Below are 57,671 nucleotides of genomic sequence, written 5' to 3'. Positions count from 1 at the left end.
GCGCAGCAAGCACGCGCGGAAGGTCGCGTACTGCCCGCCGCGTACTACGACCGCGCGGCGGAGTTCTTCATGCCCGTCGACGACCCGCGCCGCGCCCCAGCTCGCCGCCGGTTCGTCGATGCGATGCGCGACCTCTACCAGCTGTATCCGGTCGACGTGTCCTACGGTGCGTCCGCATTGCCGACATACGAGGTGCGGCCCGAGGGCCTTTCGCACGGTGTCATCGTCGTCTGCGGTGGATTCGACGAGTACACCGAGGAAATCTTCCCGCTGCTGCTGACCGGAGCCCGCGCCGGATACCGCGTCATCGCCTTCGACGGTCCCGGTCAAGGCGGCGCTCTCGAAGACCACGGGTTGCCCCTTACCGCAGCCTGGGAAGACCCGGTCGCGGCCGTCCTCGACCACTACGGACTCGACGACGTCACCCTGATCGGCATTTCCCTCGGAGGCGGACTCGCCATCCGCGCGGCCGCCTTCGAACCCCGCGTCCGCCGCGTCGTCGCACTCGATGTACTCGATGACTTCCTCGAATGCCTTGGCGGACAAGCCTTTCCCGGTGCCACCCCGGCACTGCGCATCGCCCTCGCCGCGCGGGCGCGCTCCCTGGTCAACCTGACCGCACGTCTGGCCGCCGCCCGCAAACCGATCGCCGCCTGGGGCCTGCGCCAAGGCATGCACGTCACGGGCACTCCGGACGCCTACACCTTCTTCCGCGCCGCCGGCGCCCTGTCCACCCGCACCGTTTCCGCCCGCGTAACCGCCGACGTCCTGCTACTTGCCGGAGCCGACGACCACTACGTGCCCGCCCACCAACTCCACCGCCAGGCCGCCGCGCTGACCCACGCCCACTCCATCACAACCCGCCTGTTCACCGCCGCCGAACAAGCCCAAAACCACTGCCAAATCGGCAATATCGGCAGCTGCCTGCACACCATCCTCACCTGGCTACACGATCATCGGGCCGCGGACCTCAACCCAACTCCGATTCATTGAGCATTCAGCGCGCACCCACATGCCCGCGAATCACAGGCCTGGCAAGAAGCCGCGCACCGCTGGCGTCGAGGCTGCTTATCGGGATCGAAATCGCCGCTGGCACCGAAGCCGCGCACCGCCGTCGAAACCTGCCGCGCATGTTCGTGCGCACGCTGGTACGGGATCGTGGAGTTATGTCGGCAACACCGGCAAGCGAAAGTCGCTGCCGCACAACGTGTTACTCGCGATCCCGCCGTCGCAGCAGCTCGTTCACGCTGACCGTCCGTCCGTCCGCGCTGTGGTGCCGACCTTCGTCGGGCTTGCCGATGCGGCGACGGTTGGACCTCAGCTCGGCCATCCAGTTCTCGATGCTGCTGCGGTTCTCGTCCGGCGCATCATCATTCGAAGTGCCGGGCCGCTCCGATACCGCGTGGTGGGTCGGATGGTCCGCAGCCGGAATCGGCGTCGGCTGAAACGGCGGCGGCGGAGGCGGCGGCGTGGGCGCAGGCGGAATCGGACGAGTCGGCTCGGCGGCTCCCGAAATCGTCGGAACCGGCCGCGGCCGAACGGGCTCGGGAGCGGGCGGCGCGGACTGGCCGAGCGGCGCGGCCGGCGGCCCTGACGCCGGTGGTCCGCCATGTCCGGCTGGCGGCCCCGACGCAGGCGGTGCGACAGGTCCGAACGACGCAGGCGGGCCAGGCGGTGGCGTATGCAACGGCGAATTCGCCCGCGGCCGAGTCGGATCATGCGGCGTGACGGGCCGCGGCGGCTCGGGCGGGAGCTTCGCGAAATGCTGCGTCGGCGCCTCCGCCTCGATCTCCTCGACCGTGCGCGGCCGACGCGGTGAGCGCGACCGAGTATTGGCGTTATCGGTGAGCGCGGGCATCTGCATCGTCACCGGATCGGTAATCGGCGTGGTCTTCACCAGATCGACGACCTCGCCCCCGCCGGGACGCTCGTCGTCCAGAATCGGTTCACCGAGCCCGATCTTCTGCTGCACCTTCTTCATCCACGCCGGCGCCCACCAGCAGTCATCGCCCAGCAGCTTCATGGTGGCCGGGACGAGCAGCATCCGCAGAATCGTCGCGTCGATGAACAGCGCCGCGATCATGCCGTAGGCCAGATATTGCATCATGACCAGGTCGGAGAACGCGAACGCGCCGGTCACCACGAGCAGGATGAGTGCGGCGGCGGTGATGATCCGCCCGGTCTGCGCGGTGCCGATGCGCACCGCCTCGGTCGTCGAAGCCCCCTGCGTGCGCGCTTCGACCATGCGCGACAACAGGAATACTTCGTAGTCCGTCGAAAGACCGTAGATAACCGCGATGATCAGCACCAATACCGGCGACATGATCGGCTGCGGCGTGAAGTTCAACAGGCTCGCGCCGTGTCCGTCGATGAAGATCCACGTCAAAATGCCGAGCGTGGAACCCAATCCGAGTGCGCTCATCAATGCGGCCTTGATGGGCAGCACCAGTGAGCCGAAGGTGAGGAACATCAGCAGCGTGGTCACGAACAGCACCAGCGCGATCATCAACGGCATGCGGTGCAGCAGCGCGTCGATACTGTCCTTCTGGATCGCGGGCTGTCCGCCGACATACATCTGCACGTCGTCCGGCACGTCGAGGGAGTTCAGATATTCGATGGTCGGATCCGGATTCTCCGAATCCGCGAGGGTCGCGCTGGTGCGATAGACATTGGGGTCGGAGGACGAACGCGACGGAACGTCGAAGGTGCCGTTCAAGCCGGGCGCCTGCTTGGCCGCGGTCCACACCTTGCCGACGTCACTGCTGTTATCGGAGACGAAAACCAGCTGGATCGGATCGGACTTGCGTAGCGGGAAGATCGAATCGAACTTCGCCTGCGCGAGCCGGGTCGCGTTATCCGGCGGCAGATACCGCTCGTTGATGCCACCGAAGGCCAGATTCTTGACCGGAATGATCAGCAGCAGCAGCAGGATGCAGATCGGGATCGCGATCTTGAGCGGATGCTGCATCACCCAGCGGGTCGACTTGCCCCAGAAGCCGTTCTCGACTTCCTCGGCGGTCTTGGTCTTGCGGAATCGCTTGAGCCCGAGCATGTCCACCCGCGACCCGAGAATGCTGAGCATCGCGGGCAGGATGGTGATGGCGGTCAGCGCGGCCAGCGAGACGGTCGCGATGGAGCCGTAGGCGATCGATTTGAGGAAGCCCTGCGGGAACAGCAGCATGCCGCCGAGGCTGGCGATGATCATGGTCGCGGAGAACACCACGGTGCGGCCCGCGGTCATCACCGAACGGCGCACGGCCGCGCGGGTGTTGTAGCCCTCGGCGAGTTCTTCACGGAAACGACTCACGATGAACAGGCCGTAGTCGATGGCCAGACCGAGACCGATCATCGAAACGACCGGCGAGACAAACGAGTTGACCTCGGTGAACTCGGTCGCGAACCGCACGATGCCCCACGCACCGATCACCGTGAGACCACCGACGATCAGCGGCAGGGCCGCCGCGACCACACCGCCGAAGATGAAGAACAGCAGCACCGCGACCGCGGGGATGGCCAGGATCTCCATCCGCTTCTGGTCGGCGGCCATGGTGTCGTTCAGCGTGCCCGCCACCGCCTGCAGACCCGCGACCTGCACATCGACATCCGGAATGGCGAAGACATCCTTCACTTTCCGGAAGTTGCGCACCATATCGGTGTCGTTATTGCCCTGGATGGCGATCGAGGCGAAGGTGTACTTCTTATCCTTCGAACCGAATGTCAACGGTGAGGCCGGACCGGTTTCGGTCTGCCAGTAGGCGCCGTTGATCTTGGCGATCTCGTCCGGATGTTCGCGCGGCAGCTTGTTCAGGCTGTCGACGATCTTCTGCCGGAACTCTGGATCATCGATCGTCTTACCGTCCGGCGCGGTGTAGAGCACGATCACATCGCTGTTGTGATCACGTCCGAACGCCTCGTCGGACAACTTGGCCGCCTTGGCCGATTGCGAGGTGGGGTCATCCCACCCGCTGGAGCTGAGATGGTCTTCCAAGCCGAGGCCGTAACCGCCGAGTGCCAAGAGTGCGGCCGCGACAAATGCGATGACGGCGAAGCGCAGCCGATAGACCAGATCGCCCCAGCGTGTGAACACTAAGCGACTCCTTGGGCAGGGCGAGAGGTGAGCAGCGCCGACAGCGGCCGGAACGGCTGCAGCCAGGCACCCTCGTCGGGCAGCGAGTCGAGGCTGACCCTGGGCAGCGGTTCACGGAACACGCCCGGGATGTCCTCGAGATCTATGAACTCGAGGGTATCGGATGTTACGGCCCAACTCGCATGCTCACGGAAGCCGAGTATCTGAACGGGGATTCCGTTGGCGGCCAACCGTTCGAGTGGTTCGCGGAAGGCCTGGCCATCGGCCGAGGCGACCATGATGCCCGCCAACCCGGCGCCGCGACTGCGTAGCTCGATGTGCGCGAGCATATCCGCGTCGACATCGGAGTCCTCATCGATCTTGGGCTTGGCGAAGACCGCATAGCCGACATTGCGCAGCGCCTCCACCCACGGCCGCACCACATCGGCGGTGCCCGGCGCGATATTGGTGAAGACGGTCGCTTCCGGTTCGACCCGGGTCACGCTGCCCACGGATAGCTCGGCGGTGCGCGCGAGCAGCCAGCGGCCGAGCGCGTCGAAGCGCGGTCGATAGGCGGCGGTCGGGCGGCCACCGAGGATCGCGCCGAGTCCCATATCGAGATTCGGGGCGTCCCAGACCAATAGCACCCGACGCACATCGGGCGTAACCGCGCCGATCACCTCGGATCCGGTTCCGTGCACCTCCCCGGCAACATCCACGACCTCATGGGCCATCTCACCGACACTCATCATTCGATCTTCCCCCATATGAACTCGTTGATGGCGCTTCCGGCGCGATGTGCCTTGCCCTCGAATTTGGTGACGGGCCTTTCGAAACCGATCGGCGCGCTGTCGCGGTGTTCGGCGCTGACCCCGCCCGTTGTCTCGTTCAGCCCGATGAGCTGCGGTTCTGCCGCGCCTACCTCGGCGATGAATTCCGCGTAGTCGGCGTGGTCGGTCGCGACGTGCAACACACCGCCCGGCCGTAGGCGATTGGCGATCAATGCGAATGTCGCGGGCTGCAACAGCCGCCGCTTGTGGTGTCGCGCCTTCGGCCACGGGTCCGGAAAGAAGACGCGGACGCCCGTGAGCGACTGCTCAGCAATCATGTTTTCCAACACATCCACGGCGTCGCCGCGCAGCAGGCGAATGTTCTCGATCTGCTCGCGCTCGATGCGCTGCACCAGTTGCGCGAGACCGGGCTGATAGACCTCGATGCCGATGAGATTCAGATGCGGTTCCGCCTGTGCCATCGCGGCGGTGGCAGTGCCTGTCCCACAACCGATCTCGATGACGAGCGGGGCGTCGCGGCCGAACCAGGCGGCGGCGTCGAGTGGTTCGTCGGCCACATCGCGGCCGATCTTCGGCCAGGTGCGGTCCCAGGATTGCTGCTGGGTCGCGGTGAGTGCGCCCCGGCGCGAGCGGAAGCTCGTCACCCGGGGGTACAGACGAGAGCCCGAGCCTTTTCGGGATCCACCCTCGGCCGGAGCCGCAGCTGTGGACGGCGGTCCGGGAACTGACTCGGCAGTATGGTTCGCGGCGTCGTTCACGCGCTCCATTGTCCAGCATCGCAGGATGCGGGCAGCAAGCGGTCGTAGCGGATCGCTTGCGGAGCACCTCGGACGAACGGTTATGCGGCCTGTACGCGGGGGATTCGAGTCGCGGGCTCGGTCTCCTGACGCAGCGGCTTGCCGAGCGCCACCTTGACCGCGGTGCCGAGCATTTCCCACAGCCCGCGCACGCCGGTCGGCGAGGCGGCGACCGACCACACCGTGCTGTCGCCGACATCGTGCACCGGCTTTCCGGCGAGCCGATCGCCGAGCCAGTCCAGGCTGATCGGGGTGGCCAGCGGGAGCAGCGAGAAGTGCTCGCTGAGCCGGTCGCGCACATAGGTGACCTGCGCGCCGCCGCGGCGGTACCGCTCGACCTGGCCGTCGACACCGTCCATATGGATGATCTGGTCGTGCACCGGCTGCACCACCAGCAGCGGGCAGGTCGGGGTGGAGTGCCCCAGGCGCAGGTCGTCGAGCATCGCCCGCACATCGGGCGCGGCGAGCACCTCGGCGAGCGGACGGCTCAGATGGTGGCCGACATCTCGATTGACGAGTCCGAGCACCGCCGCGACCGGAGTCGACCGTTCGGCGCGTTCGATGAGCCGGTGGCCCTCGGCATCGCATTCGCTCTCGAATACCGCGGCCAGCGCCGGATAGAGCCTGCGCAGCACCGCGACCACCATGGCGGGCAGTCCGGCGTAGTGCCCGCCGTTGAGTCGGGTGAAGACCTGCCCGGGATCGCCGACCGGCGCGCCGAGCACCGCGCCCACGATATCGAGCTCCGGTGCGTAGGTCGGTGCCATCTCGACCAGCCACGAACTGGCCATGCCGCCACCGGAATAACCCCACACCGCGATCCGGGTATCGGCACGCAGGCCCAGCGGTGCGAAGCGCAGCGCGGCGCGGATTCCGTCGAGTCCGCGGTAGCCGGGCTCGCGTGGCGCGCCGAAATTCCCGTGCGGCCCCTCGTGATCGGCGATGCTCACCGCCCAACCCCGGCGCAGCGCGTTGGCCAGCAGCATCCATTCCAATTGGGTGACCGAACCGAGCGCGTGCGAACCGCGACGCAAGGCGTAAGACGGGGAACATCGCTCGGTTACCGCGTCCATGGCGGTCTGGAAGGCCAGCAGCGGGCGGTCCTCGTTCGGGTCGGCGCCGAGCGGCAGCAGCACCGTGGTGACCGCCGCTTCCGGCGTCCCGTGCATGTCACAGCTGCGGTAGAGCAGTTGCCAGGCCGAGACCTGCTGCGGTACAAGGCCGAACAGTGCGAGTTCGACGCGACGACTGCGCAGGATGGTTCCCGCCGGACGAGCGGCGAAGCCTTTGGGTGGTCGGAGGAACGGATCGCTACTGGGTAGCAGTGGCTTCCGATTGCCGGACGCGTCCGGCTCAGCACCGATGACATCGACGGTCACGGCAACCTCCTCATCGAGACCAGCGGAACCGATTCCGCCTGGTCGGCTTGCCGTGTTCGAAAAGCGAAGCTGCGCACCGACTATGGTGCCGACCATCCCGTCAGATTAAGTGACCGGGGCATCTGTGGGAACCCCGAGGTAGGGGGCTTGCCGCCGCACTAGACTGCGCGCATGAGCAGACCGACTGTGTTCATTACCGGTGCGGCGGCGGGTATCGGCCGGGCCACGGCGCTACTTTTCGCTGCACAGGGGTATCACGTCGGTGCATACGATATCGATGAGGTGGGGCTGACCAGGCTCGCCGCCGACATCCACGCCGCCGACGGCAGTGTGCGCACCGGGGTATTGGATGTGACGAACGACACTCATTGGGTCGAGCGTCTGGCGGAGTTCAACGGCGACGAGAACCGCCTCGACATCCTCGTCAACAATGCGGGCATCCTGCGCGCGGGCCCGTTCGAATCGATCGACCTGGCCACCCACCAGACGATCATCGACGTCAATCTCGGCGGGGTGATAGCGGGTACGCATGCCGCGTTCAACTACTTGCGCGATACGCCCGGTGCTCAGGTGGTGAATCTGTGCTCGGCGTCGGCGATTTACGGTCAGCCCGAACTCGCCAGCTATGGCGCGACCAAGTCCGCGGTCAAAAGCCTCACGGAGGCACTGGATCTCGAATGGGAGCACCACGATATCCGGGTGATCGCGGTGTGGCCGCTGTTCGTGGCCACCGCGATGGTGGACGGGGTGGAGACCGGCACGACCAAGTCGCTCGGCGTGCGGTTGACCGCCGAGGATGTCGCGCAGGGAATCTGGGACGTGACCCGCAAGCGCGGACGGCTGCCGCGCGTGCACTACGAAATCGGCGCGCAGGCAAAGGTATTGGCGGCGGCGGCGAAATACGCGCCGAACTGGGCCGTGCGGACCGCGAACAAATACTTCAGCGGCAGCTGATCCTTTCCAGCGACCGGTAAGGAGTCGCCAGCGGCCCGTCCGTGCGGTATGTCTGCAAGAATGGCGCACCGTAAAGGGGGTGTGCAGCTTTGCCGACAGCCACTGAATCCGACGGGCCCCGGATCCGTTCTGGCGGACCCACACGGGAACTGGACCAACTCGACCACCTGCTCGCGACGCTGCGCTCGGGTGCCGATCCGAGGATCGTCGGCCAGGTGGGGACAGCCATCGCGCGATGGCGTCGGCCGCCGCGCATTCAGGTGACCGGGCGGGCGCATACCGGACGGAGCACGGTGCTGCACGCGTTGGCGTTGATGTCGGCGGTGGAGACGGCGCCGATCGATGAGCCGGGTGTGGCCGATCCCGAACTCGACGCCGACATCATCGTCTACGTTCTCTCCGGCGCACCACAGCCCGCGGACCGGCGGATTCTGTCGGAATTGCCGCCGGAGCGCACGGTCGCGGTCTTGAACAAGGCCGATGCGATCGGGTCGCGGTGGGGTGACGCGGTCGCCGCCGCCGAGCAGTACAGCGGCAGCCTGGGCACCATCACGCTGCCGGTGGTCGCCTCGCTGGCCGTGCGCACCAGGGCCGGTGCGGTGAGCGAGGCCGATATGGCCACACTGCGCCGCTTGGCCGAGACCGCGGATCCGGCGCTCACGCTCTCGCCCGATCTGTTCGTCGCGGCATCGGCCGGACCCGATGTCGCCGAGCGCGAAGAACTGCTGCAGCGCTGGGATCTGTACGGCGTGACGTGCGCGCTCTCCGCGCTGCGCCGAGACCCCGAACTCGGTCCGCACGCACTGCTGCAGATCATGCACGCGGCCAGCGGTATCGATCCGTTGCACCGTTTACTGCACCGCCGCTACGAACAGGTCTCCGCACTGCGCGGTGGCGAACTTCTCGACGAACTGACCCGCCTCGCCGCCCGCGCCGTACCCGTCGACGGCGCGAACGCACGGGACGTATTGGAGGACTACCTCTTCGGCGACGACGCCCTTTGGCTCGGCCTCTGCGCGGGCCTCGCCTACCCGGAGGTCGCCCACCTGGCCGCCGGATATCGCGTGCCCGCACCCTCCGATGCCGACGACGCCCTGGCCCGTGCCGCCCGCTGGCGCGCGGTGGTCTCCAGCGACATGTCTCCCGCGGCTCGTCGCGCCGCCCTCCGCGTCCACAACGGTTACATCCGGCTATGGGAACGGATGAGCAGTGCCGGACTCTGAACAACCGGATCTCACCCGCACGGAGGTCGAGGCGGTCATCGCGCGGTGGAATCCGCAGGGGATGGCGCTGTTGCGGGCGGTGCAGGGAACGGGGGTGGCGTCGGCGGTGACATTGATCGGGCCCGATGACGCCAATACGAGTCTGTTGCGCACCGAGCTGGCTCGATTCGAGCCGCGGATCCCGCTGTCGGATCCGGTGCCCGATGCGAGCGCCGCGGTAGAGACCACGTCGCCGACGGGGAATGCGCCATCGGCGGTCGCGCTCATGCTGTTGGACGCGGGTAGTGCGCTCGGCGCGGACACCCTGCACGTGGTGCAGCGCCTACGCGCCGACGGCACCCGGATCCTGCTCGCGATGAACGGCATCCACGCCTACCAGGACTGGCGCGCGGTGCAGGCGCACAACCTCGAACTGCTCGCCGCGCACGGCATCGAGGATCTGGAGATCGTGCCGGTCTCGGCGCGGATCGCGGTGGCGGGCCGGTCGGCCGCGGATGCGGGCCTGATCGATCGCTCCGGCCTCGGCGCGCTGCATGCCGAACTCGCGGCGGCCACGGCGAGCGCGGAATCCGACGACCGGGTCGCCGCCGTCACCGCGCGCGTGCTGGCCGATACCCGCCGACGGGTCGCCGAACAGGTCGCGGTGCTGCGTTCCGGCGCGGAACCGATCCAGTGGCGCGAGGAACGCGCCGTACTGCTCGCCGGCCGTGACGGCGGTCGCGCCACCGCCATGTCCACCCTGCGCAGCCAACTACATCTGGCCAGGGTCGATCTGATGACCGATGTCGGGGCCAGGGTCCGTGCGCTGCACGCGGCCGCCCGTGGCGAACTCGACCGGCTGCGCCGCGCCGAATTCGGCGGCTATCCCGAACGTCTGCAGCAGGCGGTGAACGAGCTGACCAATGCCGTGGACGCAACCATCGACCAGCGGCTGTCCGAGCTCACCGACCGCGTCGGCGCGGCGCCGGACGATCGCGGCATGCCGACGCGCTGGCGCGATCCGGCCCCGCGTGTCGGCCCGGATCCGGAGCCGAGACACCGGGGTGTCGAAGATCACCTCATGATCGCGCTCGGCGCCTCGGCTGGCGTCGGCATCGGGCGCCTACTGGTCGCCCCGTTCTCGCTCGTGCAGGCCATGGATTTCGCGACCGTCCCGGTGACGCTGCTGCTCGGAGCGGGTGCGGCGGCCTGGGTGGTGCGGGCCCGCGGCCAAGTCGCCGACCGCGCGCACCTTCGTCAATGGGTCTCTGACGCGCTGGTGAATGTGAAGGCCCAGCTGGAGCAGCGGGTCGCCACCGCGCTGGTGGAATCGGAGACCGCGCTATCGGACCGCGTCATGCGCGCGAGCACCGAGCGAATCGTCGAAATCGACCGTCAGGTGGCCGAATTGGAGGCCAGACTGCGCCGTGCCGCGGCCGAGCAACCGGGGCAGCTCGCCGCCTGCGAACGCGATATAGCCATCCTGGACCGATATCGGACTTCTTTTGACTAGGTAACTTGGTGGGTACTCCTGGGGGAACCCGATTCCGTACTGGTCGTCACATCGCGTTAACCTCTTAAGCAGGAACCTGGGCGTCCGCTTCGTCCTTGTACGCGGTCCAGCCATGACGCGCTTTCGACTGGTCGTAGCGGGTGCCTTCCCGCCAACGGTGGCGCTCGGTGTGTTCGCGCTGGTCATGGGCCTTGCCGTAGCGACTGCTCGCAGGTCGCTCGAAATGGTCAGCCCAAGCGGACACATCGTGAACCGCCCATCTCAGGAGAGTTTTCATGACCTCAGCGACCATTCCTGGTCTTCGCGATTCCGACGGCAAGCAGCCGACCGAGCACAGCGAACTACTCGCCTGGGTACAGGAAGTCGCAGAACTCACTCAGCCAGAGCGAGTGGTCTGGGCGGACGGTTCCGACGAAGAGTGGGAGCGGCTGACCACCCAGCTCGTTGCGGCGGGCACCTTCAAGAAGCTCAACGAGCACAAGAAGCCGAACTCCTTCCTCGCCCTCTCCGACCCCTCCGATGTGGCGCGTGTCGAATCCCGCACCTACATCTGTTCGAAGACCGAGGCCGACGCCGGCCCGACCAACAACTGGGTCGACCCCGCCGAGATGCGCGCCACCATGACCGAGCTGTACCGCGGCTCGATGAAGGGCCGCACCATGTACGTGGTGCCGTTCTGCATGGGCCCGCTCGGTGCCGAGGACCCCAAGCTGGGCGTCGAGCTCACCGACTCCGAATACGTCGTGGTCTCGATGCGCGTGATGACCCGGATGGGCGCCGCCGCGCTGGAGAAGCTCGGCACCGACAAGCCGTTCGTGAAGGCACTGCACTCGGTCGGCGCGCCGCTGGCCGAGGGCGAGGCCGATGTGCCGTGGCCGTGCAACGACACCAAATACATCACCCATTTCCCGGAGGACCGCGAGATCTGGAGCTACGGCTCCGGGTACGGCGGCAACGCGCTGCTCGGCAAGAAGTGCTACTCCCTACGCATCGCCTCGGCCATGGCCCACGACGAGGGCTGGCTGGCCGAGCACATGCTGATCCTCAAGCTGATCTCCCCGGAGAACAAGGCGTACTACATCGCCGCGGCCTTCCCGAGCGCCTGCGGTAAGACCAACCTCGCGATGATCCAGCCGACGATTCCCGGCTGGCGCGCGGAGACGCTGGGCGATGACATCGCCTGGATGCGTTTCGGCAAGGACGGCCGCCTGTACGCGGTGAATCCGGAGTACGGATTCTTCGGCGTCGCGCCGGGCACGAACTACAGCTCCAACCCCAATGCCATGGCCACCATGGAGGCAGGCAACACCGTCTACACCAACGTGGCGCTGACCGACCACAACGATGTGTGGTGGGAGGGCCTGGAAGGCGAGCCCGATCATCTGATCGACTGGAAGGGTAACGACTGGTACCTGCGCGAGACCGAAACCCTTGCCGCGCACCCGAACTCGCGCTACTGCACGCCGATGTCGCAGTGCCCGATCCTGGCCCCCGAATGGGACGACCCGCAGGGTGTGCCGATTTCGGCCATTCTGTTCGGCGGCCGCCGCAAGACCACGGTCCCGCTGGTGACCGAATCCTTCGACTGGCAGCACGGCGTCTTCATGGGCGCGACCCTGTCGTCCGAGCAGACCGCCGCCGCCGAGGGCAAGGTCGGCACCGTGCGCCGCGACCCGATGGCCATGCTGCCGTTCATGGGCTACCACGTCGGTGACTACCTGAACCACTGGATCAATGTCGGCAAGAACGCCGATGCGAACAAGCTGCCGAAGATCTTCTACGTCAACTGGTTCCGTCGCGGTGCCGATGGCCGCTTCCTGTGGCCCGGATTCGGCGAGAACTCCCGCGTGCTGGAGTGGATCGTCGGCCGCATCGAGGGTTCGGCGCAGGCCGAGCAGACCGCGATCGGCAATGTGCCCACCGCCGCCCAGCTCGACCTCGACGGTCTGAAGGTCGACCCCGTCGATGTCGACGAGGCACTCGCCGTCGACGCCGACGAATGGCGCAAGGAGATCCCGCTCATCGAGGAGTGGTTCGAATTCGTCGGCGACAAGCTGCCTTCCGGTGTGCGCGACGAGTTCGAAGCGCTGAAGGAACGCCTGGGCTCTGTCTGATTGCGGCGCCTGCGGCGCCGCGGGTTCGCGGCCCCCTGGTGTCTCGCGTCTTGGGACCGCCCGCACCGTTTTCGCGATGGTGCGGGCGGTTTCGTTTGTGACGGAATGCTATTCGGAGAACGGCGCGCGGGCGATCAGGTGACGGAAGCCTGCCGTTCGGATGAGCCATTGCGCGCGTCCGTCCGGCACCGCGGCCGCCTCGTTCGTGAACGCTTCGGTCACATGCTGTTTGAAGTTGTGCCGGGGATGACGGCGCAGCAATTCGTCGACCCAGCTCGGATCGAGATCGGACATCCGCGCACCGAACACATCCACCGCGGCACCGGCGGAAACGAAACCGAGATCGTCGACGGTGTCGGCCACTCCGATGGTGAGATGCGCGGCGATCGCGGCGCCGACCGTCTCCGCCTGCTCCGGTGTCGCACCAGCGCCGAGCACGAACTCGACGGCGCGCTCCGCCCCGGTCACCGCGAAACACCTTCCGGGCGTGGGATGTTCGAGCCGCAAATCGTGCAGCAGGCAGGAGACGTAGGCCAGCTCGTCGTCGTATGTCGTGCCGTCGAACTCAGCGAGCGCGCGACCGAAGAAGTAGCTCCGATAGGAGTGCTCCAACACGTGCGTCGAAAGGCATTCCCGCGCTTCCTCTTCCGCGGCCTTGGCCAGCCTCGAATCGGGCAGTTGCAGTTCCGCGAAATCCACCCGCCCGCTCCGGCGCCTACCGAGCGCCAATGCGGCCTGCCCGGCAACGAGCCGGGGTACGCCTGCGACGAGCTTGGCGGTCAGCTGCCTACGCTGACCGCCGGAAAGCGCCCCACCCGTACGTCTCGCCCATTCCCAATCCAGCCCCACAGGCGCACCCACGTCGATCTCCTTCTCCTCGAACACCTCTCCCCTCCAGTGAACCGCCCGCTTCTCCCACCCACGAGTGGCATAAATGCCACTAACCCTCCGATTCCCGCCAATCGCGCGCCGCGGGTTCGGACTGGACAGGCGATCACGGGGAAACCATGGCGGCGTAACGCGAGAAGCCTCCGCCGCCAGGGCCACCTGATCTTGTTCGGACCTCAGCGGAAGTCGTGGGCGTGATCTCGAGCCCACTGGGCGAAGGTGTGGGCGGGGCGGCCGGTGATGTCTTCGATGACTGTCGAGATCTGGGGTGGTTCGGTGATTCCGGCCTTCCAACCGGCCAGGACGGCCTCGACGCCGATCTCCGGCATGGTCTTGCTCAACTCGGCACGGGCCTCGTCGTCGGAAATCACCTCGAAGACGATTTCGCGATCGATGGCCGCGCCGATCTGCTGCACTTGCTCGCGCAGCGTCAACGACTCGGGACCCCAAACGGTATAGGCCTGGCCGTGGTGACCAGGCTCGGTGAGCGCGGTTACCGCGAGTGCGGCCAGATCCTTCTCGTGGATGGGTGCGGTCCTGGCATCGGGATACGGCATCCGGACGACGCCCGCGTCACGGATCGAATGCTGCCACCACCACAGTGCGTTCGTGGCGAACATCCCGGGGCGGATGAAGGTCCATTCGAGATCGGACTTCTCGATGGCGGACTCGATGACGCTGTGCATCACCGCGATTGGATTGCTCGACGCATTGCTCTGCAGCACAGCGCCCGACGACAGGAACACCACGTGCCGTACCCCGGCAGCCTCGGCAGCCGCGACGAAACCGTCGATCCCCTCGGGCTTGGCGTAGAGGAATACGCGCTGCGCGCCTTCGAGTGCGGCGGGCAAGGTGTCGGGCTGCTCGAGGTCGGCCGCGACGACCTCCGTGCCCGGTGGGAAACCTGCGGCGCCGGGATCCCGGCTCGTCGAACGGACCTGTTCCGCTCTTGAAAGCAGACCCTCCACTACGTGCCGACCGACATTGCCTCTGGCTCCGAAAACGACTGTGACCATGTCGGCAGCGTAGGCCGCAGGGCTTACCCTTGGTAAGGACATACCTTCGGGTAAGCTCCAGAAATGGCAGTACGTTCGCAGGTCCAGCCCACTACCTGGCAGGGCATGAGTGACGCATTCAACACTGAGTGCCCGGCGCGTGAGGTGCTCGACCACATCACGAGTCGCTGGGGCATGCTGATCCTGACCGCGCTGACCGACGGGCCACTGCGGTTCTCCGAGTTGCACACCAAAATCGGTGGTATCAGCGAGAAAATGCTCTCGCAGACGTTGCGCACGCTCGGGCGCGACGGGTTGATCGCGCGCACTGTCGAGCCGAGCACACCACCGCGGGTCAGCTACGAACTCACCGAACTCGGTCATGGACTCACCGCGTCGCTGCACCAGTTCCTCGGTTGGATCCGTGAGCACACGGTCGAGGTGCTGGCTGCCCAGCGTCGCCACGACCACCAGCCGCGATAGTCCCGCCCAAATCTTTTGCGTCACATAGCGGTTGGCTCGGGACATCTTCAGCGTGCCGATCAAAATTGGGTAGGCGAGTGCCTGGCGTCGCGCCGCTGGTGGCAGGGATTCCGGTGATGCTCGGATTCGTGCCAAACTGGCAGCGTGAAGCAGGTTGTCGCACTGGCGCTGGACGGCGTCATGACCTACGACTTGGCGTGCGCGGTACAGGCATTCCGCCACGGCCCCGGCAAGACCGGGGAGGCGGTGGGTTTCGAAATGCGGACCTGCGGCGTGCGGCCGGGCCCGGTGTGGACTCCGAACGGTTTCGAACTCCGGGTCGACGAGGGACTCGAGGCGCTGACGAGCGCCGACATCGTGGTGGTTCCGGGCATCGGGTTGCCAACATTGCCGCCCGCCGACGAAGTGCTCGACGCGCTGCGGGTCGCATCGGCACGCGGTGCGACCATGGTCAGCATTTGCGTCGGCGCATTCATTCTGGCCCGGGCCGGACTACTGGACGGACGGCCCGCCACCACCCACTGGGCGTATTGCGATGAGTTCGCTGAACTGTTCCCGGCGGTCAAGCTCGACCCCGCCGCCCTTTATGTGGACGACGGCGATGTGCTCACCTCGGCGGGATTGTCCGCGGGAATGGACCTATGCCTGCATATCGTGCGTCGTGAACTGGGCGCGGGTGTGGCGGCCGATTTGGCCCGCTGGAATGTGACCCCACCGCACCGGGAGGGCGGTCAGGCGCAATACATTCCGGACGCATTGGGCGGCAATGACTTCCCCGGCGCCCTGGCCGCGACCATGGCCTGGGCGGCGGCGAATCCGACGGCGGTGTCGGATGTTTCGGCGCTTGCTGGACATGCGCTGATGAGTGAGCGCACGTTCATTCGTCGATTCAAAGCCGAGGTGGGCACTACGCCGCGGCGCTGGTTGGAGGCGCAGCGCACAGTGCGTGCCAGGGAGTTGCTGGAGACCACCGAACTGCCCGTCGAAGTCGTTGCGGCGCAGTTCGGATTCGGTAGCGTCACCGCGCTGCGGGTGCATCTGCGCGCGGCAACCGGGACGACGCCCGCCGGTTATCGCCGGTCGCTGCGCCGCTAGCGGATCTCGTCGGCGGCTGCGCGTACCGCGCGGTATTGATCGGCCGATGTTCTCGGATTGTCGGATCTGAAGCCCCCGGTGCGCTACCGTTGATTTGCCCGGACGCGTTTCGTGCTGAAGGAAAGCATCTCCGGCAGGGGCTCATGCTCTGCGTGTTCTCCGTCTCACGACTGACCGGCTCGATTGCCGAATATTCACTGTATGACTTGGATCGACTGAACTACTTCCCTTTTCGACTCGCGAAACCGCCTACCAGCGGCCAGCGAGGAGAGCGACGCTCGAGAGGTGGTTGGAGCATGACCGATCTGGAAATCGGCCGGTTGGCGCCGCAGCTCGCCGGTATCGAGCTGGCGACCGCGAGCACCCCGCTGCGGCGCGCTGCCGGACGTTTGCAGGATGCGCTGCCGCCGGGTTGGCAGGTCGAAATCGTCGACGCCGGTGCGCCGAGCATCCTCGACGCACCGGGCCGTCAGCCGGTGCTGCGGGTGGTTATGCCGGGGGATTGACTACCCCGTCCACCCCATCGGCATGAGCAGGGACTTCTGCTCGCAGAACGCGTCGAGACCTTCGGGGCCGTTCTCGCGGCCGAGGCCGGAGTTCTTGTATCCGCCGAACGGCGAGCTCGGGTCGAACGCGTACCAATTGATCGCGTAGGTGCCGGTGCGCACCCGCGCCGCGATTTCCGCGCCGTGCTCGACATCCGCGGTCCAGACCGAGCCTGCCAGGCCATATACGGAATCGTTCGCGATGGCCACCGCTTCGTCCTCGGTCTCGTACGGGATGACCGACAGCACCGGGCCGAAAATCTCCTCCTGCGCGATCGTCGACTTGTTGTCGACATCGGCGAAGATGGTCGGCTCGACGAACCAGCCGCGGTCAAGATCCGCAGGGCGACCGCCGCCGAGCACCAGTCGCGCGCCCTCTTCCTTCCCCTTGGCGATATAGCCCTCGACACGGTCGCGCTGACGTTCGGAGATCAGCGGGCCGAAGGTCGTCGCCGGATCGGTGGGATCGCCGGTCTTCAGGGTCTTCACATGCTCGACCAGCGCGTCCAGGATCTCGTCGTAGCGGCTGCGCGGCGCGAGAATGCGGGTCTGCGCGACGCAACCCTGGCCGCTGTTCATCAGACCGGAGAACGCGAGCACCGGAATATTGGCGATATCCATATCCGGCAACAGGATTGCCGCCGATTTGCCGCCGAGTTCGAGCGAGACGCTCTTGAGCTGTCCGGTCGCAATGGCGCCGATCTTGCGGCCGACTGCGGTGCTGCCGGTGAAGGTGATCTTGTCGACGCCCGGATGCGAGACCAGATACTCCGCGGCATCCGCCTCGGCGGGCAGGATCGACAGCACCCCTTCGGGCAGGCCCGCCTCGGTGAAGATTTCGCCGATCTTATTGGCGGTCAACGGAGTCAGCGGCGCGGGCTTGAGCACCATTGTGCATCCGGCGAGCAATGCGGGGGCGAGCTTGTTGGCGGCGAGGAACAGCGGGACATTCCATGCCGTGACGGCCGCGACCACACCGCGCGGTTCCCGCGAGACCCGCGCGGTGCCGAACAGGCCGGTGCGGGTTTCGTGCCAAGGGAAGGTATCGGCCAGCCCGGCGTAGGCGTCGAGCGCGGCCACCGCCGGAATCTGGTTGAGCGTCATGGCGATCATCTGTGGCGCGCCCATTTCCGCGGTGAGCGTGGCGAGCAGATCGGCCGAACGCTCCTCGATCAGGCGGGCGGCGCGCGTCAATACCTGGGCGCGCTCGGCGGGCGGCGTGGACGGCCACGGACCGTTGTCGAAGGCGTGTCGGGCGGCGGCGACGGCGGCGTCGACATCGGCGCGGCCGACCACCGGGACGCTGCCCACCGGCTCGACCGTCGCGGGCGAGATGACCTGGATGCGCTCGGTGGCGGCGGGCGCGGTCCAGCGGCCGCCGATGAACAGGCTGTCGTAATGCATGAGAACACGTTACAGTTTTGCGGCGGGATTGTCTGTAACCTGTTCCAGTTTTCCGCTTCGCCGACTTTCTGAGCAGCGCGAATTCCAACCTGTCGGTTCGCTTTTCAGAGAACGCACTATTGCGTTCTAATGCGGCACCGGTCATGCTGTAGCTACTGATCAGCTCGCTCGATTCATGAACCGATTACGCAATTGGGGAGTCAGAGCCATGGCGGTGCAAGTGATCGGTCGGTCGCTGATGACCAGTGACCAGACCGAGCATCAAGCTAAAAGCGTCGGCGCAGGTGGGTGGGTAGTTTCCTTCCTACCGGGCCGGACGCTGACCATCGAGCAGGCTACGGCCGCGATGCAGGCCGCCGAGGCGGTCGCCGTCGTCGGACTGCTGGCTGATCAGGTCGGCCTAACCACTCTCGAGACGGTTGGCTTGGCCATTCAGGAATCACCATGGGCGGCTACGCTCAACGCATGCGGGCGCAGGAGCTGGCGCCGGGGCTGGCTGGAGAAGTAGCGCTACGGCTTGGTGGCCACTACCACCAGATTGCTCACCAGTAACTCTCGCAATACGGGTACGCGAACCACCCACCAGGCCCAATGTGGGTGGTAGCGCGGGAAAACGATGCGCACATCCGCGGAAGTGGCTGCCGCCCAACGCAACCCGTCGGCGGCGCCGACCGCGAACAGCGATTTGCCGAAGCGGTTCTTCGGTTCCCGGCCGGTCTTGCGACGGTATCGGCGCGCGGCGTATTCGCCGCCGAGGTAGTGCCACGGTCCGGTTTCGTGGCCGCCGAAGGGGCCGTGCCACACCGTGTACGACAGCACGATCAGGCCACCCGGGCGGGTTACCCGCACCATTTCGTCGGCCATCACCCACGGCTGCGGCACATGCTCGGCGACATTCGAGGAGAAGCAGATGTCGACCGCGTTGTCACGGAACGGCAGCGCCATGCCGGACCCGCGGACCGCACCTGCCACCGACAGTCCGGCGGCATGCATCTCCGATGGGTCGGGTTCGACGGGGATATAGCGTGCACCGGTCCTGACGAATTCGTCCGCGAAGTAGCCGGGACCGCCGCCGACATCCAGGATCGTCGCGCCATCGAGGTGATGTCCGGTGACATCGGCGTAGAAATCGCCGATCATCGCCGCGCTGTCGGCGGCCAGACCGCCGTAGAACAAGGCGGGATCGGTCTGCTCGAACCGGAAACTGCCGAGCAGCCGCAGCGACCGGCGCAAGGTCGCCCGCCGCGCGAACCGGGACATGGCTCGTCCGCGCCGTGCGGCATGCGCCACCACGGCCTCGGCTGGCTCGGTTTCAGCTCTCGGCACGGCGCCGAGTCTCGCATAGTGCGGGCAATGCGCCGCAGTCCCGCCTGCCTGGGGTGGGAATTCCCGCGCGGTGCGGACGGGCCGGTCGGGCGCGCGGGTTAGGGTGTACGGCGATATCCGTGACCTGCTGACCGAGAGAAGCTCCACCGTGCGCGAAGTCCTCCTGCTGTGCTGGCGTGACACCGGGCACCCGCAGGGCGGCGGCAGCGAGCGGTACCTGGAACAGGTCGGCGCGCAGCTCGCCGCGCGTGGGGTCAAGGTCACCCTGCGCACCGCGCGCTATCCAGGCGCATTGAAGCGGGAACGCATCGACGGCATCGATATCAGCCGGGCGGGCGGGCGGTTCTCCGTCTATCCGCGGGCGCTGGCCGCGATCGCACTCGGACGGCTCGGCATCGGGCCGCTGCGTGGGCTGCGGCCCGATGCGGTGATCGATACACAGAACGGGATCCCGTTTTTCGCCGGTGCGGCAACCAAGGCGCCGTCGGTGGTGCTGGTGCATCACGGGCATCGGGAGCAGTGGCCGGTCGCCGGACGGTTCATCGGGCGGATCGGCTGGTGGATCGAATCGCGGCTCTCGCCTCGGGTGCACCGGCACAACCAATATCTGACCGTTTCGCTGCCCTCGGCCGAGGAGCTGGCCACGCTGGGGGTAGACGGTTCCCGAATCGCGGTGGTCCGCAACGGCGCTGAACCCGTTCCAGTGGACGCGCCGACCGGCTGCGCCGAGACACGCACCGAAGAGCCGCGCGTCGTGGTGCTCTCGCGGCTGGTGCCGCACAAGCAGATCGAAGACGCGTTGGAGGCGGTCGCTCGACTACGGAGTCGGATACCCGGCCTGCGGCTCGATGTGATCGGCGACGGCTGGTGGGCGGACAACCTGAAGGCCGACGCCCGCGCCCTCGGCATCGCCGATGCGGTCACCTTCCACGGCCACGTCGACGAGCGGCGCAAACACGAATTGCTCGCGCGCGCTTGGGTACATGTGCTGCCGTCGCGTAAAGAGGGCTGGGGCCTGGCCGTCATCGAGGCGGCGCAACACGGGGTGCCGACGATCGGTTACCGCAGTTCGCGTGGACTCACCGATTCCATTGTCGACGGCGTGACCGGCGTGCTCGTCGACGATGTGAGCCAGCTCGGCGAGTCCGTCGGTGAGCTCATCGATGACACCGAGGCGCGCACCGTCATGGGGGAGAAGGCCCGCGCTCGTGCCCGTGAATTCTCTTGGGAGCAAACCGGGAACGGGGTGTATGAGGTGCTTGCGGCAGCGGCTCGAGGTGAGCACACCTCTGGGCTCATCCCGCCCGGGCCCTGATCAGCTGTCTGCGGTCGGGGGACGAATTCGTCGGTGACGGTGCGGCGTTGCGATGGCTGCTAGCAGCAGGCCACCGACCAGGAGGGCGGCCCAGAGGATGTGGGCGGCGTATGCGATCGCACGGTGTGCGGGGTGTGCTGCTTTGTCTGTGGTGTCGGGTACGCGGTACAGGGCCAGTTGGGAGTCGGCGTAGACCGATTCCAGCTGGGCGAGTGTTGTTTTCGACTCGCCGACCGGTCCGGGGGTGGTGCGTTCGACGAGTACCCAGCCGACTCCGAGCCCACCCAGGCGTTGTGCCGAATCACCGTGCAGCAGTGCGGTTTCCACCTCCCGCGCTCTGGCTCCCTCACCGGCGACGGTGCGACCGTGCACCGGAAGCTCACCGGTCTGCAACACATCGCGCGGCAGCATCCGCGGCGCCGGATCCAACACCGCCACCTTGCCGCTGTACGGAAACTTCCGAAACATCCCGCCGGGCAATACCGCGATATCGCCGGTCCCGTCGATCCGCTCCGCAACCTTCTGCCAGCCGATCGGATAATGCACCGGCTTCAGCGCGCCACCGACGCCCCAAGCCAAATCGAACAGCGGCAGCACCAGTAGCGCGATGAATACTGTTGCGGTCAATGCCATCCCGGGCGAGCTTGCGGGCTCCTTCGCCGCGAAGCGCGCTGCGACGGCTCGACACCCAGCGGCGGCGCACAGCACATAGGCGGGCATGGCGAGCGCCACATACTTCTGCGTATCCCGCAACAACCCCGCCCCGGGCACATGAGCAACAAGCCACTCCAAGCCGCTCATACCCCACGAGGTGGCCCCCAGCGCGGGAAGCACGACCGCGACAGCCGCCAACACCAGCAGCGCACGCCGAACTCGCAGGCTCGCGCGATCGGTGCCGCCCGCGGAAGCGGCGTTGTCTCCCGTGGCATCACCTGCGGTGCGGGTCGGGCGTTTGGTGTCGCCTTTCGTAGCGCGCGACTTCCCGGCGGTGGTGCGGATACCAATGGCTACCAGGGCGAGGAGTAGAGCGGTGGCGATGAGAGCGAGGGGAGTGGTGCGGGAGGCGGGGACCGCGTCGGCGTTCCAGATTCCGCCGAGTCCGGCCAGCGAGCCGAGTGTGCCGAGGGCGGGTTCGGCGCGGGCCGCGAAGGCCGCGATTCCGGCCGGGTCGGAGGGCGCGGTCCCGGCACCAGACAAAGCCGTCGCCGCCAACCAGGGCGCGGACGCCGCCGATAGCAGAACCAGCGCCCCGAGCACATTTCGACGCCCGACCAGCACCACCGCGGTTGTGCCCGCCAACAGAGCACCAGTCGGCGTCAGCCCCGCCGCCGCAAAACACCCGGCCAGGGCACCCCAGTTGTGGGAGTCGTTCGTCCCTCGGCCCTTGACGCGAATTCGATAGGCGGCGAGTGCGGTCCATGGCAGTGCCGCGTATCCGGTCAGCAGGCTCCAATGCCCTTGGAGCACACGTTCGGCCACGTAGGGGTTCCAGAGCGCGACGGTCACGGCGACCAGTTGCGGTCCGAGCGATACCCGAAGCAGTTCCCTGGCCAGCACCGCGGCCCCATACCCGGCCGCCCACAGCGCCACGAGCAGGATCGTCTTGACGATCAGCCCACCGTCGACGATCGGCGACAGCGTGGCCAGCATCGCATCCTGTGGCACCGCTCGCGCAGCGGCGTCGCCGAGCCCGAGCGCCGAGTCGGTCATATACGACCGAGGTGTGCTCACCGCATCTCGCAACAGCAGGTAGCCCGGCCCCAACAGTGGCCCGGCGATCACCACCGCCAGCGATCCGCTGTAACCGGCGGGGACGAACCTTGCCCACCGGTCGCGTCGAGCCAGGCCGCTGCCACTCACGCCTGTGCACCTTACGTACCGCCCAGCAAACCGCCACTGTCCGGTACCGAGCGTCTGTTATGGCATCCCCGCCGAGTGACTCAATGCCGCCCTTGCAGAGAGGCGCGACGTTCGACCGCCCGCACCGCGGGAAAGTCGGCGGCGAAGCCGCGCAACAGTTGCAGTGTCTCGTCGACGGGGCGACCCGTGGTCGCTGTGTCGATCGCGCCGTACAAGCGCTCTTCCACTTGCGCTACCTCGGCGGCGAGCCGGCGTCCGGCGGATGTGAGGCCGAGGGTGATCTGGCGTCGGTCGACGGAGCCGGCCTGCTTATCGATCAGGTCCATAGCGACGAGTCGGTCGACCAGTCGGCTCGGGCTGCCACCGGTCTCGCAAACCAGCAGGTCGCCGAGCCCGGTCAAAGTCAGCGGCTCATGGTCGGCGAGTACGCGCAGGACCTCGGCCTGGGATGGAGTCAGTCCCAGTGGTCGTAACTCGGAGGACAGTTTTCGGTTTCCCTCCCGCTGAATGGCGAGGATGAGATAGCGCAGTTCCTCAGCCGGCCGCACGGGTTTGCACCTGCCGAGCGCCGTTGAATGAGCGGGTGGACGTCATGGGCTACCACTTTAGATGTCGTGTAACGGGCTGACGCGGTTCATCGGTGGCTGGCTGCTGAGCTCCTCGTCACGGAGGAACGCGGCGATGGCGTTCGCGTAGGTATGCGGGTGGGAGAAGCGGAACATGTGGCCGGTGCGTTCCAGGATGACTTCTCTGGCGTCCGGGATGCCCTCCCGTAACACTGTCGCCGCCGCTTCGCCGATCAGGACGTCATGCGAGGGCGTGAGGATGAGCGTGGGCACCGCCACCTGCCCGAGCTCGCCTGTGTAGTCGGCATTGAGCGCGGCGATCGTCCGGGCGCCGAAGGATCGGGCGGAGGTGTTGTCCAGGAACAGGTTCCGGCTGTCGGCCTTGCTCCATGGGATCTGTCCCTCGTGATCGTGCGGCGAGGCCAGATTGTGGGCGTGAGCGCGCAGGGTCACCTGACGGTAGAGAGTGCCGCGCGTCCGCCCCATGGCGCGCATCGCGGTTTTCAGGACGGGCGAAGAGATCGGATTGGCGGCGAATCCGCCCGACAACACCAGGCCTTTCAGCCCGCGCGGTCGGCGCACCGCCAGCGCCAGCGCGATATTCGCGCCGAAGGAATCGCCGATAAGTACGAACTCCTTCAGATCCGCGACCACTTCGGCCACGGCATCGGCATAGGTCTCCATATCGGCGACGGCTTCGGGGAGGCGCATTGTGCGCATGGGATGGGCGGCCAGTGGCGTGAGTTGCTCGATATCCCACGGGGCGCCGGAGAAGCAGGGAATAAGGACGAGAGTCGGTTCGGTCATGTATTTAGATTACACGACATGTATGTTGTGTAATCTAAGCAGTGACGCAGGTCACGTCGATGTCAAGGGTGGGCGCGTGCGGGGCGCGGGGTGGTGGGGTGGGACGATTGCCGCGTGCCTGCTGTCCGTCGTCTTCCCGTCGTGGCGGATCTGACGTTGGTCACGGCCGGGGCGATGACGGCCAATGTGGCGGGATATCTGCTGCAGATGCTGGCCAGCCGCTGGTTGGGGGTCACCGGATACAGCGAATTCGCCAGTCTGCTCGCGGTGCAGCTGTTGTGTGCGGTGCCCGCGCTGGCATTGCAGAACGTGGTGGCCAGGGAACTGGTGCGCGGTGCGAGCGTCGCGGTGCTGCGCGGGTTGCAGTGGCGGTGTGCGGTGATCGTCGCGGTAGTCGCCGCCGTGCTGGTACCGGTTGTGACGACGGCACTGGATGTCGGCGTACTCGCCAGTGCGGCCGCCCTCGGCGCGGCACCTGCCCTCGTCCTGCTATCCGGTGAACAGGGAATCTCGCAGGGCAGCAGGCGGTTCCGAGCGCTGGCCGTAGTTCTGGGCGCGGCCGGGGTAGCGCGTGTCGTCCCGGCGTTGGTGGTCCTCGCAGCGGGTGGCGGCACAGCTCCCGCATTGTGGGCCGCCGCGATAGGAATCGTCGTCGCGGCCGCGTTCGCCCGCGCCACTGCGGGCTCGCCCCCCGCACGCGTTCGCGCCCCCGCGACGCAAGGGGCGCCGGACGCTACTTCCCAAGGGCCGGCGGGTGACACCGAAGGACCGATGCCCGGATTCGCGGTCGAAGGACCGACCCGTGGAGCTGCGACCGGAGCTCGAGATGACCGCCGGACCGGCGGCGAGCGGCCGCCATCTCCGGGATGTGATGTTTTCGAGGATGAGGCCGCGCGATCTCGGTGTGATGCGGCGGACCCTGCGGCTGAGCAATCGCCGCTCGGGCGTGCGGCCGAGGGAAGTGCTCGCGGGATATCGGACGAGGCCGCACCGAGTGTGCGTTCGGTCGGAGTGTTGCCGGTGTTGCGGGCGGCGCAGGTGCAGGCGGCGTTGATGGCATTGTCGTCGGCGGATTTGATCGTCGCGCGGATCGTCTTGGACGAGGCGGATGCGAGCCGGTACGCGCTCGGTGCGATCGCGGCGAAGATCGCGTTCTGGCTGCCGCAGGCCGTAGGAGTCGTGCTGTATCCGCGGATGGCGCAGCCGACGCATTCGGCGCGGGCGATCCGGGATGCACTGGCTGTGCTGTCGGGTATCGGGATCGTGGCGGTATCGGGCGCTGCCTTGTCGGCACCGGTCGCACCTCTGTTCGCGGGACAGGATTACGCGCCGATCCAAGGCCTGCTGTGGTTGTTCGCCCTGCAAGGAGCCATACTCGCGGTGCTGCAGGGTGCATTGCTTTCGGCGATCGCGGTGGACCGCACCGCCCTCGCCGCGGTGACCTGGCTCGGTCTGCTGGTCGAGGTGGTCCTCATGACCTGCTTCGCCCGCTCGGTACCGACGCTGATCACCACCGCTGTCGGTGTCGCGGCGGCTACCACCATGCTCGTGGCGGTGATCGTATTGCGTACCGCCGACCGCTCCGGGACCGCCGAACGTATCTGACCGAGGCACATCCGACCCGGGCTGGTCGACAGAACACCCATCGCGCAGCCGGCCGCTCACCTAGCATCACCAGCATGATCACCGCTGTGCACACACTGGTCTACGCGGAGGATCCGGACGCGGCCCGCGCCTTCTTCCGTGACGTTCTCGGCTGGCCGAATGTCGACGCCCACGGCGGCTGGCTCATATTCGGGACGGGGCCCAGCGAGCTCGGGGTGCATCCCGCGGATGGGCCGCCGCGCCATGAGATTTCGTTGATATGCGATGACATCGAGCAGACAATGGCGGAATTGGGCGGGCGTGGGGCGCAATTCGTGGGTGAGATCGCCGAGCGGAGTTTCGGGCGCTGCGTCGATATGAAGATTCCCGGCGCGGGCGTGATGCTGCTTTATCAGCCGTCGCATCCCGTGGCCTACCAGTCGGCGCCCTGAATCAACTCTGGCCGAAACGAACTCGGCTCCCCGACATAACGTCGGGGAGCCGAATAGGGGAACTAACTGTCAGAGATTCTTCTGGATCCTGATCTGCTCGGTCGGAGCGTCATCCCCGCCACGACGCGGCCCACGCCGACCCACGCCGGCCGGGGCGGACTCGCCGCGGATACCCAGGAAGACACCGGCGACCACGGCGATGACACCGAGCACACCGAGCACGATCGGCATGATCCGGCCGTACAGCGACAGCTTGTCGATGTTCTCCTTGGCCACCGAGATCTGCGATTCGATGGTGTTCTCGTCGAAGACGAGGTGCGACTTCAGCGCGGTGACGTCGGGGTGGTCGCCGCTGCGCGCGTAGTACAGGTGGATCTGCTCGCCGCCCTTGACCACGGTGCCGGTCTGCGGCTCGATCCACAGGTCACGGGTGTCGGTGTAGAAGCGGGTCATGGTGACCGGGTCGTCGCCCTCGAGGCCCCACTTCGAGGCGGGCAGGCTCAGCTTGTTGGACGGCGACTGGATCACGTCCCACAAGTTGGTCACCGGCACCGACATCTGGAAGTGGTAGACCTTCATATTGTTGATCTCGGACTCTTCGATGAACTTGGCGTCGTAGGACTTACGCGCGTTGACATCGAAGTACGGGTAGTTCTTCTTCTCGGTGCCGATCGGGAAGCGGTACTGCAGACCGGTGTGCTGGACCGGGTCCGCGATGCTCTGCATGTCCTTGTTCACCGTGACGGCGATGGAGCCGTTGGGGTCCTTGGCCACCGGCTCGCCGGACTTGCGGTCGATGGTGACCCGGTCGATGGTCGCGGTGAGCAGGCCGGTGTCGCCCTGCTTATCGATGCGACGCAGGGTCTGACCGGCCTGGACGGTCATCTCGGTGGCGTCGGAGGGCTCCTCGACCGTAAGGAACCGCTGAGAGATCAGCGGCACATTGGTGTCGACCTTGGCCGCGCCTTCCGGTGCGGTGAGCGATTTGGAGTCCAGGACCAGGCTGTCCTCGCCGGGCTGGTTGGTGGCGATGGTGGTGATCTCGAGATCGAGTGGAGTTTTCGCCAGTTTGCTGACGGTGTAGGTCGGGATCATCACCGCGGCGACGATCAACAACGCGCCCAGACCCACGAGCAGGCAGGCCACCGTCCTTCTGGTTCCGGCACTCAGTGCCATGCAAACTCTCCTCGTCGTAGAACACAGGTCTGTACGGCGAGTACTGCGGGCGCGCCGCGGCACTCGTGAGCCCCGACACTAACAGCCCGATGTCGTACCATGCGCTGCCGAGGCCGATTCGACCCAGAAATCGCCCGAGTCTAGCGCGAAATCTGAAACGGTGGGTTACCAGCTAGTAGTGGATCCGGCAGACTGGAGTTCGATGACCGCAACCCTACCCGCACCGACTACCGACGCACCCACGCGCACACGCGGTTTCGTGCCCGCCTTGGAAGGTATGCGCGGCATGGCCGCACTCGGCGTGCTGCTGACCCACGTCGCATTCCAGACCGGCGCCGCGAATGCGCCTGTGCTGGGGCGGATTTGGGAACGGTTCGATATGGCGGTCGCGGTGTTCTTCGCGCTGTCGGGATTCCTGCTGTGGCGTCCGCACGCGCAGGTGGCGCGCGGACTGGGGACCGCGCCGACGGTCGGCTATTACCTCCGGCATCGGGCGGCGCGCATTCTGCCCGCGTATTGGGCTGTGGTCGTCGCGGTGCTGATCCTGGTTCCGAGTGCGGCCGATACCGCTGGCCTGCGGGTATGGGTATCGAATCTGGCGTTGACGCAGGTCTTCGTGCCGCTCACGCTCACCGACGGGCTCACCCAGATGTGGAGTCTGTCGGTCGAGGTGGCCTTCTATGTTGTGCTGCCGCTGCTGGCATTCGCGGCGGTGCGACTGCGTGGCGATGCCGCGCGCTGGCGCATCCCCGCGATCCTCGCGCTCGCGGTGCTGAGCCTGGGCTGGAACTTCATTCCGGTGCCGACTCCGGACGCCATTCACGCCGACAATTGGCTGCCCGGATATCTGCCGTGGTTCGCGGGCGGCATGTTGCTCGCCGAGCTCGTCGATAATAGGGATCTGCTATCGCCGAGACTTCGGGTGCTCGCCAATCAGCCGGTGATGTGGAGCATCGCGGTGGTCGCCTTCCTGGTCTCGGCCACCGATCTGGGCGGTCCCGCCGGGCTGACGCGGGCCGAGCCATGGCAGTACGCGGCGAAGATGGGTTTCGGCGCGATCATCGGTTTCGCGCTGCTCGCCCCGCTGGTGCTGCGCCCGCCCGGTGCCCGTCCACATCGCTGGTTGGAATCCGGGGTCGCCGCGATGATCGGCCGCTGGTCCTACGGCATCTTCCTCTGGCATCTCGCGGTGCTCTCGGTGGTCTTCCCGATTTTCGGAATCCTGCCGTTCGGTGGCAATTTCGTAAAGGTGCTCATCCTGACGGTCGCGATCACCCTCCCGATCGCCGCGGCCAGCTATGCACTCATCGAGGAACCGGCGCGCCGGTTCGCACGTGACCGCGATCGTGCCAAGGCCGCGCGCTCGGCTACGGCCGATGCGACCGTGCCGGAAGCGCGCGACGAGACGGTTGGCTGACCGATTCGGCCCTGCGGCAAGTGAATTGCTCACGCTCGGTGCCTGTGCGGGGGTGGCGGCAGGGCTCTGCGTCGCGAGATCGGGCGTTTGTGGGAACGATCAGCCGTCGAGCTGGCGACGGATGTCGAGCAGATGGTGCCGCAGCTCGTGCAGGGTGTGCAGAGCGAGCCAATGCAGTGCACGTTCCTGGCGCTCGGGGAAGGTGAATATGAGCGTCCGGTCCCAGTCCGCGGGTGCCAACCGGTCGAGGACATTGCCGAAGAGCAGGGCCGCATCCTCGAGTTGCCTGGCGACATCCGAGGGGCGCTGATCGGCATATCCGTCGTGTTCGACGCGTTCGTCGCGCCCCATCGGCTCGGGTTCCGGTGTATCGACCCGGCGGGCGAGCAGCACCCGTTCTCGTTGTGCGAGCAGCACATCCCGCACATGGCACGCATATTCCAGTGGTGACCACACCCCCGGCGCGCGGCGCTGCCGCAGGCCACGGTCGTCACCGGCGAGCAGTTCCGCGTATTCCGCCGCATGCACCCCGGTCAGCGCCGACACCTCGGGAACCAAGGCCGGGTCGTACTCGAATCCGCACTCCGCGCAGTCCGTCACCGGTCGAGACTATTCCCTCAGCGACGTTCACGTCGGGCGGGTAGGGCGGCAATGCCGACGGCGATCACGGCGAGCAGTGCGGGTACTTGTACCCATAGCGAGCCGCCCATGTATCCGCCTGCGGCACGCCATGGCCCGGTGGACAGGGCTGCCGCCGCGGCGGCGGTGCCGAGGCCCGCGACGGCGGTGAGGACATTCGGCGTCACCCGTGCGGAGAACCGAGTGGCGGCGAGCGCGAGCACGGTCAGCGCCGTGCCGATCGGTCCGGCGATAACTGTTGCGACAGCGGCGATTCCGAGTGCGCCGAGAATGCGATTGCCCCAGGTGGTCGGGGACGACGCGCCGCCAGTGGTTTGCTCGACCGCCCGCACATCGGAGTCGGCGCGGCCGCGCGTACCTGGTGGATTTCGAATGGCGTCGGTGCCCGCGGGTGAATTCGGCTCCGGGCCGAGGGTTGCCGGGATCCGATGCTTGCGTGGGATGGCGATCAGGATCAGCGGGATGAGCAGGAGCAGGCCACCGAAGATGCTGAGGCGGTACCAGCGGTCGATGGGGAATGAGACGGTGATGGGCTTCGATCCGGCGACGTAGTCGTCCGGGAGCAGCCAGCCTTGCTGCCAGCCGTTGACCACGACCGGCTCGAGCACGTCGCCGTCGGCAGTGCGCGCCTGCCAGCCGACATTGGTGCTCAGTGGCAGGACGAGGAGCTGTCCCGGTGTCGTGGGTGCGGCGGCAGGGTCGAAATCGGTGCGGTTCAGGCGAAGTCGGTCGACGAAGAACAGCTCCGTCGGCGCGACTGTGACATCCGCGCGCCCTGCGGACAATGCGATCGTGTCGGTGGATTCGGTGCCAGCCGCATCCGGTGTGCGAGCCGCACCCGGGTCATCACCGAGTGCGGGGTCGGCTGCACCGAGACGGACAGTCCCTGCGAGTTCGGGCGGAAGTTCCGAATCCGCGCACACACGAGCGGGAACCGGTGCACCAGAACGCAATTCATCAGCGGTCGCGGTGACAGACGTATGCACGAAACGCCCACCGAGCGCAATCGTCGGCCCCTGCGCACACGGGACGGTGATCAGCCGATCCCCCGGGGCGGGCGCGGGGTAATCGGGACCGAGCACCGATACCTCGGCGAGACCGGGCGGCTGCGTCTGGGCGAACCCGAGGGCGGTGCGGTCGAGTACCGGCTTCCAGGTCTGGATGCTCAGTTCGATGCGGTCGGTCACGGTGGGCTGCAATGAGACTCGGGTCGATCCGTCCGGTTCGATCTCGCGAACCTGTGGGCCGTTGCCGAGATTTACGACTATCGAAACAGGTGCGGCGGGCAGCTCGCCGAGCGACGGTGTCACGTCCAGCCCCGTCACCAGTGCCGGTTCGGGCAATTCCAGCGTGAGAGTCGGTTTGCCGCCCGTCAGATTTCTGACCGAATCCTCCGGCGCGGTCCAACTCGTGCGCGGATCCCCATCGGTCGCGGCGAAAGCAGAACCGCGTAGGTCACCGACATCGGCCTTACCTCGGGCAACGGGATGCGTATGGTCGGTGAGCAGCGCTTCGAGCGCCGGACCCTGGCGAGTCCGCACGGTCAACTGCGGTGTCACACGCACGGGCTCCGGTACCGAAAGGGTCCGTTCGAACGTACCGGGCTCCTCCGGTGCCAGCGCGAGTCCCTTACTGCACCGCACCCGGTCCGGCGCATCGAAACACGCACTGCGCCCGGGGAATTCCTGTCCGAGATCCCAGCCGCGCACCTGCGCGCCCGCCGGAGTGGGCGGCAGCACGGTCCGATGCCGAATGTCGACCCGCACGGGCGCGCTGCGGTCGGTGTAGTCGTCCAGTGTCAGCTCGCTGACCCCGAATTGCCCACCGCGCGTACCGTCCTCGGTGCGGATGGCGGTGATGGTGAGCCAGTCCGTCTTGCCCGCTGGCAGCGAAATCGATACCGGCATACCGGGTTCGGGGATGCGCGCGGACACGCTCCCGTTCGCGGTCCGGACCTCGACCCACTTCACCGGATCGCCGATCGCGGCCGCGCTGGTGGTCAATTGCAGAAGTCCGGAGCTGATCGGATGGTCGAGATCGAGCCGAAGCCATTGCCCCAGTGAGTGTTCGGCGCCGTTGCTGATCCACGCGGTCGACGGATCGCCGTCCACAACAGCGGCGGTCGAGCTGCCGGGCGCGGATCCGCCCAGCTGCGTGGCGTCGGCGGCGGAGCTCGATGCGGTGACCGTCGCCCCCGACCATTCCCCGCGCACCAAGTCCGCACCGGGAACCGGATAGTCGGGCACCAGGTTGTGGGTGCGGCGCGCATCGTCGGGAGCGCGCAGCGCCGAATTGTGATTGTCCACCCGACCGAAGTCGGCCTCCCGGTCCATCGGCGTATCCGTTACGGTCAACGGTCCGATCGGCAGTCCCGCCGCAGCCGCATCGGATGCGAGAAGTGTCGGCGCGGTCGTGGCATCACGGCGCATCCGTTCGAGCACTTCGGGACCGCCCTGAACCGTCCCGGCCGAAGTCATGGGCACCGTGTAGGCGCCGGGGAATGATGTCGGCGCGCCTGTGCCGCTGCGAATTTCGATCGGAGTGCCCGCGGGTGATGCGTCGACGCGATAGATCTCGACCGCCGGATACGCGGGCCGCAGATCACCATCGGCGACCAGACCATCGGGTCTGGCAGTCTCGATCGGGTTGCCGAATTCGGCGACCTTGTGCAATCCCGGCGAAGCGTCGATCGCCTGATGCGCCAACATCGGCCTGGTCGAACGCGATGTCTCCGGATCGAGATCGTTGCGCAACACCAGAATTCCGATGCCCTGTTCGGCCAGTGTCGCGGCGAGTCCGGTTGACGGCCTGCCGTCGGCGATCAACCGCTGCACCGAATCCATGGCCCGGATGGTGCCCGGCGGATTCAGCGGCACCGCATCCCGGATCGCCCACGGCGTGCTCGCCAGCGCCTGCAGCGGTTCGTCGCGGGTCAGCCCCCACACCTGACTGCCGAAGGGCGCCCCCGGCACGACCAGCGCTCGGGTATCGGAGGCATGGTGGGACAACCACTGCGCCGTCTGCTTCCAGTACCCGGGCACTTCGTCGTAGGCGCCGCGTGGTGCGAGCTTCCCGGTCCAGGCCAGTGAGGTGGACAGCGCGAGCGCGGTGAGGATCAAGGCGGCGACGGCGACCGACTTGTCGCGTTCGGGATGTGCGAAGGCGTTGCGCCACACCGGCATCGGGACGGATGCCGGCAATGGCACCCGGCCCAGCAGATGAGCCAGGCCCAGCACCAACGGAATTCGGATCAGCGGTTCCAGCTTGTGCACATTGCGCAGCGGCGCGCCCCCGGCATCCAGGAATACCCGGACCGAATCGGCGAACGGCCCGCTCAATTCGCCGACGAATCCGGCGCAGATCCCGACCAGCCCGACCAGCAGGATCAGTGCGAGCCGCCCGCGATACGGCATGGACCGCATCGCCAATCCGGCCATACCGGCGGCCGCGAGCAGTCCGGTGGCCAGCACCGCGGCCGGTTGGGTCACCAGCACCGCGCCCGCGATTCGCTCCGGCGAGACGAACGGCGTCCAACTGTCGGTGCCGCGCAGTACCTCCCCGAGGGACGCCCACTGGGTGGTCACCCCCGAGGATTCGATGTAGTCCAGGAACGGCGGACTCACCTTGCCCAGCAACAGCAACGGCACCGCCCACCAGAAGGTGGCCAGCACCAGCAGCGGAATCCAGGCCCGGGTGAACCGCCGCCAGCGCCGGTCCGGACGATACGACGCCCACCACAGCAGCGCGGGCAGAAATGCGGCGACCGTCGCCACCGCGTTCACCGCCCCCATCAACGCCAATGCCAGCGCACTACCGGCGGGCGAGGCCGCACCGCCGCGCCGATTCCGGTAGGCGGTGCCGAGGGCGGCGGGCGCGAGCAGCACCCACGGCGCGAGCACCATCGGCAGCGTCTCCGAGGAGATCGAACCGAGCGTGGTCAGCACCCGCGGTGCCAGCGCGAATGCGGCCGCCGCCACGATCCGTGACCCGCGCGAGCCGATGCCGAGCGTTTCGCAGAGTCGAACGATGCCCCAGAATCCGGCGAGCAGCAGCAACGCCCACCAGATCCGCTGCGTCACCCACGCGGGCAGTCCGAGCACATGTCCGGCCGAGAAGAACGCGCCGTGTGGAAAGAAGTATCCGTAGGCCTGGTTCTGCACCTGCCCCATCGGGGCCTGACTGCTCCACAGATGGGCGGCGCGTTCGAGGAAACCCAGCGGATTCTGCGTCAGGTCGTATTTGGTGTCGGCGACCGTCAGACCGGGCGCCTGGAGAAAGGTGAGCAGGAATGCCGCGACCACGGTCCCGACGAACCAGTCTCTGCCCAGCGGGGCGCTGTCGTGTTGACGTGCCGCGCCGGAGGAACCGAGCGAATCGGTCGATGAAGCAGCGGGCTGTGTCGAATCTGCGGCGCTCACCGGCCCTCCGTGATTACGCGGGCTGCCGCCTACGGGCCTATCGCCCGCACCGCGGGGGATCAGCGGCTGCCGTACTCAACGTTGTTGAGTAGCGACGAGGTGGAGTCGGTGCGCTCGATATCGGGCCGCGTGTTCTGCTGCACTGCCATCGTGATGACGAACACCGCGATCACGCCCAACACGGCGCCCGCGACCGCACTCGCAACACCAGGGACAGCAAACTTCATCGCGGCACTCCAATACATCGATGCAGGCACATTCTGGGCCAACCTAGCAGGGCCGCGCGCGATCACCTACGTTCAGGCCACCGATAGCCGAAGCGAATAGCGGGGCGCGGGTCGCTCAGCTCGGGATGGCGCAGTGCAAACTGCCGAGCAATGTCCGCAGCTTGGCCGTGGTCTCGTCCAACTCGGCATGCGGATCCGAAGCGGCCACGATGCCGCCGCCCGCGAAGGCGCGGATCGAGCGGCCGTCGGCGGCGATTTCCGCGCTGCGAATCGCGACCACCCATTCGCCGTCACCGTGCGCATCGCACCAGCCGACCGCGCCGCCGTAGAAGCCGCGCTCCTCTTCTATGTGCGTGATCGTGTCGAGGGCGAGATCGGTCGGCGTGCCACAGACCGCGGGGGTGGGGTGCAGCCGGATCGCCAGGTCGAGCGCGGTCGTCGCGGGATCGCGCAGGCGGCCGGTGATCGGGGTGGCCAGATGCCAGACCTCATGGGTATTGATCAGCTGCGGGCCGTCCGGAATGGTGAGTTCCGCGCAGACCGGCGCGAGCACCTCACGAATCCAGTCGATGACGAAAGCATGCTCATCGCGATTCTTGGTGCTGGCCAACAACTCTCGTGCCTGCGCGGCATCGGCGTCCGGATCGGCGAGGCGCGGCAGCGTCCCCGCGAGCGGATGCAGCGTGACGGTCGTGCCGTGCCGTGCGACCAGCACCTCGGGGGTGGCGCCGACCAGTGTCGCACCCGGCCGACCGGCGGCCGTCAGGTCGACCGCGAAAACATTCGCATGCGGATGCCTGGTCAGCAGATGTCCCGCGACCAATTCCGGTTCCAGCGCGCCGTCGGCCTCGGCCAGCACCGATCGAGCGGCCACGACCTTGCGCAACGGCTGTGCCGGATCGTTCAGCTGCTCGACCAATTTCGTCACGCGTGCGACATGCTCTGCGGGACTTGGTATTTCGGTGATGATCCGAACGGCGGGCAGGTCAGGCAGCGCCGCCGGCCGCCACGGCCCGACCGTGTGTTGCGCCTGCTCGGGAACGCACAGCGCGGCAGAATTCCGGGGATCGAACGGCAGGGCCCCGACGATCAGCTCGGCGGTCCCTTCCCGCAGCGCCGCCACCGCTCGCGCCGCCTCGTCGAAGGCGACCCGGGTCCCCGACGCGCGGATCACCCCACCGGGCTGAGCGAGCAAGAAACCGTTCATGATCCCTCGACCCTAACCCCGCAAACCGGGAGCAGAGCCCCTGAGCGATCCAAATCTCAGCGACGCGGTTCCCTACCGGGCGGCACCATGAGCACCGGACGGTGGCAATGTTTGAGGACGGCGTCCGCGACGCTGCTGTGCATCAGCGCTCGAATGCCGGTGGCGCCGCGCGTACCTGCCACGATGATGTCGACGTCCAGGTCGTCGGCGGTTTCGACAATCGCGTTCCAGATCGTCGACGTGCATTCCGCCGTGCGCGCCTCGGCGTTCAGACCGGCGAGTTTGGCCAGGCGGACGCCCTCGATATTGATATTGCGGGCATCGACGTAGGCGACATCCTCGATCTCCTCGTCGGGAACCCATTCCGGCTGCATCACGCCGGAGAGTCCGGACAGCCGAGCGGCCTGGCGCACCATCGGTTCCCAGGCGGTGAGCACCACCGCTCTGTTCGCGGCGAGGAACCGACCGGCGTATTCGATGGCCCGCTTGGCATTTTCGGAACCGTCGTAGGCAATGAGCATGAGATCGCACGGCACGATGACCTCCAGTCGGGAGTCATATGGCTACGCCACAACATTACTCCGGACAACCGCGTCCCGAGGTATTGCCGCGCGCGGATAATCTGCTGCGGGAACGGATTGAACGGCGAATAACCGACCGGGCGACACGGACCAGGAGCGGATATGCCCGATGCGAACGAACTGGTGTTCTTCGGCAGGCACGAGATCGACCCGCGGACGCTGCTGTTCTATGAATGGCGGCAGCGGCTCGAATCGGGCCATCCGGTAGCCGAGTTCGAATCCGAGGTGCGTGCATTGATCGCCGCCGTACATGCCGAACCGGCCGAATGCTGGTCGGTTTTCGATCGACTCGAAAACACCCGACGCGATCTCGACTGGCCTTATGACGAATCCGAAACCGCGGCACCGCGGTCGGTAATGCGGCCGGTCGGGCCGATACCCGAGCTGTTCGAGCGGATCCATGGCGGTTGGCTCGGGCGCTGTGTCGGCTGCACGCTCGGTAAGCCGCTGGAAAACGGATTCGTCTGGACGCCCGCGCGAATCCGCGGCTATCTCGAGCGGGCCGATGCCTATCCGCTGACCGACTATGTGCCCGCATTATTGCCGCCGTCACCGGAATATCCATTGAATCCGACCTGGCCGGTATCGGTGCATGGTCGCATCGACGGCGCACCGCGCGATGACGATGTCGATTACACCGTGCTGGGATTGCATCTATTGGAGACGTGCGGAACGAATTTCACACAATCCGATGTCGCGGACGCCTGGTTGGCGCATCTGCCATTTCTGCAGACCTACACGGCGGAGCGGGTCGCTTACCGCAATCTGATCGCCGGACGGAAACCACCGCAGGTGGCCAGGTATCGAAATCCATACCGCGAGTGGATAGGCGCGATGATCCGCGCGGATATCTACGGCTATGTCAACCCGGGTAATCCGGGCCGCGCCGCCGAACTGGCCGCCCGCGATGCGGGGCTCTCCCATACCGGCAACGGTGTGTACGCCGCGATGTGGGCGGCCGCGCTGGTGGCCGCGGCCTTCACCGCCGACGGTATTTCGGATGCGCTTTCGGTTGCCCAACAATGCATTCCGGAACGTTCGAGGTTGCACGTCGCGGTCGCCGAAGTGATCACCGACTATGACAGCGGCATGCCATGGGAGCAGGCCCTCGCGGCCGTTCACCGTCGCCACGACCACTACAACTGGGTGCACGCCATTCCGAACGCCTGCCTCGTCACCGCCGGATTGCTCTGGGGCGCAGGTGATTTCACCCGCAGCATCGCGCTCACCGTGCAGGGTGGTTGCGATACCGACTCCAATGGAGCGACCGCGGGTTCGGTGGCCGGAATCCGCGTCGGCGACCATGGCATCCCACCCCACTGGACCGACCCGTTCCACGACCGACTGCACAGCGCGGTCTTCGGCCATGACGGCAGCCGGATCTCCGAGCTGGCCCGACGAACACAGCGACTGGCCACTAGCCGTACCTGAGTCGAACCGGCCGGACCGTGCCGATTACCGTTGACTCTCATGCGGAAGACGCCTCTCGTCCTGCTCGCAATCCTGGCCGCCGTCGCGACGGCGTGCTCGAACGGTGACTCCGGCCCCGCGCCGTCGAAATCCGCGACTCCCGCCGCGACGGTCGGTTCCCCGGCTCCCGCCGGCACCACCGCCAAAGGCGACTGCGGTGCCGACTACCTCGCGAAACTCACCCTGCGCGAGAAACTGGGGCAACTGCTGACGGTCGGTGTCACCGATGCCGACGATGCCACTGATGTGGTGCGCAATTCTCAGGTCGGCGGCATTTTCGTCGGCGGCTGGACCGATAAGTCGCTGCTGGCCGACGGGCTGATCAAACAGGTCAAGTCCGCGGCCAAGGTGCCGCTGCTGGTGACCATCGATGAGGAGGGCGGCCGGGTCTCCCGGGTCAAGGATCTGATCGGTCCGGCCCCGTCGGCGCGAGTGACCGCGCAGACCATGACCGCCGAGCAGTTCCACGACGCCACCGTGACCCGCGGCCGCGCGCTGAAGGATCTGGGCGTCACGGTGGACTTCGCCCCGGACGTCGATGTGAGCAGTCAGCCCGACGACTCCGTCATCGGTGACCGGTCCTTCTCCGACGATCCCGCGGTGGTCACCGAATACGCCGACGCCTACATCCGCGCCATGAACGAGATCGGCGTCGGCACGGTGATGAAGCACTTCCCCGGCCACGGTTCCGGCTCGGGCGATTCGCACACCGGCGCCGTCCGCACCCCGCCGTTGTCGCAGCTGCAGACTGTCGATCTGCTGCCGTTCCGCAATCTGGTCGACTCCGGTGCCGCTGTCATGGTCGGTCACCTCGACGTACCCGGCCTGACCACCCCCGATGTCCCCGCCAGCATCAGCCCGCAGGCGATGGCGCTGTTGCGCGATGGGACCGGTTACGGCGCGGCCCCGTTCAAGGGTCCGATCTTCACCGACGACCTCGGCGGCATGGCCGCTATCACCAGCCGGATGAGCATCGAGGACGCGGTCGAGGCGGCGCTGGTAGCCGGTGCCGACAATGCCCTGTGGATCACCACCGATGCGGTGCCGCGGGTGCTGGATCGTCTCGAGCAGGCGGTATCGAGTGGACGCCTGCCCGCCGACCGCGTCGACGCGTCGGTGCTGCGGATGGCTCGATACAAGGGCGCGCTGCCGTCCTGCTGATTTGCCCGTCGTATGTTGTACAGCCGCCTTATCGCCGGACGCCCGTAGTATTCCTCTGCTGGACAGCTGAACAGCTGCGCCCGCGAATCCAAGGACATCGCGGTCCGAAGGATGGGAACCGAGTGCCGATAGTTCGCCGAACTTACGAACACGCAATCCGACCCGCCGAACTTACCTTGGAGTAATATAAGAGATCGACCATGCGGTAGGAGAGTGATGGCGGGCGGAACGAAGCGACTTCCTCGGGCGGTTCGTGAGCAGCAGATGCTCGACGCCGCGGTCGAGGTGTTCTCGCGTAAGGGGTTCCACGACACCTCGATGGACGCCATCGCCGCCGAGGCGAAAATCTCCAAGCCGATGCTGTACCTCTACTACGGCTCCAAGGACGAATTGTTCCGCGCCTGCATCCAGCGCGAGGGACTGCGCTTCATCGAATCGGTGGCGCCCGCGGGCAATCCGCAACTTTCCCCGCACGAACAGGTGCGCACGGCACTCGAGGGTTTCCTCGGATTCGTCGACCGCAATCGCAACTCATGGCAGGTGCTCTACCGCCAGGCGATCGGCCAGCAGGCCTTCGCCTCGGAAATCGAAAACGCCCGCGAACGCGTCATCGAACTGACCGCCAAACTTCTGGAATCCAGCGCCAAGCACGCCGAGCCCGGCACCAACTTCGACGTCGTCGCGGTGGCCGTCATCGGCGCGGGCGAGGCCATCGCCGACCGGGTGGCCAGCGGCCGCATCGAAGTCTCCGAGGCGGTCGACCTGCTGGACGATCTGGCCTGGCGCGGCCTCGCGGGGCGCAAGAAGGCGGAGTAGCTCACCGGGCCGACCGCCGCTCCGGAGTACGCGCCGCTGCCCAGCGCGCGATTGTCGTGGCGGCGCAACTCTATTCGCGGCTGTCCATCTCGTATAGAAGTGACGGGGCCACGCGCAGGCTGTGCACACGGGTGGGCCGTCACTCCGCTTGCGGCGGCGTTAACGGGCTGCCACAGTGCGGGAGATCAAGAGAGTGGACCGGCGTGTGGGTCGGGGAACGGGGTGGAATTGTTCGGGATGTTGCGGCCGTGTTCGCATGGGGCCGAGAAGTACGGGATCGATGCGAGCACGTGGCGTACACATATGTGTGGGCTGTGTTTGGGGCTGCGCGATGGACATGGGCAGTTGGCGCGGGCGGCGACCAATACCGATGCGATCGTCCTGAGCGTGCTGACCGAGGCACAGATGTCCGGCTCGGTGGGACGGAGCACGGCCGGGCCGTGCGCGCTGCGGGGGATGCGGCGGGCCGAGGTGGCGAGTGCGGATTCGCCGGGCGTACTGCTGGCCGCGACCGCGTCACTGTTGCTGGGATCGGCCAAGATTCGCGATCACGTCCACGATGGTGACGGTTCCGTACTCACCCGGCGTCCGATGACGAAGGTTTCGAGCCGCTGGGCCGACCGCGCGCGCTCACAGGCGTCGCTGATCGGCCTCGATGTGGAACCGCTTGTCGCCGCGATCAACTCGCAGGCGGAGTTGGAGGCTCTTGCCTCGGCGAGTGCGATTCCGTCGGCTGCCGCCGAACCATTCGCTTCCCGGTTACATGAGCCCGGCGTTGTCGCGTCGCCTCCCGTATCTCTCGATGAGTTGACCGCACCAACTCAGATCTGCGGCGCGGAATTCTTCGCGCACACCGCGGTGCTGGCCGACCGCCCGGACAACGTCGCCGCTTTGCGCGAGGCGGGCAGGCATTTCGGGCGGATAGCGCATCTCGCCGATGCCATCGAGGACTTCGACGACGACCGCACCCGCGGCCGCTTCAACCCGCTCGCCGCAACCGGAACCACCATGCCGGAGGCCTACGACCTACTGCGGCAATCGGATTCGCACCTGCGCAAGGCGGTCGCGGAGGCGAAACTGGACCAGGTCCCCACGATCCGCTGGATGCTGATCGACCCGCTGCACGCCCTGGTGCGCAGAGTCGGCCGCGGCCTCGGCGCAACCGCCAACGCCTGCAGTACATCTCGGCACACCCCGACGATGCAGTATCCGATGCCGCCGGGAACGGGATTCGAGAGGCCGCCGCGGCGGCCCGGCATCGGCGAGGCGCTGGCATTGGTCCTCGGCGTCTACTGCACCGGCTACGCCTGCTGCGCCGACCACACCAACCCGTGCGACGGCACGCGCAAGGACGCCTGGATCAAGAACTGCGACTGCGGCGATTGCTGTGACTGCGGTGAATGCTGCGATGGATGTAACTGCTGCGATTGCGACGGCTGCTGCTGCGACGGTTGCGGCTGCGACTGCTGAGCCCGCCGCCGGTGAGGCTTACCGATGCCGGGCCCGCTGGTCGTGCCGCACACCGTTTCGCCCGGCGATTTCCACGCGCGAAGCGCGGCTCGACCCGCTCCGAGCCGTCCTTGTCGATGGCGCGCACGTGTTATCGCGGCGCCCGCTGATCGGCCGGGCGATTCCGTGCGCGGGAGGCGGGCTCGTGCGCTGCGGTCCGGAAACACCGAAGCCGCACCCCGCTCGAGGGTGCGGCTTCGGCGGAAATCAGCGCAGGGTGGCCGTCAGGTGCGGGTACCCCTTCTTCGGGTGCAGCAGCGCCAGATCCCAACCGCCGTCGACCTTGTCGGCATACACATTCACCGTTGACGGCAGCAGAATCGGTTTACCGAATTTGACCGCGTAGCTGGCCTTCTCAGGAATCCGCCCCTCGACATTGGCGAGGATATTCGCGGCCGACCACATGCCGTGCGCGATCGGCTTCGGGAAGCCGAATGCCTTGGCGCCCAATGCCGAGGTGTGAATCGGGTTGTGGTCACCGGAGGCGGCCGCATACCGGGTGATCGTCTTCTGATCCACCCGAACGGTCCGCATCGGCGGCGGCGGAACCTCTTCCGGCTTCGGCTCGGCCTTCGGTTCGCCCGAGAGCGAGGTGCGCTGCTGGTGCAGGAAGGTGGTGACCTGACGCCACACCAGCTCCCGGCCGACATTCACCTCGGTGACCGCATCCACCAGCAGCCCCTTCGGGTGCTCGCGCAGATTCTCGATATGCGTGCTGAAGTCCAGCGGCTCGCTCACCGAGATCTCGCGACCGCGCTCGATCAGATTCTGCGCGTGCACCGCACCCACCGCGACGAACGGAAAGTCGCGTGCCACAACGAGTTGCATCGCCAGCGGGAAGCTGAGGATGAACGGGTAGGTCAGCGGCAGCGAGTCGCCGAACCGCAGTCCGGTCGCCCGGCAGTACGCGGCCAGGTGATCTGGGTCGACGCGCAGGCCCTGCAACCGGATGACGCGGTCGGGCAGCGTCGATTTGCGCGCCGAGACCAGTGGCACCGGTACCGCGCCGAGCGCGGCCTTGACGAAAAGGCTGCTGTTCTTCGGAGGTTCGGTGAGCGTGATCGTCTCGGTCATCATGCTCCGATCAGGCTCTGACCGCAGACCCGAACCACATTGCCGCTCACCGCATTCGACGCCGGGCTGGCGAAGTAGGCGATGGTCTCGGCGACGTCGACGGTCTGTCCGCCCTGCAGCAGCGAGCTCATCAGCCGACCGGCCTCGCGGGTGGCCAGCGGAATGGCCGCGGTCATGGCGGTTTCGATGAAACCGGGCGCGACGGCGTTGATGGTGATGCCCTTCTCGGCCAGCTTCGGCGCCTCGGCGTTGACCATGCCGATGACACCGGCCTTGGACGCGCCGTAGTTGGTCTGGCCGCGGTTACCCGCGATGCCCGCGATGGAGGATACGTCGATCACCCGACCGCCCTCCTTCAGCGCGCCACGGGCCACCAGGCCCTCGGTAATGCGGTGCGGTGCGGCCAGATTCACATTGATGACCGAATTCCACCTGCCCTCGTCCATATTCGCGAGCAGCTTGTCGCGGGTGATACCGGCGTTGTGCACGATGATATCGATGCCGCCGAAGCGCTCGGTGGCGAATTCGGCCAACTTCTCCGCGGCATCGGGCGCGGTCACGTCCAGCGCGAGCGCGGTGCCGCCGACCTTGTTCGCGGTGGCCGACAGGGCCTCACCAGCGGCCGGGATATCGGCGACGATCACGGTCGCGCCGTCGCGGGCGAATACCTCGGCGATGGTCGCGCCGATGCCACGGGCCGCGCCGGTGACCACGGCGACCTTGCCGTCGAGCGGCTTATCCCATGCGGCCGGGGCCACCGCGTCGGCCGCGCCGACCCGGATGACCTGACCGTCGACGAAGGCCGACTTGGCCGAAAGCAGGAAGCGCAGGGTGGATTCCAGGCCGGACGCGGTGGCGGAGGCCTCCGGGTGCAGGTAGACCAGCTGGGCGGTGGCGCCGCGCAGCAGTTCCTTGGCGACGCTGCGAGTGAAGCCCTCGAGCGCGCGCTGGGCGATCTGCTCGTCCACGCCCGCGGTCAGCTCTGGGGTGGTGCCGATGACGACGATGCGACCGGATGCCGCGACGCTGCGCATGGCGGGCTGGAAGAATTCGAACAGCTGCGAGAGATCCTCGACCGTGCCGATGCCGGTCGCGTCGAATACCAGCGCGCCGTACTTCTGACCCGAGGCGGGCGCGTCGGCGAAGGTGTAATCCGAAAGCAGGGTGCGTACCGGTTCGGCGACCCGGCCCTTGCCGCCGAGCAGCACCGGGCCGGGCAGCGGCGGCTCACCGGCCTGGTACCGGCGCAGGTTCGCCGGCTGCGGCAGGCCGAGCTTGCTTGCCAGGAACTGGCCGGGAGCGGAGTGTACGAACGATCCGTAGAGGTTGGGAGCACCCTTGCTCTTGCTGGCTGCCACTGTTTCTCCCTTTTCTCGTGTGTCGTGGTTTCGGCCCGCCGGTGGCTGCGTTGCCGAATGGTCTGCGCGCATGCCCCGGCGCGAATTTTCGCAGACTCGCGGGGTACGGTGTCGACAACAAACTTACTCCAGAGTAAGTTTAAAGTAAACCAACCGCGACGGGGCGTCGATCTGCGCGGATACTTCCGTGTCGAACGGCCCACCGGGCACCCGACGAGACCTTGGAGACTCGAGTGACAACCAAAGCCCGTTCAGCGAAGAGCACGGCAAAGAAGGGCCCACGCCCGGTTGCGATCGTGGGCGGTAACCGGATTCCGTTCGCGCGCTCCGATAAGGCCTATGCCCACGCCTCCAACCAGGACATGTTCACCGCCGCGCTGGACGGTCTGGTGAGCCGGTTCGGCCTGCAGGGCGAACGCCTCGGGATGGTCGTCGGCGGCGCGGTACTCAAGCGTGTCGGCGAGCACGGCATGGTCCGCGAGAGCGTGCTCGGCAGCAAGCTCAGCCCCTACACCCCGGCCCACGACCTCCAATTGGCCTGCGGCACCGGCCTGCAGGCGATCGTCACCGTCGGTGACGCGATCGCCGCCGGTCGCATCGATGCCGGTGTGGGCGGTGGCACCGACACCACCTCCGATGCTCCGATCGGGGTCAGCGAATCCATGCGCGAGTGGATGCTGGACGCCAACCGCGCCAAGAGCAATAAGGACCGCCTCAAGCTGGTCGGTCAGCTGCGTCCGGCCATGCTCGGCATCGAAATCCCGCGCAATGCCGAACCGCGCACCGGTCTGTCCATGGGTGAGCACGCCGCCATCACCGCCAAGGAATTCGGCATCGCGCGTGAGGCCCAGGACGAACTGGCCTACCTGTCGCACAAGAATATGGCCGCCGCCTACGACCGCGGCTTCTTCGACGATCTGATCACCCCGTTCCTCGGCCTGACCCGCGACGACAACCTGCGTCCCGGTTCGACCGTCGAGAAGTTGGCCACCCTCAAGCCGGTGTTCGGCACCAAATTGGGCGACGCCACCATGACCGCCGGTAACTCCACCCCCCTCACCGACGGCGCCTCCGCGGTATTGCTGTCCAGCGACGAATGGGCCACCGAGCGCAACCTGCCGGTGCTCGCGCATCTGGTCGATTCCGAGGTCGCCGCGGTCGATTACATCCACGGCCCCGACGGCCTGCTGATGGCGCCTACCTACGCGGTGCCGCGTCTGCTGGCCCGAAACGGCCTGACCCTGCAGGACTTCGACTACTACGAGATCCACGAGGCCTTCGCCTCGGTGGTGCTGGCCACCCTGCAGGCGTGGGAGTCGGATCAGTACTGCAAGGAGCGGTTGGGCCTGGACGGCGCGCTCGGTTCGATCGATCGCAGCAAGCTGAACGTCAACGGGTCCTCGCTCGCCGCGGGCCACCCGTTCGCCGCGACCGGCGGGCGTATCGTCGCCTCTACCGCGAAGATGTTGGCGGAGAAGGGATCCGGCCGTGCGCTGATCTCCATCTGTGCCGCGGGCGGTCAGGGCGTCGTCGCGATACTGGAGCGATAAACAGCCGACAGGAGGTGGCGTCCGGCTCAGTCGACGCCACCTCCTGTTTGTCACCGCACCTGCGAGTTCTATTCGACATCAACGGATTTCGCGACGATGTCGGCAAACTATCGGCAACCTGAAGACTCATTCGCGGGCGAGTGCCGCACGATCCTCGACGAGTCCGCGAGTGATCTCGGCGAGCCGATCCGTCGGAACCTCCACCGCGCCTTCGGAATTGATGACGACCACGGTCGGATAGATGCCACGGGTGAGATCCGGGCCGCCGGTGGCGGTGTCGTCCTCGGCGGCGTCGAATAGCGATTCGACGGTGATCCGCAGCGCCTGTTCCTCCTCGATGCCGCGGCTGTAGGTCTTCTTCAGCGAGGACTTCGCGAACAGCGAACCAGAACCGACCGCGGTGTAGCCGAAGCGCTCCTCGCTGCGGCCGCCGACGACATCGTAGGAGAAGATCCGCCCGACCTTCTCCGGGTCGGTGGCGCTCAGGTCGTAGCCGACCAGCACGGGGACCACCGCCATATCCTGCAGTGCGGCAGGCAGATTGTCGCGCACCATCTTCGACAGCTTGTTGGCCTTACCCTCGAAGGTCAGCCCGACGCCCTCGATCTTCTCGTAATGCTCGAGCTCGACCGCGAACAACCGGATCATCTCGATGGCCATGCCGACGGTGCCGGCGAAACCCGCCGCCGAGTAGGTATCGGTGATGAACACCTTCTCCATATCCCGGCTGGCCAGCAGATTTCCCATGGTGCCGCGCCGGTCACCGGCGAGCAGCACCCCGCCGCGGTAGGCGACGGCCACGATCGTGGTGCCGTGCGGCGCGAGATCCGATCCGCGCACCATGGCATTGCCGAAATCACTGCCGGGCAGGAGTTCCGGGGCGAATCGGCGCAGGTTCTCGGAGAAGGAAGACGACGCGAACTCCATACCTCTCACGGTAACGACTTCCGGCCCGGGCGTCAGCGCACCGAACTCCCACAGGCGGCGGCGAATCCGATCAGACTCGCATCGCTACTTCGAGGGCAGTTCGATGTGACCACCGAACGCCTTGCGCATGGCCGAGAGCATCTTGTCCGCGTACAGCGCCTCGCCCCGCGAGGAGAATCGCGCGAACAGTGCCGCCGCGAGCACCGGCGCGGGGACGCCGGTATCGATCGCGGCGTCGAGGGTCCAGCGGCCCTCACCGGAGTCCGAGACCCGGCCGTCGAAGGATGCCAGGGTCGGATCGGCGTAGAGCTCGCTCGCGGTGAGGTCCAGCAACCATGAGGCGACCACCGAACCGCGGCGCCACACCTCGGTCACCTCGGGCACGTCGATGTCGTATCGGTACCACTCCGGATGTTCGAGCGGGGTCTCCTCGGCGGAGGCCACGGCATCGTGCGTCGCGCCGATATTGGCCTTGTGCAGGATATTCAGGCCCTCGGCGTAGGCGGCCATCGCGCCGTATTCGATGCCGTTGTGCACCATCTTCACGAAATGTCCGGCGCCCGCCGGTCCGCAGTGCAGATAGCCCTGCTCGGCGGGCGATGGCTCGCCCGTGCGGCCCGGCGTCCGCTCGGCCGCCTCGACTCCGGGTGCGATGGACTTCAGCAGCGGATCCAGATGCGCCACCGGCTCGGCCTCGCCGCCGATCATCAGACAGAAGCCGCGGTCCAGTCCGAACACGCCGCCCGAGGTGCCGATGTCGACGTAGTGGATGCCCTTGGGTCGCAATGCCGCGGCGCGCGCGATGTCGTCGTGGTAGCGGCTGTTGCCGCCGTCGATGATGATGTCGCTGGGTTCGAGCAGCTCGGCCACCTGGTCGATCACCTGACCCGTCACCGCGGCCGGGATCATCACCCACACCACACGCGGGGTCTGCAGCCTGGATACGAAGTCCTTCAGATCGGTGCAGCCCTGGAAACCATCACTGCCCAGTTCCGCGACGAGCGTGTCGATGGTCTTGGGTCTGCGTTCGTAGCCGACGGCGGTATGTCCGTCTTTGACAATCCGGCGCACGATATTGCCGCCCATCCGACCTAGGCCGATCATTCCCAGCTGCATTCCATCCATCTCCTCGTCGCGTGCGGAGCCCTGGTGGCAGGGGTTCAGCTCGATTGTCCCGCGCGTCTGTAACGCGCGGTGCGCCGAACCGATAAACGGGTTGGCTCCGTGTAGTTGCCAGACCCCCGACCCGGCAACTACGCGGGGCCCTTCCGTGTGCGGCGCGGTCCATTGCACGGGATTTGCTGCTGGGCCGTGCTGTGCTGACGATGTCGGTGGAGACGATTATCGTTGGCGGGGCTCGCACCGTGCGAGCTCCTTACAATCGAGCGGGGAGGACGGTTCGTGACGAGCGAATCGAGTACCGGGCGGCAGGGCCGAAACGAAGGCAGCCAGGTCGGACTACGACAGCTCCTCGACTCGGCTCGTTCCGCCACGCCGCAGCAGCCACCACCGCCGCGTACCGTCGCGCAACAAGCTCCTGTCGCGGGTCAGCGACCGCCGCAACCACCCAGGCCGCGTTCGGCGCAGCCCTACCAGGCGGCGCAGCATGAGTCGGCGGTACAGCCGGAGTCGCCGTCGGGACATCAGTCATCGGAGTGGGCCGGGGATGCCATGCCGACCGAGCCGCTGCGGACACCCCGGCGGCCCAAAGCGACCGGCCCCACCGGCGGGCCGCGGCGTCGCGCACCCGAACAGCCGTCCAGACCGAGCGGGCTGAGATCGCCCATCGCCAAACGCATCGGTATCGGCGTCGGCGCACTGATCACGGTGTGCGGCCTGGCTTATCTTGCGGACCTTGTACTTTCGTCGGGCCACGTACCGCGCGGCGTCGTGGTGGCCGGAATCGATATCGGCGGCGAGGACACCGCGGACGCGGCCGCCCAGCTGCGCACAGCGGTGGATCCGCGCGTCGACCAGGAACTGCCGCTGCAAATCGGCGACGTGCAGACCAGGCTCACGCCCAAAACCGCTGGCCTCGCCGTGGATTGGGATGCCACCTTTGCCCGCGTCGGCGGCCAACCGCTCAACCCGATCACCAGACTGACGTCGCTGTTCGTCACGCATACGGTGCCGGTCGTGAGCACCGTCGACGACAACGCACTGAATGCCCAGCTGACCGCCCTGCGCGTGCACGACCGCGCGACGGTCGAGGGCACCATCGCCTTCGACGGCGCCCGCCCGGTCGCGGTGCCACCGGTACCCGGGCGCATCCTCGATGTTCCGGCCGCGCGCGCCGCGCTCATCGACAACTGGTATCTCGGTGCGCTGCTCGATCTTCCGGAGACGGCCGCGCCCATCGCTGTGCGCGCGGAGGCGGTCGAGCAGGCCTTGCACACCATCGCCGAACCGGCGGTGAGCGCGCCGATTGTTTTCGCGGGCAAGAACAATGCGGTGGGCAAGCTGGAACCGGAGCAGATCGCGTCCATACTGTCCTTCGCACCGGATGGTCAGGGCGGTCTCGCCGCGACCTTCAAACAGGATGTCGCACTCGGGGTGCTCGCTCCGCAACTCGCGCCGTCCGAGGTCGAGGCCAAGGATGCGACCTTCGCCGTGACCGGGTCGGCCGCGACGGTGGTTCCGGCCGTGGTCGGCGACAAGATCAATTGGGCGAAGACCTTCGAGCAGCTGCCGAATCTCGTCGTCGCACCGCAGGAGCGCACCGCAGAGGCCGTCTACGAGAAGGTGGATCCCAAACTCACCACCGAGGCCGCGAATGCGCTCGGCGTCACCGAGGTCATGGGTCAATTCACCACCAGCGGCTTCAGCGGGCCCTCCGGTGTGAATATCCGCGTGGTGGCCAAGAAGGTGAACGGGGCCATCGTCAAGCCGGGAGAAACCTTCTCGCTCAACGACTTCACCGGTCCGCGCGGTACCGCCGAGGGCTATGTCGAATCCGGCATCATCGATCACGGCCGACCGAGCACCGCGGTCGGCGGCGGCATCAGCCAGTTCGCGACCACCCTCTACAACGCCGCCTATTTCGCGGGTATGGAGGATGCCGGTCACACCGAGCACAGCTACTACATTTCCCGCTATCCGGCGGCGCGCGAGGCCACCGTCTTCGACGGCGCCATCGACCTCAAGTTCCGCAACAACAGCCAATCCGGTGTCTACATCGAAACATCGACCACCGATTCCGAGGTCACCGTTCGGCTCTGGGGCACCAAGACGGTCAATGTCGAATCCATCACCGGCGAGAAGACCAAGCCCACCGAACCGACCACGGTCAAACTGCCCAAGGGCAAGGACTGCATCGCCACCGAAGGGGCGCCGGGCTTCACCATCTCCGATACGCGAGTCATCACCGACCGCAAAACCGGTCGCGAAATCTCGCGCACCACGCGGACGGTGAAGTACGACCCGGTGCCGGTGGTGAAGTGCGAGTAGGCAACTCCTACAACGGAGTTCGCATCAGCAGTACGTTGTACTGGTTCCATACCGACAGCAAGAAGTACAGGTCACCGCCGGTCTGATACGGGAAGATCATCGGCGCGTAGGCACTCGGCAACGCGGTGCCGTCGACGAGCACCTCCGACTCGCTCCACGGTCCCTCCGGCGCCGGTGCGGTGCGCAGCACCACGGCATTCTTGGAATCCGTGGTGAGCATGATGAATTTGCCGAGATGCTCGTTCCACATGACCGACAGCTCGCTGACATCCCCGACGATCGGTGTGGCGTCCTTGGCCTCGGGCTTCCACTCCTTGCCGTCCCAGTACTCGTAGCGATCGAGATCGGCGATATCGGATTCCTGTGCCCGCGAGACGAATCCGGGATTCAGTCGACCGGCCGGGGTGCCGTACCGGTAGATGTAACCGGCGTCCTTCAGGAAGGCGTTCTGCTGAAAGTTCTGGTGCCCGTCCACATTCGCGCGCCGAGTGGTGGTCAGCGGGGCCCAGGTCCGACCGCCGTCGCCGGATGCGGCCAGAGTGGAGAAATTGGTCGTCCACTTGCCGTGCTCACCCCATTCGCGCACCGACATCAGGCTCATGTACTGCACGCCGTCGACCGAAATCCCCGCTGTCGGAATGAGACTGATCTCGATGCCCGGAATCTTCGGGCTGGGCAGCGGATTGGTCACGGCGCCGTCGAAGGAGATCCCGTGCGACGGATCCTTGGTCGAGCTGTGGAAAAGCACCTGGCTGCTCCAGGCGAAGGCGCTGCCGACGAGCAGGTTGGGGAAGCCGAGGCCCGCGCTGTCGCCGAAGGCCGTGATCATCCTGCCGTTGCCGTCGTCCCACATGACGCCGAGGTCGGTGCCAAGCACATTGACGTTCTGGGTGCGATTGGGGCTGTCCATCCCGGTCATCTGGAAGACCGCCTGGGTCCGTCCGGGTAGGTGCGGCAGGCCGCGTGGCTGTCCGTTGATGCCGGGAATGGGATTGATGCCGGGAATGGGAAGCACGAAATTCGAATCGGCGGCGGCCGGTCCGGCCAGCGCGACCGATAGTGCGGCGGCGAGTACCCCGGCTCTGGTGAGTGCGGACAGCGATCGGTTCATCCGGACGATCCCTCCTTGCGCGCGGTCTGCCCGGTTATTGTGCCCGGTTTCGTGATCTCTGTCCGGGTGCTGCGTGCTGGAGACCCACATGTGATCATCGCTACACTGAGGAGCATCAGGAGACGGGGCTTCGGCAGGTGCTGGCCTGTCACCGCTGGTTGACAGTCGCTCGAAATGGCAAAGCTGTTCGGTACATCCAGCAGGATTTCGTGAACGCTAGGCGGTGGCTCCATGGGTGACAGTCGCGCGATACTTCGTAGTTGGTGGCGCGATCCGGCGCACTATCGCTGGTTCGTGCGTACGCTCGAATCCCATTCCGGGCTGCGCCTGATCAAGGTGATCATCGGTGCGGGCGGTGCGTTGATGCTCGCTATCAATCTCCTGATCTGGATGTCGCCCGCGGGGCCGAACGGCACGGCGGCCCGCACGATCTTCGCGGCGGCCGGTGTGACGGCCGCGGTGTGGACCATCCGCTGGTGGCTGTTCCCGTGGCCCCGCGCCATCACCTCGCTGGCCATGTTGACCTGGGCGGATCTCGCGATCACGGCGTCGTGCCTGGTGGACAGCGATCGGGTGTACGGCGCCTTGAGCGCGATGCTGCTGGTGGTCACCGGCGCCTACATAACCTTCTTCCACAGCCCGAAGGCCCTTGCCGCGCATGCCGGATGGTCGCTGCTCACGGTGGGTGCGCTGGCCGTGCTGCTGGTGACCGATGCGCAGAGCAATGATCTCGCGCTGGCCGGTGCGATGGTGTTGATCATGGTGGCGGCCATCGTCGTGGTGCTGCCCGCACTGCAATTCTGCTATTGGGTGCTGCGCATCGATGTGCTCTCGGATCCGCTGACCATGCTGCTGAATCGGCGCGGCCTCGACTACTACCTGTATCGGTCCCGCTACCAGCAGCAATTGTGCGTGATCACGCTCGATCTCGACCGTTTCAAGTCGGTCAACGACACCTTCGGCCACATCATCGGTGACGAGGTGCTGGTCTCGACGGCCGAGCGGTTGCGCGCCGCGGTCGATCCCGATGCCGTGGTCGCCCGCACCGGCGGGGAGGAGTTCGCGGTGATCGATCAGTTGGATCGAGCCGCCGCGCTGAGTCTGGGCGAGCGATTGCGCGTTGCCGTGGCGGAGACGCCCGGCATATCCGTCACCGTCACGGCCAGTGTCGGAATCGCGGTGTGCGACGGCGGCACGGACGCCGGACGGCCGCAGCTGCTGCTTCGGTGTGCCGACGACGCGATGTATCGGGCGAAACGGCTCGGCGGCAATACCGTTGTGCTGGCCGAGGATCCGGAACCCGCGACGATCCAGCTCGCCGAGCCCGCCCGAGAGATGGTGCGCCGCACCGAATAACAACAGCGACCCCGGAGATTCCGGGGCCGCCGTACGCGAAATCTATTGGATCAGAACGCCGCTTCGTCCAGCTCCATGATGTCGTTGTCCAGGTTGGACAGGATGGCGCGGGTCGCGGTCAGCTCCGGCAGCACATTGCGTGCGAAGAACTGCGCGACGCCGACCTTGCCCTGGTAGAACGCCTCGTCGGCACCGGTCGCGCCATTGTCGAGTGCCTTGATGGCAACGTCGGCCTGACGCAGCAGCTGCCAACCGATGAGCAGGTCACCCACGGCGAGCAGGAAGCGCACCGAACCGAGACCGACCTTGTACAGCTCGCTCGGCTGCTCCTGGGCGGCCATCAGGTGTCCGGTGAGCGTGGCGGCCATGGCCTGCACGTCCTCGAGTGCGGTGGCGAGCAGCTTGCGCTCGGCCTTCAGTCGGCCGTTGCCGGCCTCGGACTCGATGAACTTCTGCACCTGTCCGGCCACATGGGCCAGCGCGACGCCGCGGTCACGGGCGATCTTGCGGAAGAAGAAGTCCTGCGCCTGGATCGCGGTGGTGCCCTCGTAGAGCGAGTCGATCTTCGCGTCGCGGATGTACTGCTCGATCGGGTAGTCCTGCAGGAAGCCGGAGCCACCGAAGGTCTGCAGCGCTTCGGTCAGGTACTGGTAGGCCCGCTCGGAACCGACGCCCTTGACGATCGGCAGCAGCAGATCGTTGACGCGGAACGCCAAATCCTTATCGGCGCCGGAGACCAGCTCGGCGATGTCCGCATCCTGGTGCGCGGCGGTGTAGAGGTAGATGGCGCGCAGACCCTCGGCGTATGCCTTCTGCATGGCCAGGCTGCGGCGCACGTCCGGGTGGTGGGTGATGGTGACGCGCGGGGCGGCCTTATCGGTCATCTGGGTCAGGTCCGCACCCTGGACGCGCTGCTTGGCGTAGTCCAGTGCGTTCAGGTAACCGGTCGACAGGGTCGCGATTGCCTTGGTGCCGACCATCATGCGCGCGTTCTCGATGACGTCGAACATCTGCGCGATGCCGTTGTGCACCTCGCCGACCAGCCAGCCCTTGGCGGGCACGCCGTGGCCGCCGAAGGTGACCTCACAGGTGGCCGAGACCTTGATGCCCATCTTGTGCTCGACATTGGTGACGAAGACACCGTTGCGGTCGCCCAGGGTCTGGGTCTCGAAGTCGAAGTGCCACTTCGGCACGTAGAACAGCGACAGTCCCTTGGTGCCGGGACCGGCGCCTTCGGGGCGGGCCAGCACCAGGTGCATGATGTTCTCGAACAGGTCGTCGGAATCACCGGAGGTGATGAAGCGCTTGACGCCCTCGATGTGCCAGGAGCCGTCCTCCTGCTTGATCGCCTTGGTGCGGCCGGCGCCGACATCGGAACCGGCATCCGGCTCGGTCAGCACCATGGTGGCGCCCCAGTTGCGATCGGCGATGATCTGCGCCCACTTCTTCTGCTCATCGGTGCCGTTGTTGTAGAACACCTGCGCGAAACCCGCACCGGCGGCGTACATCTGAGCCGGCGGGTTGGCGCCGAGGATCATCTCGCCCAGCGCCCAGGAGACGGCGCTCGGGGCGCCGAGGCCACCCAGTTCCTCGCGGACGGCGACCTTGGCCCAGCCCGCGTCTTCCAGTGCGCGGTAGGACTTCTTGAAGGATTCGGGGAGAGTGACCGTGTGGGTCTCGGGATCGAAGGTCGGCGGGTTGCGGTCACCGTCGACGAACGAATCGGCCAGCGGACCCTCGGCGAGTCGACGCACCTCGTTGAGCATCTCCTTGACGGTCTCGGTGTCGAGATCGCCGTAGGCGTCGCTGTCGAGGATGGTGCCGAGGCCGAGTACCTCGAAGAGGTTGAACTCCAGGTCGCGGACGTTGCTCTTGTAGTGGCCCATTTCTGTTACTCACTCTCCGTTGAGTTGGTGCGGTCGGTTGGTTGCCGTTCCCGCCCGTTGTCCGTCCACCGGGTAGCCGTGCCGGTTCCGCATGCTACTCGCGGGTAACTTATTCGCCATATTACCGGTCGGTAATGGGGGCGCAAAGGCTCGAGCGGGCAAATGTGATGTGAAAAACACTCGAATGCGTTGCCGTTCGTCTACGGCTCGCGTAGTAGACCGCCGCGCCGGGTTTGCCGACACATGTCTGGTGGCCGACTGGCTGGGCGTCTCCGGATAGCTGGCGACTACCGTGAAGATGTGCGAATCGAGACGAGCGCGGGGCCCGCGGAGATCGAGCTCGACAAGCCGCGCAAGGCGGCGTTCCTACTGCTGCTCACGCACGGATCCGGCGGCGGTGTCGACGCGAAAGACCTGCTCGCCGTGCGCGATTGCGCCTACGAGCTGGGCGGCGCGGTGGCGCGGGTGGTGCAGCCGTATCGGGTCGCGGGACGACGCGCGCCCGGGTCCACGGTGAAGCAGGACGAGGCCTGGCTCGAGATCGTCGCCGACCTGCGCAAGCGGGTGAAGAAGGTCCCGCTGATCCAAGGTGGCCGCAGCAACGGAGCACGGGTGGCCTGCCGCACCGCCATCGCCGCCGATGCGCGCGGTGTGCTCGCGCTGTCGTTCCCGCTGCATCCGCCAGGTAAACCGGAGAAGACGCGTCGCGAGGAACTGTTGGCTGCGGGCGATATCGAGGTCGTGGTGATCAACGGCGCGAACGACCCATTCGGAATCCCCGACCCCGCCGATGCCGCCGAGGTGCGCGTTATCCCAGGTCAGCCGCACTCCTTTCGGTCAGGATTCGACATCATCACCGACACGGTCACCCCCTGGTTGCAGCGCTGGTCCCAGTAGCGCCCGCGCCACGCATCTGGCCGCCCATGAACTCGGCGCGACAGCCCGCTGACAGCTCCGATCTGCTCGCATTCGGATGGCTGCCCGCGGCAGTCGACTTCGACACGCCGCGCCCGCATTTTGCGCGCCCGCAGGAAATCCGAGGCGTGCATCGAGCGTGCGAGGTGTGTTCAGGTCTGCGTGGTGCGTTGAGGCGTGCGCACGTTGAGGCTGCTGGGTGCTGAGGCTTGCGGTGCTTTGAGGCCTGCGTGGTGCGTTTAGGTCTGCGTGGTGCGTTGGGGTGCTGAGGGCTGGGGTGTTTTGAGGCCTGTGTGGTGCGCGTTGAGGCTGCTGGAGCGTGAGCCCTGTGGTGCTTGAGGCCTGTGTGGTGTTTGCGGCTTGCGTGGTCTGCGTGGTGCGTTGAGGCGTGCGCAGTGTGTTGAGGTTGCTGGGGGTGCTGAGGCCTGTGATGCTCGAGGCCTGTGTGGTGCTCGAGGCCTGTGTGGTGTTCGAGGCTTGCGTGGTGCGTTTGGGCCTGCGGGGTGCGTTGCGGCGTGCGTGGTGGGCGAAGTGCTTGTGCGGCAGGTCAGCTAGCTGTCCGGGGACGCGGTTTCGATGGGGGGCGGGTCCGCCGGGGGTTTGGTGGCGATGACCAGCGCGTCGATGGCGTCGCGTTCCTCGGTGGCGCGGTAGATGCGGTCGGCGATGCGGACGCGGATGCGGTGCGGATCTGGGCCGAGGTCGTCGATGATGTCGTCGGGGGTGAACAGGACCGCGGGGTCCTTCGGGCCGCCGAAGCCCTCGGTGAGATTGGTGGTGTCGTGTCCGAGGATCAACAGGGTGCCCTCGGGGGCGAGTAGATCGGCGAGGCGGCGGACCAGCGGACGGCGTTGTTCGGCGGGCAGGTGCAGGAACACCATCAGCACGAGTTCGTACGGGCCGGTTATGCCCGCGGCGTCGAGGTCGGTGACATCGGCGCACTGCCAATTGATCCGGCTGCGCACCGATCGGGACAGTCGGCTCGCGATGGTGCGGCCCTTATCAATTCCTACCTGTGAATAGTCGACGGCATGCACCTGCCAGCCGTGCGTGGCCAACCACAGCGCATTGCGTCCTTCGCCGCAGGCGAGATCGAGGGCACGCGGCAGTTCGGGTGGCTCGCCGTCGGGACTGTTCGGCACCACCGGCGCGTTCCGCTCCAGCCCGTAAACATGCTCCACCACGGTGCTGTTCGGCGGCGCACCCCAGACCAGCTCACTCTGCGCATACCGCATGTTCCATTCGGTCGCGTCCATATGCGCGAGTGTATTTGCCCGTGCGCCGCCCGATGCCCACCTGCCATGCGATGCCCGTGCACCCGCGATCGCCCCTGCACCGAGCGCCCCGTCTTGCGTCGCGCGGGATGGTCGTGCACCGCGCGACCCGCTATGCATACCGCGCGACGCGCCCTGCGCTGCGTGGTCAGATGATCACCATGCATCCTTGGCGGCATCGCCCCGAGAGACCACCAACACCAGCACATGATGATCATCTGACCTGCGTGCGCCAGTGCGATGGCCGGGCACTGTGTGACCCGCCGCAGTACACCGCGCCACGCGATGACCGTGTGATGGGCGTGTGCGACGCCCGCGACCTCGTGCGACCCGCCCTGCGCGCCGCATCATCGGCTTTGCCCGTGCGGTCGGCCGCGCTCTAAGCGCTCGCTTGCGGTAACCAGTGCACCGGTGAGGTCTCGCGGATGTGGACGAGTACGTCGAAAGCATCAAGGAGGGATCGCACTGTGGTGTGGGCGGTGGCGTCATCGGCCGGATCGTAGATGCCGCTGATCGTGCGGAGCTTCGCCGGACCGTGCAGCCACTGTCGCACCGATTCCGGTGCGGCGCTGTGCAAGTCGAGGTAGAAGGCGGGCAGATCCACTGCGCCGAGCGCCGCGTCGACCAGGTCCGGCTGCGGTTCCGGTGCCACCGCCATACCGAGATCCCCGTGATGGAAACCGATGGCCACCGAGATGTACCCGGCACCGAAATGTTCGCGCAAATAGCTACCGGTGCCACGGAATTCGGAGCTTTCCGCCGGACCGGCGCCGAGGGTGATGGCCGCGGTGTGGGCTATGCCGTCCCAATACGCGATTTTCGCGCCGGTATCGCGCTGCCATTCGATGACGCGATCCGCGGCGGGCTGCTCGTCGCGTGCGAAACCGCCTTGTCCGGCAACACTCTTCTCGTGGAATTCGACGATGAGCCGCAGATGCGACAGCGCATTTTCGAATTCTGTTGTCATCGGAAGCTTTTCGAATAAGGCCAAGGCATCGCGTGCGTCGTCGATGAACGGGCGGCCGGGGTGAATTCCCTGATGGCGCTGCACATGTTCGTCGATCTGATGTGCGGTGCGTATCGGGCGGAGGTGGGATTCGATGGCGGCCAACCGATCCGGTGCATGCTGGCGAACATAATCGAGCACCGCATCGTAATCCGACGGTTCGGCACGCGGCGGCTCGACGCCGAAAATCCGCACGGGATCCTCCGGGTGCTCCTTATTGAATTCGCGAATCCACGTCAGTGCCGTTGCCATTTCGGCGGTCCGGGTCGGCCGCCACGCACCCGCGAGCACGGATTCGGGATCACCGGCGCCGGTCCGAACATAGGCATCGAGCCGCTCACCCGAACGCGCACTGTCCTGCACCGCGAGCACGCGAAAACCATATTCCGCCACAAGCACTCGGAATACCCGCTCACGCAGTCCGAAGGTCTGTCGCGAGAACCGGGTCGACTCACCGAGCCCGACCACGATCGCCGATTTCAACCGCTCGATCAATGCCGCGATATCCGATCCGACACTATTCGAACCCGTATCGAAAATCGGCCGTGCCTGTGTGCGCAGCCATTCGTGCAAATCCGAAGTGCCGGTATCTGATTCGCTGGATGCGAGGGTGGTGCCCATGGTCTCTCCCGAAGCTCGACGACTCGACTCGCCCCAGCTTCATACCTGAAGTGCCATTGAGGTCAAGTCGGTGGAACATTCGCACATGGCCGCGGGAATGCCGCGGCCATGTGCCTGGGAAGGACTAGAGCGTGGCACGCATCAGAATCACGTTGTACTGGGTGTGCACCGTGGTGACGAAGTACAGGTCGCGCCCGGTCTGGTAGGGGAAAATCGACGGGGCGTATGCGGCCGGGAGTTCGCGGGTGTCGATCAGCACCTCGGGATCGCTCCACGGACCCGCCGGTGAGCTGGCGCGCCGCATGACCACCGAGTTGAACGGGTCGGTGGTGAGCGAGATGAACTGGCCGAGGTACTGGTTGTACATCACCGACATCTCGCCGACACCA

47 protein-coding genes (2 of these 47 running past the window's edge) are annotated in these 57,671 nt (G+C 66.6%); 21 read left to right on the top strand and 26 right to left on the bottom strand.

What is annotated here, in order from left to right; translation table 11 throughout:
• Positions 1-993 carry the 3' portion of an alpha/beta fold hydrolase gene (locus ACQP1T_RS37485; protein ID WP_433757682.1) on the top strand. 204 nt of this gene lie to the left of the window's left edge, so only the last 993 of its 1,197 coding nucleotides appear in the window; the start codon falls outside the window, past its left edge; it ends in the stop codon at positions 991-993.
• Positions 994-1,210: 217 nt separating this feature from the next.
• On the opposite strand, the gene ACQP1T_RS37480 is transcribed toward ACQP1T_RS37485, so the two are convergent.
• From ACQP1T_RS37480 to ACQP1T_RS37465, 4 genes are all read right to left on the bottom strand, one after another.
• Positions 1,211-4,087 (bottom strand): MMPL family transporter, encoded by a 2,877-nt coding sequence (locus ACQP1T_RS37480; RefSeq protein WP_433757681.1) that lies wholly within the window; start codon positions 4,085-4,087, stop codon positions 1,211-1,213.
• Positions 4,087-4,815, bottom strand: a complete 729-nt coding sequence (locus tag ACQP1T_RS37475) for an NYN domain-containing protein (RefSeq protein ID WP_084484555.1) — start codon at positions 4,813-4,815, stop codon at positions 4,087-4,089. Before ACQP1T_RS37475 ends, ACQP1T_RS37480 begins: the two co-directional genes overlap by 1 nt.
• Entirely contained in the window at positions 4,815-5,624 is an 810-nt protein-coding gene (gene trmB / locus ACQP1T_RS37470; RefSeq protein ID WP_433757679.1) for a tRNA (guanosine(46)-N7)-methyltransferase TrmB, read from the bottom strand. The genes ACQP1T_RS37475 and trmB overlap by 1 nt, the downstream gene beginning before the upstream one ends.
• A 71-nt stretch (positions 5,625-5,695) precedes the next feature.
• Complete coding sequence (locus tag ACQP1T_RS37465; RefSeq protein WP_433757678.1) at positions 5,696-7,033, bottom strand: lipase family protein; 1,338 nt, start codon at positions 7,031-7,033, stop codon at positions 5,696-5,698.
• A gap of 171 nt (positions 7,034-7,204) precedes the next feature.
• Between ACQP1T_RS37465 and ACQP1T_RS37460 the strand changes: the two genes are divergently transcribed.
• From ACQP1T_RS37460 to ACQP1T_RS37445, 4 genes are all read left to right on the top strand, one after another.
• Entirely contained in the window at positions 7,205-7,987 is a 783-nt protein-coding gene (locus ACQP1T_RS37460; RefSeq protein WP_433757677.1) for an SDR family oxidoreductase, read from the top strand.
• An 89-nt stretch (positions 7,988-8,076) separates the two neighbouring features.
• On the top strand, positions 8,077-9,210 hold the full coding sequence (locus tag ACQP1T_RS37455) for a hypothetical protein (protein ID WP_433757676.1): 1,134 nt from the start codon (positions 8,077-8,079) through the stop codon (positions 9,208-9,210).
• Complete coding sequence (locus ACQP1T_RS37450; protein ID WP_433757675.1) at positions 9,197-10,702, top strand: hypothetical protein; 1,506 nt, start codon at positions 9,197-9,199, stop codon at positions 10,700-10,702. The genes ACQP1T_RS37455 and ACQP1T_RS37450 overlap by 14 nt, the downstream gene beginning before the upstream one ends.
• Positions 10,703-10,977: 275 nt before the next feature.
• Positions 10,978-12,816 (top strand): phosphoenolpyruvate carboxykinase (GTP), encoded by a 1,839-nt coding sequence (locus ACQP1T_RS37445; RefSeq protein ID WP_433757674.1) that lies wholly within the window; start codon positions 10,978-10,980, stop codon positions 12,814-12,816.
• A gap of 108 nt (positions 12,817-12,924) precedes the next feature.
• Here the strand turns inward: ACQP1T_RS37445 and ACQP1T_RS37440 are convergent, their stop codons facing one another.
• Positions 12,925-13,683 (bottom strand): phosphohydrolase, encoded by a 759-nt coding sequence (locus ACQP1T_RS37440; protein WP_433762523.1) that lies wholly within the window; start codon positions 13,681-13,683, stop codon positions 12,925-12,927.
• Positions 13,684-13,880: 197 nt separating this feature from the next.
• On the bottom strand, positions 13,881-14,720 hold the full coding sequence (locus tag ACQP1T_RS37435; protein ID WP_433757673.1) for an NAD(P)H-binding protein: 840 nt from the start codon (positions 14,718-14,720) through the stop codon (positions 13,881-13,883).
• A 63-nt stretch (positions 14,721-14,783) separates the two neighbouring features.
• Between ACQP1T_RS37435 and ACQP1T_RS37430 the strand changes: the two genes are divergently transcribed.
• From ACQP1T_RS37430 to ACQP1T_RS37420, 3 genes are all read left to right on the top strand, one after another.
• Positions 14,784-15,182 carry a winged helix-turn-helix transcriptional regulator gene (locus tag ACQP1T_RS37430; RefSeq protein WP_433757672.1) on the top strand — a complete coding sequence of 133 codons (399 nt, stop codon included), beginning with the start codon at positions 14,784-14,786 and terminating at the stop codon, positions 15,180-15,182.
• A gap of 144 nt (positions 15,183-15,326) precedes the next feature.
• Positions 15,327-16,277 (top strand): GlxA family transcriptional regulator, encoded by a 951-nt coding sequence (locus ACQP1T_RS37425; RefSeq protein ID WP_433757671.1) that lies wholly within the window; start codon positions 15,327-15,329, stop codon positions 16,275-16,277.
• A 296-nt stretch (positions 16,278-16,573) separates the two neighbouring features.
• Positions 16,574-16,783, top strand: a complete 210-nt coding sequence (locus ACQP1T_RS37420) for a hypothetical protein (protein ID WP_433757670.1) — start codon at positions 16,574-16,576, stop codon at positions 16,781-16,783.
• On the opposite strand, the gene ACQP1T_RS37415 is transcribed toward ACQP1T_RS37420, so the two are convergent.
• Positions 16,784-18,226 (bottom strand): aldehyde dehydrogenase, encoded by a 1,443-nt coding sequence (locus ACQP1T_RS37415; protein ID WP_433757669.1) that lies wholly within the window; start codon positions 18,224-18,226, stop codon positions 16,784-16,786.
• A gap of 208 nt (positions 18,227-18,434) precedes the next feature.
• Between ACQP1T_RS37415 and ACQP1T_RS37410 the strand changes: the two genes are divergently transcribed.
• Positions 18,435-18,734, top strand: coding sequence for a hypothetical protein (locus ACQP1T_RS37410; protein ID WP_433757668.1), 300 nt, complete (start codon positions 18,435-18,437; stop codon positions 18,732-18,734).
• A 2-nt stretch (positions 18,735-18,736) separates the two neighbouring features.
• On the opposite strand, the gene ACQP1T_RS37405 is transcribed toward ACQP1T_RS37410, so the two are convergent.
• Positions 18,737-19,486: a class I SAM-dependent methyltransferase gene (locus tag ACQP1T_RS37405; RefSeq protein ID WP_433762522.1), complete on the bottom strand. Its 750-nt coding sequence runs from the start codon at positions 19,484-19,486 to the stop codon at positions 18,737-18,739.
• 214 nt (positions 19,487-19,700) lie between these two features.
• Between ACQP1T_RS37405 and ACQP1T_RS37400 the strand changes: the two genes are divergently transcribed.
• On the top strand, positions 19,701-20,867 hold the full coding sequence (locus ACQP1T_RS37400) for a glycosyltransferase family 4 protein (RefSeq protein ID WP_433757667.1): 1,167 nt from the start codon (positions 19,701-19,703) through the stop codon (positions 20,865-20,867).
• Here the strand turns inward: ACQP1T_RS37400 and ACQP1T_RS37395 are convergent, their stop codons facing one another.
• The 3 genes from ACQP1T_RS37395 to ACQP1T_RS37385 form a co-directional block, all read right to left on the bottom strand.
• Positions 20,868-22,727, bottom strand: a complete 1,860-nt coding sequence (locus ACQP1T_RS37395) for a hypothetical protein (RefSeq protein WP_433757666.1) — start codon at positions 22,725-22,727, stop codon at positions 20,868-20,870.
• An 80-nt stretch (positions 22,728-22,807) separates the two neighbouring features.
• On the bottom strand, positions 22,808-23,275 hold the full coding sequence (locus tag ACQP1T_RS37390) for a MarR family winged helix-turn-helix transcriptional regulator (RefSeq protein ID WP_433757665.1): 468 nt from the start codon (positions 23,273-23,275) through the stop codon (positions 22,808-22,810).
• Positions 23,276-23,332: 57 nt separating this feature from the next.
• The gene (locus ACQP1T_RS37385) at positions 23,333-24,100 is read right to left on the bottom strand and encodes an alpha/beta fold hydrolase (RefSeq protein ID WP_433757664.1); all 768 of its coding nucleotides are present in this window, start codon (positions 24,098-24,100) and stop codon (positions 23,333-23,335) included.
• Between the two features lie 141 nt (positions 24,101-24,241).
• Here ACQP1T_RS37385 and ACQP1T_RS37380 point away from each other — a divergent pair, with 141 nt between their 5' ends.
• Together ACQP1T_RS37380 and ACQP1T_RS37375 are read left to right on the top strand one after the other, a co-directional pair.
• Positions 24,242-25,705: a polysaccharide biosynthesis protein gene (locus tag ACQP1T_RS37380; RefSeq protein ID WP_433757663.1), complete on the top strand. Its 1,464-nt coding sequence runs from the start codon at positions 24,242-24,244 to the stop codon at positions 25,703-25,705.
• Positions 25,706-25,779: 74 nt separating this feature from the next.
• Positions 25,780-26,136, top strand: a complete 357-nt coding sequence (locus ACQP1T_RS37375; RefSeq protein WP_433757662.1) for a VOC family protein — start codon at positions 25,780-25,782, stop codon at positions 26,134-26,136.
• Positions 26,137-26,205: 69 nt separating this feature from the next.
• Here the strand turns inward: ACQP1T_RS37375 and ACQP1T_RS37370 are convergent, their stop codons facing one another.
• Complete coding sequence (locus ACQP1T_RS37370; protein WP_433757661.1) at positions 26,206-27,312, bottom strand: DUF3068 domain-containing protein; 1,107 nt, start codon at positions 27,310-27,312, stop codon at positions 26,206-26,208.
• Positions 27,313-27,514: 202 nt separating this feature from the next.
• Here ACQP1T_RS37370 and ACQP1T_RS37365 point away from each other — a divergent pair, with 202 nt between their 5' ends.
• Positions 27,515-28,729 carry an acyltransferase family protein gene (locus ACQP1T_RS37365; protein WP_433757660.1) on the top strand — a complete coding sequence of 405 codons (1,215 nt, stop codon included), beginning with the start codon at positions 27,515-27,517 and terminating at the stop codon, positions 28,727-28,729.
• 99 nt (positions 28,730-28,828) lie between these two features.
• Here ACQP1T_RS37365 and ACQP1T_RS37360 read toward each other — a convergent pair whose 3' ends face one another.
• The 5 genes from ACQP1T_RS37360 to ACQP1T_RS37340 form a co-directional block, all read right to left on the bottom strand.
• Positions 28,829-29,329, bottom strand: coding sequence for a DinB family protein (locus tag ACQP1T_RS37360; RefSeq protein WP_433757659.1), 501 nt, complete (start codon positions 29,327-29,329; stop codon positions 28,829-28,831).
• Between the two features lie 17 nt (positions 29,330-29,346).
• Entirely contained in the window at positions 29,347-33,786 is a 4,440-nt protein-coding gene (locus ACQP1T_RS37355; RefSeq protein WP_433757658.1) for an alpha-(1->3)-arabinofuranosyltransferase domain-containing protein, read from the bottom strand.
• Between the two features lie 59 nt (positions 33,787-33,845).
• Complete coding sequence (locus ACQP1T_RS37350) at positions 33,846-34,013, bottom strand: DUF2613 domain-containing protein (RefSeq protein WP_327095051.1); 168 nt, start codon at positions 34,011-34,013, stop codon at positions 33,846-33,848.
• A 115-nt stretch (positions 34,014-34,128) separates the two neighbouring features.
• Positions 34,129-35,220 carry an isochorismate synthase gene (locus ACQP1T_RS37345; protein ID WP_433757657.1) on the bottom strand — a complete coding sequence of 364 codons (1,092 nt, stop codon included), beginning with the start codon at positions 35,218-35,220 and terminating at the stop codon, positions 34,129-34,131.
• A 56-nt stretch (positions 35,221-35,276) separates the two neighbouring features.
• Positions 35,277-35,756, bottom strand: coding sequence for a universal stress protein (locus tag ACQP1T_RS37340; RefSeq protein WP_387286659.1), 480 nt, complete (start codon positions 35,754-35,756; stop codon positions 35,277-35,279).
• A gap of 147 nt (positions 35,757-35,903) precedes the next feature.
• Between ACQP1T_RS37340 and ACQP1T_RS37335 the strand changes: the two genes are divergently transcribed.
• From ACQP1T_RS37335 to ACQP1T_RS37320, 4 genes are all read left to right on the top strand, one after another.
• Positions 35,904-37,232: an ADP-ribosylglycohydrolase family protein gene (locus ACQP1T_RS37335; RefSeq protein WP_433757656.1), complete on the top strand. Its 1,329-nt coding sequence runs from the start codon at positions 35,904-35,906 to the stop codon at positions 37,230-37,232.
• Positions 37,233-37,271: 39 nt separating this feature from the next.
• Entirely contained in the window at positions 37,272-38,432 is a 1,161-nt protein-coding gene (locus ACQP1T_RS37330) for a glycoside hydrolase family 3 N-terminal domain-containing protein (RefSeq protein ID WP_433757655.1), read from the top strand.
• A 216-nt stretch (positions 38,433-38,648) separates the two neighbouring features.
• On the top strand, positions 38,649-39,248 hold the full coding sequence (locus ACQP1T_RS37325) for a TetR/AcrR family transcriptional regulator (RefSeq protein ID WP_062992537.1): 600 nt from the start codon (positions 38,649-38,651) through the stop codon (positions 39,246-39,248).
• 222 nt (positions 39,249-39,470) lie between these two features.
• Positions 39,471-40,718 carry a DUF5685 family protein gene (locus ACQP1T_RS37320; RefSeq protein WP_433757654.1) on the top strand — a complete coding sequence of 416 codons (1,248 nt, stop codon included), beginning with the start codon at positions 39,471-39,473 and terminating at the stop codon, positions 40,716-40,718.
• Between the two features lie 246 nt (positions 40,719-40,964).
• Here ACQP1T_RS37320 and ACQP1T_RS37315 read toward each other — a convergent pair whose 3' ends face one another.
• On the bottom strand, positions 40,965-41,831 hold the full coding sequence (locus tag ACQP1T_RS37315; protein ID WP_433762520.1) for a MaoC family dehydratase: 867 nt from the start codon (positions 41,829-41,831) through the stop codon (positions 40,965-40,967).
• Positions 41,831-43,189, bottom strand: coding sequence for a 3-oxoacyl-ACP reductase (locus ACQP1T_RS37310; protein WP_433757653.1), 1,359 nt, complete (start codon positions 43,187-43,189; stop codon positions 41,831-41,833). Before ACQP1T_RS37310 ends, ACQP1T_RS37315 begins: the two co-directional genes overlap by 1 nt.
• A 233-nt stretch (positions 43,190-43,422) precedes the next feature.
• Between ACQP1T_RS37310 and ACQP1T_RS37305 the strand changes: the two genes are divergently transcribed.
• Entirely contained in the window at positions 43,423-44,739 is a 1,317-nt protein-coding gene (locus tag ACQP1T_RS37305) for an acetyl-CoA C-acetyltransferase (RefSeq protein ID WP_433757652.1), read from the top strand.
• Positions 44,740-44,865: 126 nt separating this feature from the next.
• On the opposite strand, the gene prcB is transcribed toward ACQP1T_RS37305, so the two are convergent.
• Together prcB and gnd are read right to left on the bottom strand one after the other, a co-directional pair.
• Positions 44,866-45,666 carry a proteasome subunit beta gene (gene prcB / locus ACQP1T_RS37300; RefSeq protein ID WP_433757651.1) on the bottom strand — a complete coding sequence of 267 codons (801 nt, stop codon included), beginning with the start codon at positions 45,664-45,666 and terminating at the stop codon, positions 44,866-44,868.
• Positions 45,667-45,750: 84 nt separating this feature from the next.
• Complete coding sequence (gnd, locus tag ACQP1T_RS37295; RefSeq protein ID WP_433757650.1) at positions 45,751-46,782, bottom strand: phosphogluconate dehydrogenase (NAD(+)-dependent, decarboxylating); 1,032 nt, start codon at positions 46,780-46,782, stop codon at positions 45,751-45,753.
• Positions 46,783-47,067: 285 nt separating this feature from the next.
• Here gnd and ACQP1T_RS37290 point away from each other — a divergent pair, with 285 nt between their 5' ends.
• A complete protein-coding gene (locus ACQP1T_RS37290) occupies positions 47,068-49,113 on the top strand; it encodes a VanW family protein (protein WP_433757649.1) in 2,046 nt (681 codons plus the stop codon).
• A 7-nt stretch (positions 49,114-49,120) separates the two neighbouring features.
• On the opposite strand, the gene ACQP1T_RS37285 is transcribed toward ACQP1T_RS37290, so the two are convergent.
• Positions 49,121-50,224: a DUF4185 domain-containing protein gene (locus tag ACQP1T_RS37285; RefSeq protein ID WP_433757648.1), complete on the bottom strand. Its 1,104-nt coding sequence runs from the start codon at positions 50,222-50,224 to the stop codon at positions 49,121-49,123.
• Between the two features lie 231 nt (positions 50,225-50,455).
• Here ACQP1T_RS37285 and ACQP1T_RS37280 point away from each other — a divergent pair, with 231 nt between their 5' ends.
• The gene (locus ACQP1T_RS37280) at positions 50,456-51,580 is read left to right on the top strand and encodes a diguanylate cyclase (RefSeq protein WP_433757647.1); all 1,125 of its coding nucleotides are present in this window, start codon (positions 50,456-50,458) and stop codon (positions 51,578-51,580) included.
• A 50-nt stretch (positions 51,581-51,630) separates the two neighbouring features.
• Here the strand turns inward: ACQP1T_RS37280 and ACQP1T_RS37275 are convergent, their stop codons facing one another.
• Positions 51,631-53,466 (bottom strand): acyl-CoA dehydrogenase, encoded by a 1,836-nt coding sequence (locus ACQP1T_RS37275; protein ID WP_433757646.1) that lies wholly within the window; start codon positions 53,464-53,466, stop codon positions 51,631-51,633.
• Positions 53,467-53,766: 300 nt separating this feature from the next.
• Here ACQP1T_RS37275 and ACQP1T_RS37270 point away from each other — a divergent pair, with 300 nt between their 5' ends.
• Positions 53,767-54,363, top strand: coding sequence for an alpha/beta hydrolase family protein (locus ACQP1T_RS37270; RefSeq protein ID WP_433757645.1), 597 nt, complete (start codon positions 53,767-53,769; stop codon positions 54,361-54,363).
• Between the two features lie 569 nt (positions 54,364-54,932).
• On the opposite strand, the gene ACQP1T_RS37265 is transcribed toward ACQP1T_RS37270, so the two are convergent.
• The 3 genes from ACQP1T_RS37265 to ACQP1T_RS37255 all read right to left on the bottom strand — a co-directional run.
• Positions 54,933-55,637 (bottom strand): class I SAM-dependent methyltransferase, encoded by a 705-nt coding sequence (locus tag ACQP1T_RS37265; protein WP_433757644.1) that lies wholly within the window; start codon positions 55,635-55,637, stop codon positions 54,933-54,935.
• A 397-nt stretch (positions 55,638-56,034) separates the two neighbouring features.
• Complete coding sequence (locus ACQP1T_RS37260; protein ID WP_433757643.1) at positions 56,035-57,282, bottom strand: erythromycin esterase family protein; 1,248 nt, start codon at positions 57,280-57,282, stop codon at positions 56,035-56,037.
• A 124-nt stretch (positions 57,283-57,406) separates the two neighbouring features.
• Positions 57,407-57,671 carry the 3' portion of a DUF4185 domain-containing protein gene (locus ACQP1T_RS37255; protein WP_433757642.1) on the bottom strand. The gene runs 845 nt beyond the window's last position, so only the last 265 of its 1,110 coding nucleotides appear in the window; the start codon falls outside the window, past its right edge; it ends in the stop codon at positions 57,407-57,409.

Source organism: Nocardia sp. CA-135398, from assembly GCF_050955845.1.
GTDB lineage: Bacteria > Actinomycetota > Actinomycetes > Mycobacteriales > Mycobacteriaceae > Nocardia.
Note: the sequence above shows the minus strand (reverse complement) of the source record. Positions and strands in the feature narration are given on the sequence as shown.

Excerpts from the sequence above, each read along its gene's own strand:
- ACQP1T_RS37475 (WP_084484555.1), bottom strand. The coding sequence starts at position 4,815 with ATGAGTGTCGGTGAGATGGCCCATGAGGTCGTGGATGTTGCCGGGGAG.
- trmB (WP_433757679.1), bottom strand. The coding sequence starts at position 5,624 with ATGGAGCGCGTGAACGACGCCGCGAACCATACTGCCGAGTCAGTTCCC.
- ACQP1T_RS37460 (WP_433757677.1), top strand. The coding sequence starts at position 7,205 with ATGAGCAGACCGACTGTGTTCATTACCGGTGCGGCGGCGGGTATCGGC.
- ACQP1T_RS37445 (WP_433757674.1), top strand. The coding sequence starts at position 10,978 with ATGACCTCAGCGACCATTCCTGGTCTTCGCGATTCCGACGGCAAGCAG.
- ACQP1T_RS37435 (WP_433757673.1), bottom strand. The coding sequence starts at position 14,720 with ATGGTCACAGTCGTTTTCGGAGCCAGAGGCAATGTCGGTCGGCACGTA.
- ACQP1T_RS37430 (WP_433757672.1), top strand. The coding sequence starts at position 14,784 with ATGGCAGTACGTTCGCAGGTCCAGCCCACTACCTGGCAGGGCATGAGT.
- ACQP1T_RS37420 (WP_433757670.1), top strand. The coding sequence starts at position 16,574 with ATGACCGATCTGGAAATCGGCCGGTTGGCGCCGCAGCTCGCCGGTATC.
- ACQP1T_RS37415 (WP_433757669.1), bottom strand. The coding sequence starts at position 18,226 with ATGCATTACGACAGCCTGTTCATCGGCGGCCGCTGGACCGCGCCCGCC.
- ACQP1T_RS37410 (WP_433757668.1), top strand. The coding sequence starts at position 18,435 with ATGGCGGTGCAAGTGATCGGTCGGTCGCTGATGACCAGTGACCAGACC.
- ACQP1T_RS37405 (WP_433762522.1), bottom strand. The coding sequence starts at position 19,486 with ATGTCCCGGTTCGCGCGGCGGGCGACCTTGCGCCGGTCGCTGCGGCTG.
- ACQP1T_RS37385 (WP_433757664.1), bottom strand. The coding sequence starts at position 24,100 with ATGACCGAACCGACTCTCGTCCTTATTCCCTGCTTCTCCGGCGCCCCG.
- ACQP1T_RS37375 (WP_433757662.1), top strand. The coding sequence starts at position 25,780 with ATGATCACCGCTGTGCACACACTGGTCTACGCGGAGGATCCGGACGCG.
- ACQP1T_RS37370 (WP_433757661.1), bottom strand. The coding sequence starts at position 27,312 with ATGGCACTGAGTGCCGGAACCAGAAGGACGGTGGCCTGCCTGCTCGTG.
- ACQP1T_RS37365 (WP_433757660.1), top strand. The coding sequence starts at position 27,515 with ATGACCGCAACCCTACCCGCACCGACTACCGACGCACCCACGCGCACA.
- ACQP1T_RS37350 (WP_327095051.1), bottom strand. The coding sequence starts at position 34,013 with ATGAAGTTTGCTGTCCCTGGTGTTGCGAGTGCGGTCGCGGGCGCCGTG.
- ACQP1T_RS37345 (WP_433757657.1), bottom strand. The coding sequence starts at position 35,220 with ATGAACGGTTTCTTGCTCGCTCAGCCCGGTGGGGTGATCCGCGCGTCG.
- ACQP1T_RS37335 (WP_433757656.1), top strand. The coding sequence starts at position 35,904 with ATGCCCGATGCGAACGAACTGGTGTTCTTCGGCAGGCACGAGATCGAC.
- ACQP1T_RS37330 (WP_433757655.1), top strand. The coding sequence starts at position 37,272 with ATGCGGAAGACGCCTCTCGTCCTGCTCGCAATCCTGGCCGCCGTCGCG.
- ACQP1T_RS37325 (WP_062992537.1), top strand. The coding sequence starts at position 38,649 with ATGGCGGGCGGAACGAAGCGACTTCCTCGGGCGGTTCGTGAGCAGCAG.
- ACQP1T_RS37315 (WP_433762520.1), bottom strand. The coding sequence starts at position 41,831 with ATGACCGAGACGATCACGCTCACCGAACCTCCGAAGAACAGCAGCCTT.
- prcB (WP_433757651.1), bottom strand. The coding sequence starts at position 45,666 with ATGGAGTTCGCGTCGTCTTCCTTCTCCGAGAACCTGCGCCGATTCGCC.
- gnd (WP_433757650.1), bottom strand. The coding sequence starts at position 46,782 with ATGCAGCTGGGAATGATCGGCCTAGGTCGGATGGGCGGCAATATCGTG.
- ACQP1T_RS37285 (WP_433757648.1), bottom strand. The coding sequence starts at position 50,224 with ATGAACCGATCGCTGTCCGCACTCACCAGAGCCGGGGTACTCGCCGCC.
- ACQP1T_RS37280 (WP_433757647.1), top strand. The coding sequence starts at position 50,456 with ATGGGTGACAGTCGCGCGATACTTCGTAGTTGGTGGCGCGATCCGGCG.
- ACQP1T_RS37275 (WP_433757646.1), bottom strand. The coding sequence starts at position 53,466 with ATGGGCCACTACAAGAGCAACGTCCGCGACCTGGAGTTCAACCTCTTC.
- ACQP1T_RS37265 (WP_433757644.1), bottom strand. The coding sequence starts at position 55,637 with ATGGACGCGACCGAATGGAACATGCGGTATGCGCAGAGTGAGCTGGTC.
- ACQP1T_RS37260 (WP_433757643.1), bottom strand. The coding sequence starts at position 57,282 with ATGGGCACCACCCTCGCATCCAGCGAATCAGATACCGGCACTTCGGAT.